Here is a 45,684-nt window from a genome sequence, read left to right as displayed (position 1 = left end):
GCTCATAGTTCCTCCTAGTTTAATGGATGTCTTTGCAAACACCATTTTACCAGAAACTGTGAGTCATTTTTACTTGTTGCACTTAGATTATAAATTCAAACGCAAAAAAGCGGAGTTCCGGCCCCAAACCGGATCTCCGCCTTTCTTTTCGCATCCTGCCATATTCAGGATCACGAAAATATTTTTTTCATTACCCCAAGATTTTTTGAATCAAATGATGCCAGTTTTTCCAGGTAATCATTTCCATCTCTTCTTCTGTAAAACCAGCGCCGCGCATTTTCTCCAATAATACGGGCACCTTGGAACAATCCTCCAGGCCTACGGTATAGGAGGTATCCTGATCGCTGTAATCTTTCATAGCGTCATTGGACAGGAACTCGAAGAAGTCAAATCCAAAGCCCATGTGCTCCACGCCGATCTTGTCCGCGATATAAGAAGCGTGGTCTACAAAACGATCAATGGTCTGTTCCGGAATACTCTGGCTGACAAACAGATTAAAGGAATTTAAGCCAACCAAACCGCCTGTTTTTGCAATTTCCTTCAGCTGGTCATCAGTCAGGTTTCTTGCTGCGTTAGACAGCGCTTTGGCATTGGAATGAGATGCCAGAATGGGTGTAGACGCCGTTGCCATAACATCCCAGAAGGACGCTTCATTCAGATGGGAAACATCAACGATCATTTTTCTATCTTCCAGAGCACGCACCATTTTCTTACCCGCTTCTGTCAGGCCTCTGGTGGGTGTACCCTGTACGCCAGTCCCCAGCATATTTTCTTCGTTCCATGTGAGCATGGCATGACGCAGGCCAAATTCGTACAGCTGATCCAGCTTGTCGGTATCGTCTCCAATGGAAGCCAGGCCTTCCGCACCCAGCAGAATATAGAATTTTCCTGCTTCCTTTGCCTTCTGGATCTCTGCTGTATTATGTACCAGCACCGCATCCTGACATTCCGCCATCTCTTCTTTTACGGCCCAAAGAAGCTGTTCTGTCCGTTTTACGTAGTCTGTGGTGTAGGGGGGATCTACCCACAGTACAAAACATCCGCCTTCAATCTGGCCCTTACGCAGTCTGGGCAGATGATGCTTTCTTAAAACGTCAGTTTCTCCTTTCAGGCGCTTTTGCAAAACGTCGGTAAAAATATCAGAATGTCCGTCAAAAACCATCGAATCCCCTTCTTTCTTTTCTGCATCCTTCCGGTTCTCCTTGATTTGTGAAATGGTAGAAGTACAAATATTTTGAAACTATGGAATTATGCAACACAATAAACAACATAAATTACTTTTTTTATCGCACTCAGGCGCCTAGCAGCTGTCCGATAAACGTACCAGCGTAGGTACCTATGATATACCCCAGAGTACCGATCAGCATGATAGGACCTACCAGCTTGATCCAGCCTTTGGAGATTGCCATGGCTGCCGCTGTGGTAGGGCCGCCGATATTGGCGTTGGAAGCCAGAATAATGTCTTCCAGATTGAATTTGAACAGTTTGCCGAATACAAAGCATACCAGCATATTGATCAGAACCATGATTGCGCAGAATACAAACAGCAGAGGCGCTTCTCTCAGGATCTGAGGGATAGACGCGGGCACACCAATTACAAAGAAGAATAAGTAAATCAGATAAGTGCCGATTTCCTGTGTGCCGGATGTCTTTTCCACCTGTTTGGAGAAGAATGTTGCTACCAGCATTGCCACAGTGGTCATAATCAGATATTCGTTGCCCAGCAGGCCGTTGATCATTTTCAGCACAACGCCTTCCGCAGGGATTACCTGACCCAGGAAGCCTGCTACGATCTTGGAAACGCATACGATGATGGCGCTGATGGCAAAGTCAATGGCGATATCACGCAGGGAAATGGGTTTTCTTTCCCAGTAAGCGGATGCCTGTGTTTTTGCTTCGTCACTAACACCAATGCTTTCCACCTCATCCAGATGAGGATGTCTGAAATGTTTGCGGAAGAAACCGATCCCGGGGATCGCTACCAGAACGAAGAAGTAGAACGCCATCAGGCAGTTATCCGCAACTGTTGTTGCAGCTACCATTTCGCCCGGAATATCAAATGTCTTGGACAGTGTTGCGAAGTTTACGCCGCCGCCGATATAGGAACCGGTCATCATGCCGGCGATGCCTTCCAGATAAGGAATCTTGCCCTGCAGAAGCTTGTAAGCTACTACTGCCGCAATGGCGGTACCGCAGGAACCGATCAGATAAATAATCAGCAGTTTTCCGGATTCTCTCCAGATCTTACGAACGTCGCACTGCATCAGCAGCAGAGGAATCGCCAGGGGTACCACATAGCCCCAGATGATGTCATCAAACCAGGGGGCACTTGTGGGTATGATTTTCAGATTGGTCAATGCCAATGCGCCAATCAGCGCAATGATAGCGCCGGAAATTTTAGAAGCAAACTTAAAGGTCTGCTCTGCCCATATGGAAATGGCAACCCAACCGCAGGTAATCGCCATCAGCGCCCACGTGTTGTCCGCACTAATTAAGGTCGTACTCATAAATCTCCCTCCTATTTTCCTTTCGATGCGCAAAAAGCCTTTTGGGCACCGTATCTATTTGTTTTTCCTTTGAAGAACTGTGCACTGCTTCCGGATGTCCTTCATGTGATTCAACATAATGAATCAATAGATTAAATATATTGAATCCCTGTCAATATCTTAAATCCCCATTCCCCTTGTGTCAATATTTATTTTGAAGAAAATTCAATATTCTGAATTATTCGTTCTTTTTCACAAAATCATATGTCCACATCTGAGCATATTCCCCATAGATGGAAAAATTTTCCTCTGGCAGAACATACAAAAAAATCCTATGATCTTCCTGTTACGGACGCAACCGGTCAAAACCCTGTAAAATCAACGTTTTTATGGATACAGTAAACATCTTATCTTCGAAAATCCACCAGAAAAAAAGGCATCAGACCACTTATGAAAAAGTGATCCAATGCCTTTGATGAACCCTTCCGGAAAAGATTATTTTTCTCCGGGAATCCCTTTGTATACAAAGCCTCTTTCCGCGTCAACGGTAATCAGCGCGTCATTGGGAATAAAATCAATGACTTTCGCGTTGCAGATAATCACGGGAATATCCAGCGCTCTGCCGGCAATCTCCGCATGGCAGTTTTCCGCATGCGCCATCGGTCCTACAATGACTGCCGATGCCTTCTGAAGAAGGGGCATAAAATCATTGTCGGTATAGGTAGTTACCAGGATATCGCCTTTTTTGAACTCGCTTTCCATTTCCTCCCGTACTTTGATGACACGGGCGGTGCCGCTGACCTTTTTGGTGCCGATACCGATGCCCTTACACAGCACATCCCCTACAATGTCTACCCGCAGAGTATTGGTGGAGCCGCTGATGCCCACAGGCATCCCCAGCGCCAGAACCACTGTGTCTCCGTTCTTTACCAGACCGCTTCTTTCGGCAATCCGCATAGCTGTATCAAATACCTGGCCTTTGGGAAGCGCTCCTTTATGCAGCACAGGACGGCAGCCCCATACCAGATTCAGCTGGCGCCAAACCTGCTCCTCCATAGTGCCCGCCGCAATGGGGCAGACAGGACGGTGCTTGGAGATCATTCTGGCCGTAAAGCCGGACTGCGTAATGGTGCAGACGCAGGCTGTTTTCAGTTCCGCAGCGGTGGTGCAGGCCGCAAAGCTGATGGCATTGGTAATATTGGTCTGGCCCTCATCCAGATTTCTTGTGAGGTTCTTGCTGTAATTGATACTGCTTTCTGTCTTTTCCGCAATTCTCGCCATCGTGGAAACAGCCTCGCAGGGATAAGCGCCCATGGCTGTTTCGCCGGACAGCATGATGGCGTCACTGCCGTCAAAAATGGCATTGGCAACGTCATTGGCCTCTGCTCTGGTGGGTCTGGGGCTCTTTACCATGCTTTCCAGCATCTGTGTGGCTGTAATGACAGGTTTGCTGTATTTATTGGCTTTTGCAATCAGCATTTTCTGTACCAGAGGCACTTCTTCCGGCGGGATCTCTACCCCCAGATCCCCTCTGGCTACCATAATGCCATCAGAAACCTCCAGGATCTCGTCGATATTATCCACGCCTTCCTGGTTTTCGATCTTGGAAATGATCTGGATTCCGTCGCCGCCGTTTTCCTCCAGCACTTTCCGCATTTTAATGACATCGGATGCGGAACGCACAAAGGAAGCCGCTACATAGTCAAAACCATTGGCAATACCGAATTTCAGATCCTGAATATCCTTCTCTGTCAAAGCAGGCAGGTTTACCTGTACTCCCGGCAGATTTACACCCTTTCTGGAGCTGACTTCGCCGCCGGTCACTACCACACAGTGTACCTCCGGACCCTGAATGCTTTCTACCCGCAGTTCGATCAAACCATCGTCTACCAATACACGGGAGCCTTTCTGCAAATCCTTCGGCAGATCCGCGTAGGTCACGGAAACACGTTCCTTCGTCCCCGGCACATCTTCCGTAGTCAGAATAAAGCTGTCCCCTTCTTCCAGACGGATTTTATTCTGCTCAAAGGTCTTGAGCCGGATCTCCGGTCCCTTCGTATCTAAGATCAAAGGAATCGGCTCGCCTAATTCCTCTCTTGCCTGTTTCAAATTTTTGATTATTTCGCCAAGGCTTTCATAAGTGCCATGGGAAAAATTCACCCTGGCCGCATCCAAACCGCACTGTATCAGATTTTTCATCATTTCTACACTGCCAGATGCTGGGCCAAGAGTACAAACGATTTTTGTTCTGCGCATCCCATATGCCTCCTTCAATAGTCTCTTTCCACGCCGTTTTGCAGATTTCTTCGCAAACGGCGGAGGCGGCTTGCGCCTTTCGGCCAGCCCAATTCCGGCCAAAATTCGCGGCACTTCCGCCAGATTCCTTCTCTTTGTTTTATCTCATCAGATCGCCAGGACCTTGATGACATCATAGATCTCTCTGTCCAGGTGTTTTTCCATATTCAGCGCTTCGGTCAGATCCAGCACCTCATAACGGCCTTTGTTGTAGGAAACAACACGGTTCTGCTGTCCTTCCAGAATCGCCTTTACGGCATGGTAGCCCATCATGGAAGCGTGCATCCGGTCTGTTGCTGTGGGGCTGCCGCCTCTTTGCAGATGGCCCAGAATGGTAGCTCTTGTCTGGATACCTGTGATTTCCTGAATATCCTTAGCCAGCTTCTGTGTACCGCCAACGCCTTCCGCTACAACGATCAGGTTATGGCGCTTGCCGATGCTTCTGTTTTCCAGAATCTGCTGGATAACTTTCGCGCTGTCAATTTTGTCCTTTTCCTCGGGGAACATAACGTCCTCCGCGCCGCCGACCATGCCGCACCAGATGGCGATATAGCCCGCGTCTCTGCCCATGACTTCCACAACGGAACAGCGTTCATGAGAGCTGGAAGTGTCTCTTAATTTGTTCAGCGCGTCCATCCCTGTATTTACCGCTGTATCAAAACCAATGGTGTATTCTGTGCAGTTCATGTCCAGGTCAATGGTAGCGGGAATCCCAATACAGTTAACCCCTCTTTTTGCCAGTTCCGCCATACCGCGGTAGGAGCCGTCGCCGCCGATCACTACCAGCGCGTCCAGGCCCAGAATCTTGTAGATGGCAGCCGCTTTGCTGACGCCTTCCTCTGTCATCATTTCAGGGCAGCGGGCTGTGTGCAGGATGGTACCGCCCAGATTCATGACGTTAGACACATCCTTGCTTCTCATTTCTTTGATTTCCCCATTGATGAGACCATTATACCCTTTGCGGATCCCAATGACTTCCACATCATGATACTGCGCGGTACGCACTACGGCACGGATGGCCGCATTCATGCCGGGCGCGTCGCCGCCGCTGGTCAAAACACCGATTTTTTTGATCTTTTTTTCCTGTTCCATGATAATTCCTCCCAATAAGTTATACACTTTCCTCTGTTTCCCCACTATGGATGACGCCGTAGGGGGTATAAATCTCCGCTTTCCCTCTGACTTTGATGGCCGAGGTATGCTCTGTGAACTGCGCGATCAAAACTTCGTTGCGGTCCAGTTTTTCAGTGTGATGTATCTTTGTTGTTTCTCCCCTGGTTACGCCGATAATATTCACACCCTTTTCCATTGCTTTCACGCAGATAAACGGCGCTTCCGCAAAAAATTTGTCATCCTCTTTCATCATAAGCCTCCTATCCATTCTTTACCGCCACATTTTTCTCGCCCAGCAGTTCTCGAAGTTCCTTTAGCAGGCCTTCTTCTAAGGTTACCCAGAATTTCCGGTCCGCTTTCATCTTTTGTTTTGTTTTTTCTTCATATATATACACAGGCGTATCGCCTTTGTATTTCTGTAATATGGCTGTGATCCATACCAGCGGTGTTTCCTCTCCCGCCGGCTGCTTCAGCCAGAGGGAAGCCGGTTTTTTCTCCGATCCTTCCTGCATCAGAGGAACGATCGACGAAGCGATCACTTTGGCCTCTCCATCGGCAGATACATTGGCCCGGCCTTTCACCAGCACCACGCTTTCCTCGTCCAGGGATGCGCCGCACTGCTCCATGACTTTCGGAAATACAACGATTTCTATATTCCCCTGCAGGTCTTCCAGCGTCAGGAAGCACATTTTTTCATTATTTCTGGTATATTTCACATTTTTCGCCGCAATCATGCCGCCAACAGAAACCTTTGTTCCTTCTGTCACCTGCATCCTGTCTTCTTCTTCCTCTTCCGGAAGAAAATCTATGCTGGTATGGCTCACCTTCCGGCGAAGTTCCTTTTCATAAACCGCCAACGGGTGACCGCTGACATAAATGCCCAAAACTTCTTTTTCCATAGCCAACAGTTCTTTCTGCGGAAATTCCCCGATCTGCGGCAGATCATCGGTCTGCGCTGCCGATGCGCCTCCCAAATCAAAGAGGTTCATCTGGCCGTCAATATTATTTTTTCTGGACTGTCCGATGCCGTCCAGGATTCCCTTATAACATGCCATATACTGACTTCGTTTTCCGCCCAGAGAGTCCAAAGCGCCGGATTTGATCAGGCTTTCCAGCCCGCGCTTGTTCCACTCCCCGCTTTCCATGCGGCTGCAGAAATCCGTCAGCGAGACAAAAGGTCCGTTTTTCTCCCGTTCCGCCACCAAAGCGTCTACGGCATTTCTTCCTACGTTTTTTATGGCCGCCAGCCCAAATCGGATCTGGTTCTCCGATACAGAGAAATGACCATATCCCTCGTTGATATCCGGCGGCAAAAGCCGGATGCCCATTTTCTTGCATTCTTCAATATAACCGGAAACTTTATTTGCGTTGTCCATAACGCTGGTCATCAGCGCCGCCATAAATTCCACCGGATAATGGGCTTTCAGCCACGCCGTCTGATAGCCTACCACAGCATAGCAGGCCGCATGGCTCTTATTAAAGGCATACTTGGCAAAATCGGTCATTTCGTCAAATATTTTCTCCGCCGCTTCGGCGGGGATGCCCTTTGCCACACAGCCGGGCACTTCCTGTCCGTCGCCGTAAACAAAGTTCTGCCGCTCTTTTGCCATAACATCCGCCTTTTTTTTGCTCATGGCGCGGCGAACCAGGTCGCTTCTGCCCAGGCTGTATCCAGCCAGATCCCGTACGATCTGCATAACTTGTTCCTGATATACGATACAGCCGTAAGTATTTTTCAAAATCGGCTCCAAAGCCGGATGGGTATACTGAATATTTTCCCGGTTGTTCTTCCCTTTGATATATTTAGGAATAAAATCCATAGGACCGGGACGATACAGAGAAATCCCGGCAATCAAGTCTTCCAGCCGTTCTGGCTGCAGTTCCCGCATGAACTGCTTCATACCGCCGCTTTCCAACTGGAACACACCCTCTGTTTTTCCCTGGGAAATCAGCTGGTATACGGCTGGGTCATCATCCGGCAGGGTATCCATATCCAGCTTCGCGCCATGGATACGCTCCACTTCTTTTACGGCGTTCTGAATAACCGTCAGGGTACGCAGTCCCAGAAAGTCCATTTTCAAAAGTCCCAGTTCCTCCAGAAGCGTCATGGTATACTGGGTATTGACCTGCCCATCGTTGGCGCTGAGGGGCACATACTCCATAACCGGCTCCCGGCAGATAACAACACCAGCCGCGTGGGTGGAGGAATGACGGGGCAGGCCCTCCAGACGCATAGACAGATCTATCAGATTTTTGGTAGTCTCTTCGCTTTCATAAGCTGCCCGCAGTTCCGGGTTCATTTTTAAGGCTTTTTCTATGGTGATTCCCAGCTCCGTAGGAATCATTTTGGAGATCCGGTCCACGTCGGCGTAAGGCATCGCCAGCGCCCGGCCCACATCCTTGATGGCCGCTCTGGCCGCCATGGTTCCAAAGGTAATGATCTGGGCTACATGGTCCTCTCCGTATTTCTCAATAACATAATCAATGACTTCCTGTCTGCGCTCATAGCAGAAATCCACATCAATATCCGGCATACTGACACGCTCCGGATTCAGGAAGCGCTCAAAAATCAAATCATAACGCAAAGGGTCGATGGTGGTAATATGCAGGCAGTAGGAGACCATACTCCCTGCCGCGGAACCTCTCCCCGGCCCTACAATAATATCATGTTCCTTGGCATAGCGGATAAAATCCCATACAATCAGGAAATAATCCACATAGCCCATGGTCTCAATGGTGCGCAGCTCGTACTCCAGCCGCTCCTTCCATTCATCTTTGGGCTCCGGATACAATTCCCGGAAACCGGCGTAGCAAAGCTCCCGCAGGTATTCCTTCGCCGTTTTGCCCTCCGGCACATCGAAACGGGGCAGTTTTAATTCGTGGAACACAAAATCCACATTACACCGTTCGGCGATTTTTGCCGTATTTTCCAGCGCCTCCGGCGTATCCGGAAACAGCGCGTACATTTCATCCGGGCTTTTCACATAAAACTGTCCGCCCTCATAACGCATACGGTCCTCATCCTGTACAGTCTTGCCTGTCTGGATGCACAAAAGCACATCATGGGGCACCGCGTCCTCTTTATAGATATAATGGCTGTCGTTGGTGGCGATCAGAGGAATCCCCGTTTCCCGGGACATCCGCTTCAGGGCCTCATTGACAGTTTTCTGCTCCGCCATGCCGTGATCCTGCAATTCCAGGAAGAAATTTCCTTCCCCGAAGATATCCAGATATTCCAGCGCCGCTTCCTTTGCATGGTCATAGGACAGCGTCAAAACATCTCTGGCTACCTCCCCCGCCAGACAGGCAGAGGACGCAATAATGCCCTTGTGGTATTGACGCAGCAGGTCCTTATCCACCCGCGGCTTATAATAAAATCCATCAATAAATCCATAAGAAACCAGTTTAATCAGATTGTGGTAGCCTTCCTCATTTTCCGCCAGAAGCACCAGGTGGTAATAACCGCCGCCCTTGCCCTCCTTGACCAGACGGGAGCCGGCCGCCACATAGACTTCGCAGCCAAGGATGGGTTTGACGCCCGCAGCCTTTGCCGCTTTGTAAAACTCGATGGCACCGTACATGGCGCCGTGATCGGTGATGGCAATGCTGTCCATGCCCAGTTCTTTCACCCGTTCCACCAGTTCCTTAATCTTTGCCGAACCATCCAGAAGGCTGTATTCCGTATGAACGTGCAGATGGGTAAAAGGTCTCTGCCCGCTTCCCATATTCTGTTCTTCCATGAAAAACGCCTCCTTCCCAAGATTCCACATCAAAGTATTATACCATACTCCCGCCCAAATCAACACAAAAAAAGGTGCAACCCATGAATTTTTTCCATGTTTTACACCTTTTTTGACATTTTACCTTACTTTTTTATTCATAACGCAGAGCGATCACCGGGTCTGCTTTGGCGGCTTTTCTGGCTGGATACAGGCCAAAGCCCAGCCCTACCATAGCGGAAAAGACCACAGCGATAACGATCACCTGGAATTTCACTACCGTCGTAATGCCAAAGGCCATGCCGCCGATGGCAACCACAGAAATCCCAAGCGCCGTGCCGATCATGCCGCCGGCGGCGGAAATCATAGCCGCTTCCACCAGAAACTGGGTCAGAATATCTTTGGTCTTAGCTCCCAGCGCCTTTCGTATGCCGATCTCCCGGGTTCTCTCCGTTACGGAAACCAGCATGATATTCATAATGCCGATACCGCCCACTACCAGAGAAATGGCGGCAATGGCGCCGACTACCGCGGACAAAGAGCCCAGCATACTGTCTACCATATTCATTTCTTCCGACGCGGAGCTCATAACAATGGACTGACGGTCTATATTTTTTGTTCTGGAAAAATAAGACACGATCCGTTCCTTCATCAGATCCATCTGCGACGCGTCATTGATAATCATGTAAACGCTCCACATCATGCTGTCCGGCGATACAAGGATACTTTCCGGGATATAGGCCGTTTCCATACTGCCGCCCTGAAGGGCTTTCATCAGCGCGGAATCTGTATTCTGGTAGACCCCTACCACCAGGAATTCCTCCAGATTATTGTTAAGCTTGATTTTGACGGTTTCCCCGACGGCGTTTTCCGTACCGAACATATTGACCGCCGTCTCTTTCTGGAGGACCAGATGATGCCGTTTTTTCTGCACATCCTCATCATTGAGCATCCGGCCGTAAATAATATTCAGATTCTTCATGGCTGTGGGATTTTCCGCCAGCCCCGTCACAGAAATTTTGCTGGTTCTGCGCCCTACGCTCAAATCCGTTCGGGTACTCTGATTAAAACCCACATACCGCAGGCTGTCTCCCATGGCTTCCTTCAGCCGGTCCGCTTCCTCCTGGGTAAAAAGCTCATTTTCGCCCAGATAATCCTCCTGTGAATTGATATAGACATAGGCCAGACCGAGGCCAACATTCTTATACTCATTGGCTACCACACTGCGCATGGTATCCCCCAGGGAAACAATGGCGATGACGGAGCTGATGCCGATAATCATGCCCAGCATCGTCAAAAAAGACCGCATTTTGTTTGCCCGGATGGAAGAGGCCGCCAGACGGATATTTTCAAAAATCAACATTCCTCCTTCACCACCCTTTCATCCTGTATGATCTGTCCATCCTGAAAACGGATGATCCGCTTGGTGCAGGCGGCAATATCTTCCTCATGGGTAACTACGATGACCGTAGCCCCTTCTTTGTTCAATTCCGTGAAAAAATCCATAATCTCATGGGAGGATCTGGTATCCAGATTCCCCGTAGGCTCATCGGCCAGAATAATGGCGGGGCTGTTGGCCAGAGCTCTGGCAATGGCCACCCTCTGCTTCTGACCACCGGACAGCTCATTGGGCATATGGTGGATTCTGGCGCCCAGGCCCACCTTCTCCAACAGCTGTTTTGCCCGTTCATGGCGTTCCTCGCCTTTCATGCCGCCATAGATCATGGGGATCTCCACATTTTTCAGGGCGGATGTACGGGGAATCAGCTGAAAGGCCTGGAAAACAAACCCGATCTTTTTATTCCGGATCGCAGAAAGCTGATCCTCGTTCTGCCCGGAGATAGAAATGCCGTCTAATTCATAGACCCCCTCAAACTGCCGGTCCATGCATCCCAGAATATTCATCAGTGTGGATTTCCCGGAGCCGGACTGGCCCATAATCGCCACATACTCGCCTTCATAGACACTTAGATTGATCCCCCGCAGGGCATGGACCTGAATGGCGCCGGTATCATAATATTTATTCAGATGTTCGATTCTGATGATTTCCTTCATATCCAGTGCCTCCCTACTGTACCGCAACCATCATTCCTTCCGTCAGATTTGCGGAAGGATTCAGGATGACTTTTGTGCCCTCCGGAATCTGGCAGTCCTTCAGCTCCGCCTCCAGATCCGTTTCCAGCCCAACGGTTACGGGCACAATATGTACAACGCCTTCCTCTGTCACAGTATAGACCGCTGTTGTGCCGTCCACCTGCTGCCCAACGGCTTCAATGGGAACGATCAGCGCGTCCTTTGCGGAAGCGATCAGAATAGTGGCCTCCGCCGTGATCCCGGCGATCAGTTTTTCATTCTCTCCCTCCACACGGATATATACCGGGATAACTCGTTCGCTGGAGCTGCTGTTTTTCTGTTCACCTGTGGGAGAGATCCGCTCCACCACGCCGCTGACGGTGTCGCCTTCCAGAATCTCCGCTCTGATTTCTACTTTCTGACCCACTTCCACCTGATCGATGTCATTTTCACTGACCAGAACCTTCATCTGCAAATGGTCGATGTCCTCGATCACAAACATGGGCTTGCTGTTTTCCGTTTCATCGGCGAATCTGCCTACCTTTGTATTGACTCTGGTGACCGTTCCGCTGATGGAGCTGCGGATCTGGCAGTCATTCAAGGTCTGGGCCTGTACGCTGGCCTTCTGCAAGGTATTGCTTCTGGTCTGTCTTTCGGAATCGGTCAGAACAGCTTTCCCGTTTTCCGTGGGAATGGCATCCAGGTCCCGCTGTGCTTTTTCCAGGGTGGACTTGGCATTATCCATTTCCTGTTCGGTACCTGCCCCGGCTTTATACAGGGCCGCTGCCTTGTCATAGGCTTTCTGGGCTTCATTTTTTACGGCCAGAGCGTTGTCATATTCCTTCTGGCGGCTGTCCAGGGTTTCCTGCTGCTGGTATTCCAGCAGCTTCAAATCCCCCTGTGTCAGGGAAATTTCCTGCTGGAGATTGCTGCTGTCCAGCACCGCCAGAAGCTGCCCCTTCGTCACTTTATCCCCTTCTTTGACCAGAAGTTCCTGTATTTTATAATGCAGCTTGGAAACGACCTCAATACTTTCCGTTCCTTCCAATACCGCCTTCTGCTTTAAGGTCTGGCTCAGATCCCCTTTTGTTACCGCCGCTGTCATCACCGGCGTGCCAGCGGGCTTGGCGTTTTTCGCCCCCAGAGCCATTTTGGCGCCGCCGATCACCACAACCGCGATGGCAACCCCCAGCAGAATCTTCTTTTTTGTCAGCTTCATATCATTTCCTCCTTACCTGCTCATTCAGTTCTGGGAAAAATTATAGAAGATATTTTGGAAGATGACAGACGATTTCTTTTAATATTTATTTAATCTTGCTCCGTGGGTTTTTATTTCCATAGACAGGGGCATTTTCTCTGTTAAAATGGAACGCAGAAAAAAATTTTTATTTTCCAAAACTTTTTCCCTCTGAAAAAACGTCTTAGGTACAGAAGGAGGTCAAAAAATGAACAAAGCAAACATGTTTGAACAATTTATCAATGAAAATGTAGACGCTGCGTACCGGTTCGCTTATACATATGTCAAAAACAAGGAGGATGCTGAGGACATTCTGAACGAAAGTGTGGTAAAAGCGCTGCGCTCCATCAACAGTCTGAAGGACACCGGAAAAATGAAATCCTGGTTCTATACCATTATCGCCCGCACGGCCCTCAGCCATATAAAGGACAGACAAAAAATCATTTATCTGGAGGATGGCGCCATGGAGCATCTGGAGCCCCTGACAGACGATTATTCCCACATCAGTTTTGAGGAAATGATGGACCATCTGGACCCAAAGCATCGGCCGATCCTGGTGCTGCGTTTTCTGGAGGATATGACCATCTCAGAAGTGGCGCAGATCCTGGAATTAAATGAAAACACTGTAAAATCAAGGCTCTACCGTGCCTTGGAACGATTAAAACTGGAAATACAGGAGGTATAAATATGAAAAATGATATGATGAACAAATGGAAAGAAGAATATAAAAACATCAAAGCGGACGAAGCGTTCAAAAAACGTCTGTCCGATACCATGAAAGCAGAAAAGAGAAAACTGAGCAGCCGTCATAAATGGATGGGCGCGGCGGCCTGCCTCTGTCTGCTGACCGCCAGCCTCAACGCCAGCCCTACACTGGCCTATGCCATGAGTCAGGTACCCGTCATGGATTCCGTTGTCCGTGTGCTTACCCTTAACCGTTACGAAGTGAAAGAGGACAACTACCAGGCAAAAATAGAAACCGCTCAGATCCAGGGGCTGATGAATCCGGAACTGGAGGCGCAGCTGAACGCGGAATTTAAAGAAAACGCGGCCCAGATCATTGCCGCTTTCGGACAGACCATTGAGGAAATGCAGGAAGCCTCCGGTGACGGTAATTTCCACGAAAATATGGAATATACATATTCCGTAAAAACAGACAATGAGGATATTCTGGCTCTGGAATTTACGCTGTTTGAGGCAAGAGGTTCCGCCTGGGAAAAACATACCTTCTATAATATCGACAAGAAAGCCGGCAAGCTTATTGCCTTCTCCGATCTATTCAAAGAAGGCGCCAACTACACCACGCCCATTGACGCCTATCTTCTGGGTGAAATGGAACGCATGAACAAAGAAGAAGGCGGCATGTTCTTCCTGGAAAGCCAGAGCGACGCCCAGAACGCGTTCCGCACCATCGGGTCTGATCCCAAATTCTATATCAACGCAGACGGAAACATTGTCATCTGCTTTGATGAATACGAAGTCGCCGCAGGCGCCCAGGGCAGCCCTTCCTTTGTGATCCCGCAGGATGTTGTCAAAGACATTTTAAAATAAATCCCTTCCTCTCTTTAAAAAATCGCGGGATCAAGAAACAGACCGGATCAACTCCCGGTAAAAAAGAAAGCTGAACTCTTTGTCATACAAAGAGTTCAGCTTTCTTTACTTTCTATGAAGATGCCTCACGATGTTTCATCGCCCTGCGGCATTCTTATTTTAATTTAAAAGAGCTCTTCAACGGCACGATCCGGTTAAATACCAGATGATCCTCTGTGGTGTCCTTGGTATCTACGATATAGTAACCGTTACGCATGAACTGATAGCGCTCTCCCTTTTTGGCGTTTTTGATGGAAGGCTCGATGACAGCATTCTCTTTTACCTCCAGAGAGTTGGGGTTCATAATCATCTCTCCGTTGGGATCGTCGGGATTATCCAGCATCATATAATCGTACAGTCTTACCGTTGCCTTTACATGGTCGGAAGCGCTGACCCAATGCAGAGTACCTTTGACTTTTCTGCCCTCGAAGCCACTGCCGCTTCTTGTCTCGGGATCATAAGTGCAGTGTACTTCTACCACATTGCCCTCTTCATCCTTGACAAAATCGGTGCAGGTTACGAAATACGCCCCTTTCAGACGAACCTCCTTGCCGGGGGCCAGACGGAAGAATTTCTTTACAGGTTCTTCCATGAAGTCCTCTCTTTCGATATACAGCTCTCTGGTAAAAGGCGCCACTCTTGTACCCAGTTCCGGGTTTTCGGGGTTGTTCTCCAGTTCCATCATTTCCACCTGACCTTCGGGGTAGTTGGTAATAACCAGTTTCAGAGGGTCCAGCACCGCCATAACCACAGGGGCTTTGGCCTTCAGGTCGTCACGGATGCAGTAGTCCAGCAGACCGCTGTCTACCATACTGTTGGCCTTGGAAACACCGATGCGTTCGCAGAAGTCGCGGATAGATTCCGGTGTATATCCTCTGCGGCGCAGACCGCTGATGGTAGGCATACGGGGATCGTCCCAGCCGTCTACCAGCCCGTCCTCTACCAGCGCACGGAGCTTTCTCTTGCTCATGACTGTATTGGTCATGCCCAGACGAGCAAATTCGATCTGTCTGGGAGGATTTACGGTATAGCCCGCTTCTCTTACGACCCAGTCGTACAGAGGGCGGTGATCCTCAAATTCCATGGTACAGATGGAGTGGGTGATGCCTTCGATGGCGTCCTCCAGAGGATGGGCAAAGTCATACATAGGATAAATGCACCATTCTGTACCGGTGGTATGATGTGCCGCGTGGGAAATACGATAAATCACAGGGTCTCTCATATTGATATTGGGAGACGCCATGTCGATCTTGGCCCGCAGGGTACGGGAGCCGTCAGGGAACTCCCCTGCCTTCATGCGCTCAAACAGATCCAAATTTTCTTCCACACTGCGGTTGCGGTAAGGGCTTTCCTTGCCGGGTGTGCTCAGTGTGCCTCTATATTCCCGCATTTCTTCCGCTGTCAGGTCACAGACAAAGGCCTTGCCTTCCTTGATGAGCTTTACAGCCACTTCGTAATATTTCTGGAAATAGGAAGAAGCATAGTACAGCCGGTCCTCCCAGTCGAAGCCCAGCCATTTTACGTCCTCCTGGATGCTTTCTACATATTCCACATCTTCCTTGGTGGGGTTGGTATCGTCAAAACGCAGATTGCATTTGCCGCCGTAGAGCTTTGCCAGCCCGAAGTTCAGGCAAATGGACTTGGCATGTCCAATGTGCAGATATCCATTAGGTTCCGGCGGGAAACGGGTATGGATCTTATTCAGTTCTCCCTCCAGATCCGCCTGGATGTAGTTATGGATAAAGTTGCCGGTGGCGCCTAATCCGCTGTTTTCCATTGTTTTTTCTTCTGCCATAGGGTAGTTCCCTCCTAAAAAAATTACCTTATTTCGATCATTCATTTTTGGAAAATCATACTTTATTATAATATAGGCGCTTGTCAAACGCAAGAAATAACGGATATTTTTTGGCGGAGCCTCCCCTTCCCGCCATTGCCAGCGCCATAAAAAAACGGTATAATATTCCCGTGAAATCACCAAGGAGGATATTGACCATGCACGCATTTACCGTACCGGATACCAAACATTTTATGTCCCTGCTTTTCAAAAGCGACGCCTTTGACGGCTTCCGCTTCCGGCAGGGTGAAATTTCCGCTTTTGCCCATCTTTCTCTGGACGGTAAGCGGGACATGGATTTTTATGAGGAAACGGAGCAGGAAGGCTGGTGCAGCTGGGCAGAGATCAAGCCGCTGGTCTTTCAGGCCATCCGCGGGAAAAAAACACCCAAACAGATGAAGCTGGTGCTTTCTCTTTCGGAAGAAGAAGCGGCGGATTACGAAAACGCCCAGGCATTGTTCTGGAACCTGCTGTTTCGGGAAGGTATTCTCCTTTGCACCCTCTCCGTGGCCCAGGAAACCTTTTCCCTGGACAAAAAAAGCGAGGACCGATGGTTTTCCTATATCCAGAACTTCTGTCAGGCCAATGGCATCGCCATCCAAAAAGAAGATTGATAATTTTGTTAGCACTCAATTTGATTGAGTGCTAATTTTTTCTTGACTTTTCCTCCCGCGGTGCTACAATATTCTTTGTAAAGCAGAATATGATGGAGTTTTCCATAGCAACAGGAGGTTGAATATCATATGAAAGAAACTGGGAATCTTTCCATAAACAGTGAAAATTTTTTGCCGATCATTAAAAAATGGCTCTATACCGACAAGGATATTTTTATCCGGGAACTAGTGTCCAACGCCTGCGACGCCGTGACAAAACTGAAAAAGCTGATGCTCATGGGCGAGGCGGACCACATTCCTGCCGAGGAAGCCTTTCAGGTACGTGTGCTCCTGAACAAGGACGAAAAAACATTACAGATCGTGGACAACGGTATTGGCATGACCGACGAGGAGATCAAAAAATACATCAACCAGATCGCCTTCTCCGGCGCCGCTGATTTCCTGGCGAAATATGAGGAAAAAGCCGAAGGGGACAACGAAATCATCGGCCATTTCGGTCTGGGCTTCTATTCCGCCTTTATGGTAGCCAATAAAGTAGAGATCGACACCCTGTCCTACCAGCAGGGCGCGGCAGCGGCGAAATGGAGCTGTGCCGACGGCATCGACTACGAAATGTCCGACGGCAGCCGCACAGAACGAGGCACTACTATCACCCTGTACCTCAGCGAGGACGGTGAGGAATTTCTGGATGAAACAAAGCTCTACGCGGCTTTGCATAAATACTGCGCCTTCATGCCCGTGCCTATTTTCGTAGACATCCTCAGCAAAGAGGACGAGGCCGAAGAAACCCCTGCCGAAAAAGACAACACCATCCATATTTCCGAAGAAGAAGCCGCTTCTCTGACGAAAGAGGAGATTCTGGCGAAGGCCCAGGAAAAAACAGAAAAAACCGAGGAAGAAAAAGAGGAACCCAAGCCCCTCAACGATCCCTCTCCCCTGTGGCTAAAACAGCCCAGAGACTGCACTGAAGAAGAATATAAGGAATTTTACCATAAGGTATTCTTTGACCTGAACGATCCTCTGTTCTGGATTCACCTGAACATGGACTATCCCTTCCGCCTGAAAGGTATCCTTTACTTCCCTAAACTGGTGGAACAGATGGATGTGGTGGAAGGCCAGATTAAGCTCTATTCCAATCAGGTCTATATCGCTGACAATATCAGGGAAGTGGTGCCGGAATTCCTGCTGCTGTTAAAAGGCGTGCTGGACTGCCCGGATATGCCCTTGAACGTATCCAGAAGCGCCCTGCAGAACGACGGCTATGTAGAAAAAATGAACAGCTACATTACCAAAAAGGTAGCCGATAAGCTGAACCAGCTCTTTAAATCCGACCGGAGCGCCTACGAAGGCTTCTGGGATGACATCGGTATGTTCTTCAAATACGGCTGTATGCGAGAAGAAAGCCTTTACGACAAAATCAAGGACGCTCTGCTGTTAAAGACCACCGACGGCGTATACGAAACCATTGCCGAATATCTGGAAAAGAACAAGGAAAAACACGAAAACAAGATTTTCTTTGTAACAGACGAGGCACAGCAGGCACAGTATATCCGTATGTTCAAGGAACAGGGGCTGGAGGCGGCCATTTTGACCTCCCCTGTGGATAAGCCCTTTGTTTCCTTCCTGGAATACAAAAACCCCGGCGTAAAGGTACAGCGGATCGACGCCGATATTACCGATACTTTGCAGGAAAAGAAAGACGGCGAAGAAAGCGAAGCCAAGAAACAGGCAGACGAATACGCCAACACCAAAATGGAGACCCTATTCCGGGAGGCTCTGTCCAAAGAGGATCTGAAGGTAAAGGCGGAACACCTGAAAACAGCCAGCGTTTCCGCTATGATCCTGCTGAGCGAAGACAGCCGCCGTATGATGGAAATGATGGAGGCATATGGAAACAACGAAATGTACAAAGCCATGTTCGCCAATGTAAAACCCGACGAAACACTGGTACTGAATAAATCCAACAAGCTGGTGCAGTTCCTGATGGATGCCGCCGATCAGGAGGAGAAAAAAGAGGACTGCCAGATGATCTGCCGCCAGGTATATGATCTGGCTCTCATGAGCCACCGCAGCCTGACCAGCGAGGAAATGACCGCGTTCATCGACCGCAGCGGACAGATTCTGGAAAAGCTGGCGGAACTGGAGAAATAAGGAACGAAAACCAAATAAACTTCTAGATACAGAAGGGCTGAAATCTTTACAATGAAAGATTTCAGCCCTTTTTGCTCTCCCGCGCTTTCAGATATAAAAAAAGAGTGTCCATAGACACTCTTTTTTGAAGCTACCGACGGGACTTGAACCCGCATTTATGAAAATATCAAACAATCATTAAAACCCACTTATTTCAACAAAAGGCATAAAATCAATATTTTTATATGGGTATGTCAAAACAGCATATGGTAAAATCGCTATTATTTAAGGTAAAAAACTGTATTTTGATTTAAAGGTTAACACAACAGTTAACACAAACAGAACTATATTTTAATAACAAACAAAAGAGCGGGGCTTTCGCCCCGCCTCTTTCATTTCTTTGCCAAAATTGTCATACCTCCTTTGCTAGTCATATTTAAGTGCACTTGATGGGAATCAAACCCTGTAAAAACGGCTAAAACCCTTGATTTTACTGGGTTCTCGATATAAAAAAGTTGCATAAAAGTTGTATTTTTAGATAAAAACAGTCTTGTGGTATAGTTTTATTCCTCTTTCTCAAATTCAATACTTGTTATAGAAAAAATTATTTTATCAACAGTGAAGACAGGAGTGGAATAAATGGAGCAAAAATCGTCATATGGTTTGCTATACTTTGTATAAAAGCATTATACTTTTCTATATATGACTTTGTTCCAGCATGTTTTTTCATTTCATTTACAGCAAAAATAATATCTTTTTCATTATCCAGTCCTTTTGCAAGAGAGCAAATTGTATCCATAACTGCTAAATCATTATCTGTTATTTTATAGGTGATAGAGTTATCTGTTGAATTAATATTTATTTTTTCTGCATTCGAAATGTTATATTGATTGATAATTTTATTATCATCATTGTCAATAATTTTTGATTGTCTTCTATATTTTATTTGATAATGATCTGGAATCCCATAACTTCCTTTATGGAAACCACGGTCAATAACTAAAAATTGCTCTACTGAACCAGATGGTAAATCCCTTTCTACTATATCTCCTTCTTCAATATCGATCTCCGTATTCTCAATAAATATTTTCTTACTATCAATAACCGCATCGATATTTTCAATAATACTTGAGTCGCGCTTTACTATTTTTACTTTTTCGTTAGGAAACGCAGAGAATATACCACTTGCTTTCATAGTTGCCTCCCATTTGCTAATATCTTTTTTATCATTTAGATTATTCTCATATTAGCATAAAATATTGAAAACATCAAATTCAACTTTTATATTTTTAGGTGCTACCTCAATCTATTCATAAGCTGTAATTAAAAACTATAATTTTATATTCACTATTTCTCACTTCTTAATCAGAATGGCAATATTACCTTCATTACTGATCTCATACCCCAGCACATCCGCAATATCCCTGATCTTGATATAGTTTGTACCGTCCTTCAAAATCCGCTCCACAGCATACTCCTTACCATTCACAATCAATTTCGCCTGCTCTACCACTTCGTCATCTACCTCCTGTTTCACTGTGTAATCAATATCCGCCAGTCTCAGCCAATGGGTAAATCCAGCTTTGCTCAGCTTATTCTTCCGACATCCATAAGCGCTGCCATCCTCAGCGATGTATTCCCCGTTTCCAATATAAATGCCGATGTGTCCCTTCTGCCACACAGCCGCCCCGATCGGCGCTTTAGAGATTGTCGAGATGGGCTGCACTTCCAGCGCCGTATCATGGTATCCCTGAGAATTTCGGATGATGCCTGTAGCCCAGGAAATCAGACCGGAACAGTCACAGCAGACTTTTCCTACCTTATTTTTGTCACTGTCCCAGACCAGATCTCCATACATAGATTTCAGCTGGTTATATTTCTCCAGCGTCATGACCGCACCTTTCATCCCATACACATAAGGCGTTCCCAGCTTGGACAGTGCAAACGCCACCAGTTCCGCCGCCGTTACCTTAGCCATCAATCTCCACCCCCTCCAGGATTCCCTGTGCCAAAACACCACTTTCCACATAGGCGGCCGCCTGTTCATTCTGTGCCAGCATATTCCGCATCTGCTCCAGGGCTTCATCCACCCAGAGAGAGAATGTTTCAAACGATACGGCCAAAGCTACCGCCGGGAACCGCTGCACAAACAAGTCGTAGACCTGCCGCAGCTTCAGCTGTCCTGTGCCGCCGCCCAACTGCTTTTCCGCCTCCGTCACGGCGTACAGCAGCCATTCCTTTACCTTTTCTGTCTGCTCCTTTGCCGGCAGATTGAAAAAATTCACGGTAATAATAATGGCCATTGCAATCATCACAATGGCCGTCACAATAAAGTACCAGTTTTCAATAATAAAATTCAGCGCTTTCATGCTTCTCCCTCCTTATTTGTCCATACACTGTCTTTTTCCTTTTCATATCGCAATCTTTCCTCCTCTTTCGTTTCTTTGAAGGACTTAATGCAATAGGTAATGACCGTACCAATGATGGTCGTTACCACAGTCATAGACAGATTTTCCGCAATTTCCACGCGGCCTAAAAAAGCCAGTAAATAGGATAACTGCAAATCAAACAATGAAATGGCCATTACCCACTTTACCAGCTTCTTCGTAAACGTCTTTCTTCTCTTTTTCAAGGCTCGTACCACTTCCCGTCTAACTCATGGAGCCGCTGTTCGTGGTTTTGCAGCATTCCATCCTGCCTGCGGTTATGATCCCATATCCGCTGATGTTCTTCTTTTTTCTTTTTCTTGATTTCATCCACAGATCCCGATATGGATATAATATTTTCCGTCAGTTTTGTAACGGCATTGGTCAGTGGGATGATCGTTTTTACAACCGTTATAATAAACGCTGCCAGAGCGATAATCCCCGCCACAATATCCCATGTCATATAGTCACCTCTTCTTCTTCTTCTCTCATAAACCCCGCCAGTTTATCCAGCGCTCTTTCTTTGATCCGAAATATGGTAGCCCTGCTCATATGCATTTTCATACTGATAGCATATATTGTCGCGCCGCGGCCATAATACAATCGCATAACCATTTCCTCTTCTGCGTCCAAGCCTACTACCAGTTTTTCTATCCTGTCAGAAAATCTGTTCAGCGCCTCAATTCCCTCTGTCAGATTTTGTATGCTTTCCTGATGGGATTTTGCAATTCTTTCTAAATCAACCCCATCCATCTGATCCTTATTTCGGCCCAAGCCTTCCAGCAAATTTTGATATTGTCCGATCCTGACCTGGCGTTCAGCGCAGACCTGCTTTACTCTGCCCCATTTGCGCAGTTTCCGCTTGACTTCATCACGATCTGTTTTTTTCATACGATCTCCCTTTCTTTCAGTTCTCTATGTCGATATGGCCGCAGCTGCCCGTGGGTATATCTATGTAAATCCGTGTGGTTGTTGTATTTGAATATGATCTCAAAGGTCAAATGCGCTGGCTTGATTTCTTCAATGGCCTTTTTCAGGTCCTCCACATTCGGCGGTATCCCAATAATGGTTTCCATGATGATCAAAAATTTGTATATCCCATTCTGTTCTACCACACGCACCTGGCCGCCGAGAAAGCTCTCGGATACGGATTTGATCAGCGCCACTGTTGTGGTGCCTGTGCCCATCATTTTTGCCCGCACTGCCGCTCTCCGGAACTCATATGATTTTGTCAGGTCTGTATTGACGCCAAACATCTTCTCCCACTCTTTCAGCCCCCATGTGGCCGTATCAAGATACAGCTGATTTCCCAGATCATCAATATCAACTTCTAATTCAGTGCCAACCCATTCCAGGGTCTCCTGCAGTTCCACCATGGCAGGACTTCTGGTATAATCCTGCGGAAGCAGCTCCATCAATTTCATGTGCTCGCCCCCTCCACGTCAATCGTCCCCATAACCTGAATTTCTTTTTCTCCAATGGAGATATTTTCTGACCCTCCATTGATAGAAAAGCTTGTAACTGTGACTACGCCGTCAATATCATAAAACATTGAAAGGCACTTGAAATAATCTACAGTATTCCGCTCAAATACACTGCTTTTGATATATTCCTCCATCAGTTTCGCATAGGCTGCCTGTACCGCTTCTGCGGTAACCGCGGTAGTGATCTGCACTGAAGCGGCCACATTGATCATTTTTTCTGCTGGCGCCATGACTGTCACTGTGACCCCGATGGGCCGCTGCTCCTCAATATACGCGGCCACACGTTGCAGGATCTCCTCATCCGGCGCTCTTCCGCTGCTGGTAATCGGCATAACTGTTACTGTCCCAGGACCATTATCCAGCGGGAACACCTTGACATTTCCGACGCCTTCCACATTCATGGCCCACATCTTATAATGGTATACATTCCCGCTGGTAGCCGGCGCCTGCAGCTTCATCAATATGCGCTCCACCAACTCAGCGTCTGTTTCCTGCTCCGCACCGCCCAGCATTTTTTCCGCATTGGTAACTGACGTAACTCCAAAAATCGCTGCCGGGAGAATCCGCACACTCCCTGCCAGCACATTATACTTATCCCCCGGCTCCTGAGCCTGTACTGGAAGAGTGATGCTTCCTGCCTCCGGAATCACACCGCCTTCCAGGACTTCAAACAACAGCCCGCCCACAGTAGAGCATAAAGTGCCCGCCGGAATCTCCGTATCCTTTTCTCCAGTAAATGTCACTTCGCCCTTGGCATACGTTCCCTCTTTGCGGATAATTCCGTATTCTTTTCCGCGCTCATCTATGTAACTGCCTGCAGATGTATCCAGAAACATGATTCCCAGCATGCGGTCAAATTGGTTATACGCCTTTTCCATTTCCATGGAAATTGGACTTACTGCGTCTGATGTAAAAGACCCTTCTCTCGTATCTACCAGCGTAATTTTTGACAGAATCTCATCCCTTATATTTTCATAGGTTTTATCTTCATACATTTACACGCTCACCTCTATTTCTGTTTCCCCATAAATTGTTTCCAAATGTCCAGAAACACTCAGGTGCCCCTCTGAAAACGACACCTCTACTTCTGTGACTGCTTTGATATAGGGATTGATCAGCAAAGCCTCTTCTATATAGCGGATGCACTCCGCCTTTGTCAGATTTGGCGTGTAGCTCTGGCCGATCAAACTGTCAATCTCGCTGCCGAAATTCCAGCTGTAAATCAGATAGCGGAATCGTTCCGTTTTCAGTGCCTTATATACCCATGTTTTGATAGCTTTGTTTTCCGCAGCGATTTCGTATTCTCCGTTTTTCAGTCGGGGGACATTGTTTTCAAAATCCCATGCCACTTCTTTGTACAAAGGCAGTTCTGCTCCAGATTCAGTTTCCGCCGCAGTATCTCCGAAAAATGGAAACAGGCTCATCCCTTCCCCTCCTTTCTTTTTACAGCAATTTGCAGACAAGAATGTACTGCTGCTGATCTTTGCTCATGAGGATCAGCACTTCGTCTCCGGCGGCAAAATCATCCAATGTTGTGAATGTTCCATCCGGAACTCCTAGTGTATGCTGGTCATGAGAATGGGAAGCAAAGGAAGCGTCTCCGCCGCCACCGCTTCTTTCCCCCGTCACACCTGTTGCCGTTGTGGTTGCCAGATTCCATCGGCGCTGATACCCTTTCAGCAAAAAACTGTTGATTTTCAAATCCTTCCGCTCCAGCACAATGTCCCCAATGGCAACGGTCAGCGGATTTGCCGTTTTGACTTCTCCAATCAAAAAGGGAACGGGGTTGTTCATCTCACCCTGTTCCCTCATAATTCCTAAAAAATTGTTGTATGGATTATCATTTTCGTTATACATATCTTGCCTCACTTATTTTCGCTTCCGCTTTCTTTCTCATCCATCATGTTTTCAAAATTCAAAGTTAATCTATTCGTATAAACACCGTTTTTCCAGTTGTGCTGATCACCGTCAATATAGAATATTCCCGTCAGACCGGTATACGGTTCTATTACATTGACTTTTTTTCCGGTAATGTATTCCGATGTTCCGAAATTTGTCACAGTGATTTTTCGTTCCACACCTTCTAAAAGGTCATTCGCCTTTTTCGTGTAATCTTCATCCTCACTGGATATCCGCAGAATCTCCGTCATATACCCATACAGCTTGGCATCCGCTTCTTCCGTGAATTCTTTGAGCAGTTTGTCCTCCTTGCTGTATACTCTCACTCGATTGACCATACTATTCAGGCTTTCGCTGACACTGGATGTCAGCAAATTCACATCGCTTTCCAGCGGTGTACATTCCTTTTTGCCTTTCTCCAGCACATACATCAATTCTCCCTCAAAGATGCAATAGTATTTTTTGTCATTGGCCAGTGAGTACGCCGTCATGATGATATCGTATAAAGTCACGTTGAAAAACTTCCTGCTGATCGGTACGCCCGTAATGGATAAACTGCCGATCTGCACGCCGAAATCCCCACAAATCTTTTTGGTGATGGCCTCCGGCGTCATTTTGTTGAATACATAGCTGGCTTTGTTCTTCTTCAGGTAAATTCCATAGTCGCAGCAGCTGTAGTCGATCTCATTGGTCTCTGTTTCTTTTGTTTTGGTCCATACTGGGCCTTGAAACATGACCTTGTCTACATCGATCACTTTGATGATGTCCCCCACATCAATTTTGATCAGCCAGGTACGTTCATCCCCCGCCGCATGGACAATGCCGAACTGACATGATCTGGAACAGCTGCGGTATTCTCCGCTGATGGTCAGGCTGGTGATAATTTCCGTGATCTCCGTCTTGTTTCCTTCTTTGGATATATGGAATGCTCTCATGCTCATCCGGCTTACCTCCTTATGGGATCACATAATTCTGCCCGGGAAAAATCAGATTGGGATTATTCCCAATGACAGATTTGTTCGCTTCATAGATTTTCTTCCATTGGCTTGCGTCACCGTACACCTGCCGGGCGATAGCGCTGAGGCAATCACCGCTTTTGACCGTGTAGCTCTTTGTTTTTTTCGGCGCCGCCGTTGCCGTGTCCGCTCTTGGTGTATTTGCCGCCGGTGCCGCCGATACCGCGGACACTTTCATGGGAGTATATTGCCTTAAGTAGATAGAGTAGGTGATATCCCCATTATCTTCCTTCTTCTCTCCCGATGTGACATCTTCGATGTAAAACTGATCGTTCACGCGGGCGCCGCCGTTGTCCGCAATAACCACCCGTATGATATCCTTGGCATCCTTCCACTGCTCCAGTTTTTTCACATAACTGGCCGGGCTCCCCAGGCTGATTCCGCCTTTTCTCGTAAACAGATATTCCCTGCAGGGGAAAAAACTGCTGATTGTGATACTCTTTGGCTTTCTGCGGCCTGTAACATTGATGTCCCCCAAATTAGTGGCCCGCACTGTTTCGATTTCCATCCCCGCGGTAATCTCATATCCTTCCGGCGTCACGGGGAGAAGGATGTCCTCCCCGGCAGTCTCATTTTTCAGCCAAAACTCAAACATTCTCTTCCCCTCCTTTAGCCGGTATAGCTTGCCGCCGCCAGCATGACTTTTCTGGCAAATTTCTCCGCAAATTTGTCAATATCTGCTTCTTCGCGGATCACGATGCTGTCCGCCAGTTTTGCAATATGTACCCCACCAGCGTTTTCACGTTTATCTGCTTCCACTCTGGTCAGCACCTGCTCGCCTTCATGCAGGATTGCCGGGTACCCATCATACGGAACCCTTGGCAAACCAGTTGCATTTGGATATCCCCCTGGAGTACCATTTTTTAATGCCGTTTTCGCAAAAAGACCATTCAAAAAACTGCCTGCCCCCAATGATTTGATATCTTCAGCGGCATTGTTTACCCTAACAGAACTCCATCCTTTGGAAAATTCGTTTGCCATTGCCGATCCAAAGCTGACATAGTCCCCGCTTTCCACCAATGCGCCTTGGATGCTTTGTACCAGGTCTTTTTCTGCCTGTAGCTTCATTTGGTATTCTTCGCTGTTCTTGTATTCTATTTCTGCTTGTGTATAGGCTTCCCACATACGCTTTTGTGCATCCAAACCTTCCAGACCTTTAGTTTCAATATCTTCGTTTGCCTGTTCCAAAGCGTTAAGGATAGATTGTTGATGCTGATTTTCCATTTCCGCTTCATATGCACCTATCATTCGGTAGGCTTCTTTCATCTGCTCGCCCATTTCACCGTTATAGGCTTCGATTTCCTTCGCCATACCTTCTTTTCTGGCTTCGTTGTATCCTTCACCCATGGCGATCTCAATATTTTTTTTGGCGCTTTCCAACTGTCCCTGCAAACCAGAAAATGTATCACTCATGGCATTGACAGCATCATGGAAACGTTCTCCCTCACTGGTGGCAGTACGCATTGCATCTTCCAGCATATCCGCAGTAATTTCACCGGCGCTCATCATATCTTTTGCCGCCGCTTTTGTGATGCCTTCGTTTTTTGCCACATATTCCAACGGATCAAAACCCCAGCCAACCATCTGATTACGGTCCTGGCCGTTAAGTACGCCAGCACCCATTGACTGCGCAATAGCGTAAGAAAGACCCGAAAATTTATTGGCGTTACCCATGGCAATATTCCCGATCATGTCTGTGTAATCCATGATTTTTTCCTTTTCGATGCCATAAGACAGCATTTCCATACCCTTTGCAAGCATCACAGAAGTATCATATGGCGTCTTATCCCCATATTCTTGGATTGCCTGATATAATTTGGCGCCGGTGGCATCATCTGTCATACTGGCATAGTTGCGTTGGTAATCTTCTCTTTCAGATGCATACACGCTGCTTCTTTCCAGTGCAGAATTCATTTCATTTATGGCACTACTATGCAAACTCTGAACCTCGCTGCGGAAATAATCATCCTCTCTGGTCTGTTTTTCCGCTAATCCGTTTATTGCTCCGGTCAATCCGCCGACCGCGGCCCCCACCGCTGCACCAACTGGTCCCGCAATACTTCCTATGGCTGCGCCCTGAATTCCGCTTCCAACGACTCCACTAATCATTCCTCCGGTATTCTGTCCAAAAACAGATGTAATCGTTGTATTCACATAGTTTTGTGCCGCCGATCCGATCATGCTGCCCAATCCTGCAGAAACAAGACCACTCATAAGTCCCCCTAATGATGCAGAAGAGCCTCTCCCTGCATTGGCATTGCTGGTACGGCTCATATCCGCTGCCAAATCCCGCTCTGCTTTCCCTGCCTCTTTTGCAACCTGCGACAGACGCTTGTATTCTTCATTCAGCTTTTCTAACGCAAGCTGTTTGTCCATGAAGGCTTCCTTTGCTCCATCCACATTGTCCTGCACAGCTTTTGTCAGGTCTTTCAGGTCTTTTTTGGCTTGGACAATGTCAAATTTTATTTCGGTTTTCTTCTGGAATGCCTGATCCTGTATTTTTCTGTATTCTGTCACATCATTGGAAAGACTGTTTACATTCTTCCTCATTTGCTTCAGGCTCTCAGATAGCCCGTCAGATGCTTTGAATACAATGCTGACATCTTTTGACAAGTCTTCACCCCCTTTTTGAAATATAAAAACAGCCTTTTGCAGTCCGAAAATTCTTTCTGCAAAAAGCTGTTCTTTTTATAATTGCTGTTCGTCTTCATATTTCCAAACATATCCACCAGCATGTTTTTGTACACCTTTGGCTGCATCACGAATACTTTTGGAATTGATCCCCGTTTCTCTGATAGCTTCAGCAATACTTTCGTATCTTGCAACGATCACCAGATCATCCGTCATTTGCAAGACTGGTCTGCCTAATGATTTTCTTCCTGCTGATACGTTTTTCTTTTCTTCCGCTTTCTTCTCCTCTTTTGCTTTCTTCTCCTCTTTTGCTTTCTTCTTCTCTTCCGCTTTCTTCTCCCTTTCCTTTTGCTGTTCGGCAGCAATTCTTTCCGTTTCTTTCTCTTTCCATAATCTTTCTTCTTCACGTTCAGATGCTCTCTGCAGCAATTTCGCCACATCATAAACCGAAAGCGTATGCAAAGATTTTATTATACAAACGGCATCCTCCCTTGTAAGGTATCCCATTGCAAGGCTGTACATCTCCTTGTCATAATGTTCTTTGTAGATGTGCCAGATACTTTCTGCCACGTTTTCCAACTGGAAAGGATTTTGAAAGAAAACACGAACATATGCTTCAGTTCCCTCCGTTTTTGAACAAGGTTCTATTTCTAAGTCTGAATTTTGGAAGAATCTTTTTTCTGCAAGGATATACTTTCTCTTCTTCATGAATTTAATTTTGAAAACGCTGGATATGAAGATAACATCTATATAACCTTTTTTATTTTTTGAAAAGCCAAGGAATTCTAAGTCACCTTCGTGATCTGCAATAATCTTCTGAATGTATGCACACGTTTCCATTTCTTCCTCATCAAGGCTGCTTTCTTCCAGATATTGCATATATTGCTTCTGCTGCTCTTTTTTTAGCTTAAGCAGTTCCTGCAGTATTTTCCCGCAGACCTCTGCATCAGCAACAGCGTGGTGAGCCTGTTCGTTTTCAATCCCAAAATATTGTGCCACTGTATTCAGCTTATTACTGCGCAATTTCAACATCTTTCTGGATAACGCAAGGGTATCCACACAGGAAATCGTTGCATCATATCCCAACCGCATCAATGTTTCCGACAAAAAGTCCATATCGAATCTCGCATTGTGGGCGCACAACATCGTCTTTCCTTCCAAGGCATCACCCAAGAATGCCAAAAATTCAGGATAAACAAATTTTTCTCTCGGTGCTTTCAGAAGCATTTCATTTGTGATATGGTTGATTGCTGTAACAGTTGGCGGGACATTTACCCCTGCATCAACAAGCGTACTATATCGCTTGCTCTCTTCTCCGTTTTCAAACAGAACCGCTCCGATTTCTATGATACGGTTGCTTTTTGCTGACAAACCTGTCGTTTCCACATCAAAAGCAATCACTCTTTCAAGAAGTCTCTCTGCCACAGCATCATCCACACTCAAATGGTTCACAATGACCATTCCTCTTTGTTTTTCCGTAGTCGCTATTTGGGATAGTTGACTGTCCTCTCTTTCTAAAAATATTTTCTTCTCCTGCATGACCTTTTTTCTGCGAAATAATTTATCAAAAAATCCCATGTCTGCACCGCCTCTTCACGATCATATTTTCCTCATATTATCACAAAAGGCGACACATCATCAATCATCTTGCCATTTCAAAATCCATGAAAGCCATGAGTGTGATCAATTCCCCATCCGTCATAGCATAACTTTGGGAGGGCAGAATGCCAAACTGTACCCATGCTCGATACATAATAGTAGCTCTGGCATCTCCGCCCCGAATCAGTTTTTTACTTCTTCCAACACATTATTCCCATACCCTGACATTTTGTTTACCACACTGTAAAGTGCCCAAACCTCACCAGCACGAAACATTTTTTCTACAACCTCTTTTCCCGATGGCGTCCCAAACTTTGATGTAAATGATTCATGGCTGAAAGGTTTTCCTTCCACTTCGCAGCATTCCAAAATTGTGTTCATATGCATATCCATGTCATTTTTACTGATTTCCCCAATATGGGCAACCTGTTCCTGTGTCAACGGTTTGCAGGTCACCAAAAATGGCTCTCCCAAAATTTCAGACAGTCGTTTGACCTCATAGGTTTTCTTTTCCTTGTTCTGCAGCTTTTCCAAATCTGTTTCCAGCAGTTTATCTAAAATACTCATCTGATTACTTCCTCCTTTATTTTGGTTCAATAACATCCAGCAGATCCCAGTCTGTAAATGTAAATGGCTGACTTACCTCGCCAAGTTTCTTTGTCGCCCAGTCTGCCAAAATCAGCGTTGAGAACTGAACGCCTTTCAAAACCACTCGTTCCGCTCCCCAAGAATCTGGATCTGCCAATTTACTCATGATGGTAAATGTAGGCGTTTTTCCGGCTTTGATCATATCAGAAATCAAAATTGCCATACGGCTGTTGATTTTCGTCATGGTAATATTGCCGTTGCACTCCATGCCGCTGAATTTCTGGTGTTTTGCCAGATCCCCGCACATAGGCACGTCCATAAACTGCATCTGTACCTCTGCCTTTAGTGCGGTTGCTTCCCTAACCAACTCGCCTTCCAAAAAAACTTGTCCAAAGGTACCGTTTATGGCTCTCCTTTCATCAAACTGTCCCATACTTCTCCCCCCTTAAATATAGAATTTCACGGAAATATCCTCGATGGCATTCAGGATTTTATAGGATGAAGTCAAAAATACATTTGTTCCTGTATTTGCTTCTTTAATCTCCTGTTCTGTCATTTCCGAAGTGTCAATCCCCTTGCCTTTCAGGTAATTACTCTGGGTTTCCAGATCGATTCCTGTTACAATATTTTGGTCCAGCAATTCTTCATCCCGCAGTGCTTCCAGATATGCCTGTATAGAAATGATCAGCAAACATTTATTGTCGTAGCTGTTTGCGAATTTACCGATATAAACATCCTCGCAGGTGGTTTTGATATCGGTATAGATCATATCCATGATGTCTACAATTTTGATGGACTTATAATCTTCGCTTTTTGTTTGCCCTACTGTCACTAGACTGTTGACTGCACGAGCAACCTTCACTTTCTCTCCATCATGGAAAATCACCAGCTCGCCGCCGTTAATCTTTTCATCCAATTCGGACTTGGTAAATTTAGGCACATCATCCACCTCAGAAAGCGGATAGTATGTTGCACTGACAGAAAGTGGAGTACCTGCCAGCAAGCTTGCCATGCGAGAGCAATATTCCGCCGCACTGTATGTTTTTTCTCCCACCTTGATGTCTGATGTAGTGAAATTGATAATGCCTTCATGGTCTGCTTCGGCATTGGGCAGAACTGCTTTTACTTTAATTCCCTTGTTGTCCCGCAATGTCTTGATAAAAGTGATAATTTTGGTGACTTCTTCCGGCGTTACGGTTGGAGGCGCCACAAAATAGTCAAATTTCGTCACCTCTAAAAATTTCAGACCATTTTCTACTGTGTCTGTTAAAATGACCTGCACATATTTTACAGGCATACTGCCGCCATAAAAAGCACGTTCCAAGTATGCTTTATTGTCTTCTGTCAGCCCTTCTGGAATCTGGGTGATGTCTTCCACCTTCGTTACGCCTGCATCCATCTCCGCTTCAATAAGCATCACTGCTACAATACCTCTTTCGCCACGTTTAATTGCAGTAGAGGCTTTACTCTTAAACTCAATTAAAATATTGGGTAATCCCATTTATTTCACCCTTTCTGTAAATTGCACGTTTTCCGCTGCATCCATATTTTCTTCTTCCTTGAACTTGGCAAACGGCGCATCCTCCTGGTACTGGAATCGCACATAAAAAGAAAGCTGTTCATCTGCTTCTTGCGTTTCATAGGTGAAAAGAAGTGTCCTCTCTCCTACCTGCAAAAGAAATGTGTTCAAAAATGCAGTCACCTTTTCTTCGATTTCCATTTTTTCATCAAAATCCGTTGTGCCGTAACCATCCGTTTTTCCAAAATAAATAATCTGTACTTCTCTGTTTGTATCTTGAAAAAAAGCGTTATGCCTGCTTTCTTGATTAAAACTTGGCAAATACAGAAAAGCAGGAGGGGTATATCCTTCCCCTATCTTTCCAAAATAATGCTCCGCTTCCGGAACACATTTTGCAAATTCATTTTTCAATGCCTGAAGAATCTCTTTTCTTCCTGTCAAAACAAATCACCCACCAATTTTTCCACCATTTCCTCTGCGTCACCAATTAACTCATCTTCCAGGTCATTCATGGCGTTTCGGTACATATGTTTCCCCGGTACCCAGCCTACTACGGCGCCTGTACTTCTTGGATTGGTTCTTTGCAGCTCTTTTTTCGGTACTTTTAGAGGACCGCCTCGCACCAGATTGTGCCCCTCCTCCACAAGGTGGGCATGAGGTGCAATTTTGGCATCATTACGCACAGCCGCATACCCGCCGCCGCTGCCAACAGCTAATGTCACGCCTTCCAGCAAGTGCCCTGTGACCTCTTTTGTTGTAGTGGATATATTCTGCAGTACCTTCCGCTGCATTTTTTCTCCTGCGTTTTCAACAAGTTCACGCCTTGCATCCGGAAAGTTTTTTAACATTGCTTCAAACGCCTTGTCCAAATCTTTCAGGCTTTGCTCCATCTCGGTTCCCCCTTTCCGTGATATCAGCTGTGGCCTTGATTTTGAGATACTCATTTCGATACATCACGTTGTCGATAGAGGATATATTGAAAAAAGCCCCTCGAAATAAGATCCTGTCTTTTTCCGTCAGGTCCCGGCAAGCGGAATACCGGATCACAAATTCAACAGTCCTTTCCACGCCGTATTCCTTTGCTTCCCAATATTCCTTTCCGTGCAGACCGTTTACCTTCGCCCACACTTTTTTCAGCGGCAGGAAACAAATTTTTGTATCACCGTAAATCCCCTGCGTTTTTGTCAGACGCTGGATTTCAATACGGTTTCGCAGTTCTCCTGGCTGCATTCAGCTCCCCCCTTACAAAATGATGCGGCAGTATTGGTTGATGATTGCCGATGCCGCTGGATTGATATTCGGTGTTTTCCCGGATGTCAGAATGGTATAGGTGCGGTTTTCGTACATATCCGCCGCAAGCATTAAAAAAGCAAGGGTGAGATCTGCTTTTGTATCGATCTCCTCCTCGCTCATACCCGTTTGACTTTGGATGTACTGTTTGCCCGCGTCCATAATGGCTGCAAAGAGGATGTCCTCTTCCGCTTCACCCTCTGCACGGCAATACAATTTCACATCCTCCAAGGTCAGCTCACTGATTTTCACAAGCGTCACCCTCTGCCTCTGGGCCAATTTCCACTTCAACCTCGATCATCCGCTGAATGATTTCTTTTTTCGTGCCGGCAGTAGAAATACCCATTTCCTTTGCCAGTTTTTTCAGGTCTGCCGCTGACATTTCTTCCAGATCCGCTTCATCCAGATAACCGGCTTTCCGTTCCGCTTCGTCCCTCCCCTGATCTTCGCTGTCGTCTGCATTGGAATTCTGGTTTTCCACACTTTTTTCCTTGCCTTTATCAGGTTCCGTCTGTACCTGACCCATGATTTTTGTTACATATCCTGCTTCCAGCAGATCTTTCAACGTATCATTTTCTTCCAGTTCCATCTCCTGTCCCTGTCTCATAGATACTTTCCCGCCAAAACTTTTTACCGCTTTCACCCACATATTCATATCCTCCCTTCCGCTCAGGCAGATTTCATTTTCAGCACAGCCAGTTTCTGATGGTTGGATACTTTGCTGTCAAATTCCAACCAGGAAAGGATACCGATTGCGTGCATATCCGCGTATTTTTCACGCAGAACCTTGATTTCGATGTTTTCCCGCATGTTTACGGACAATCCACTGTAATCACCGTAAAGGATAGCATTGGCATCCGCCGCAATCTGGGGCATATTGTCAGAAATGTACACAGGTTTTCCCAGCATCTTGTAAGGGAATTCGCCGGAAATATCGTCCTGCAGAAGGTATCTTCCGTTTCCGTCTTTCAACTGCTTCAGCACCACAAAAGTATCCGGATGCATGGTCCAGCAGGCATCTTTCTGATACACCTGTTTTACTTTTGCCTGAAGCGCAATCAGTTCATCTGTTGTAATGGCTGTTGCCGCTGCCGCAACCAATACATTGGTAGTTGCCAGCGCCCCTTCATTTTTTCCGCTTTCCCCGTTAAGCAGCTTTCCTTCCAGGAAAATAGCAATTTCTTCCGCCATCTGGCTGACAACAAAGTCCACCACGCTAAATGCCCCATTGTTTTCCAAAGATTCTCCGATCAATGTCAATGCACCCGCCAGGAAGCCACCCAAGTCAACAGAAACAAACTTCCCGGAATCTGCTGTCAGGGCTTTGAATTCCTCACTGAAAGCCACCTTGATATCATGGCTTTCATTTTTGCCCCATACGGGAATCTTCAAAGTCCCTTTTACGTTATAAATCGTTGCTTTTTCCAGAATCGGGCATCTGTCTTTTACTTCCTTGATGATGCGGTTCGCAATAGTTGTGGGGATGATGGCGCCGTTATCTCCCATAGTCAGGTTCTTTTCGCCTGCACGTTCTTCCACCTTATTCAGGATATAATTACAGAACGCTCTTTCTTCCAGCGCTTCCGCCGTAGGCTCTTTTTCAGCCTCTTTGATCTTGAACCCTTTTTCTTTTCTGGCTCTTTCTTCCGCCGCAATGGTGCTGTCAATCTGTTTGATTTCTTTTTCCAGATTTTCAAACTTTTCCAGCTCCTCCTGGTTCATGGCTCTTTCTTCCGTTTTCGCGGAATTTACCAGTGTTTCCATTTCCTGAACCTTTTCGTCTCTGTTCTCCTGTAATTTTTTCAAAAAACTCATGTTCATTCTCCTTTCAGCTTTTTCAGTCTTTCTTCCAGTTTGGTGTAGTCCGGTTTCTTCTTTTCCGCTTCAATCTGCATCGTAATTTCACCGGCCATAGATCTTTCTTCGATTTCTTCCTCCCCCTCTGCCCGCACCTCTACGCTGGTGGCGCTATAGCAAGAATTTCGGTGAATAACCAGTGTGACATGATCCAGTGTGATTCCTCTGATATGACGTAAGGGCAATTTCCCCTCACGTTCTTCCAAAGAATCGATCACATTTTTCATGCCAAAGCTCCATCCTTTGATCAGTTTTTCACGGGCTGCCTTTACCACTTCCGCATCGGATGTAACGGTTTCTGCCTTCAGACCAATGGCATCTTCTTTCAGTGTCAATGATCCGTCACCTGTTCTTGTAATGACCCGCTCCCGATTATGATCGATGGTCATTGGGATATCTGTTCCAGATTCCAATGCCTTGCGGAATACGCCGCTTTCCACCCGCTCAATCACTTTCCCTCTAGGTGTAATCACCGGGCGGCTCTCACGCTCTACCACATTGACATATCCTTCAATCCGTACTGTGTTATCTGCTCTGACTTCAATCCTCATGCTTCTCACCTCCCTTCACGTTTGAAAAATCCATGACCTTATTTGTGTTCGGCGTATAGATGGTTCCTGTTTTTGGATCGACCAGCACATCATTCAAGCCGATCTTTACCCAGTTGAATCCCAATGGCGGCATATCTTCTCTGGCTCGTACTTCATCAATTTGCATGATGTTATTTTGAACCGCAATGCCATAGGCTTCATAGCGTTCCTTCAAATCCCCTCTGGTGATTTCCTTTGTATCGAAGGCAAAATAAAAGGACCCTTTCTCCCGTTCCAGAAGAAGGTCCCTGTCCAGCGCCGTTTCGATGGTGTTCAGCAATCCCATCACTGCGTCGATATATTCCTTTCTGTCGTTGTTGGTTGCCCCGCCGGTCAAAATGCTGGAAGGAAATCCGAAAATTTTGCAGATTTCCTCTCCGTTGCTTTCCTTGTTTTCGTTGAGCTGCATTTCCACAGAGGTGTTAGAGCTTTCCTTGAACTTCGCCCCTTTGTTCAGCACCACGACATTTTCCGTGTCGTTGCTGTATACTTTCCGCCATGCGTTTCTGATGGCGTCTATGGACTCTTTGTCGAGCCTGTTTTCTGCCTCTATAAAACCTTTCTTATTGCCGCCTTTTTTCACCAGATTTTCTTCAAATACCAAAGAATTATAAGCCACGCCAAAAATCAGCGGATTTTCCTGCCAGATAGGCAGAGAAGAAGCGCCATCCCTGGCTCTGCGGTGGATCTTGAAAAATTCATGGGGCAGATATGTCCGTCCATTGACCATGATGTCATAATCCTTAAATATCGGATCTGCATTTATCACAATGGAAACATCTTCTTCTTTCACATAGTGCAGGCTTTTGATTTCCAGCCCTTCTCTGTTGATATAGACATACCCGCCTTTGCCCAGATAGTAGTCTTCTATCAAAGCACGCCAAAACTCATCGCTGTTAAGGGTATCTCCCGGATCAGCGTTGAGCAGCCGCAGCCGATAATCGTCTTTGATTTCCTGAACCTCTCCATCCACCACCTGATACATGCGTATGGGCAAGCGGCAGACGGTACCAGCAATCTTTTCAATACAGCCTTTTACCGTTGGAATCTGGAGCACTGTTTTTTTATTGATGTTTGATTCTCCGATCAGTGCCTGCAAAAGGCTTTCTTCTGCAGTTACCATTGGGCTTCCCTCTGCCCTGTCCTCTGTGATTCCAAAAAAATCTTTCATACGTTCCAAAAATCCCAATTTCTCACCCCCTTCTTATATGATTTGCGCGCCCCAACTATCCTCACCGAGCAGCACCGCATCCTGCAGAAGGTAGATGGCGTTAATCAGTGATACGACCATGTCCACTTTCCCGGATGATCGTTTCTTGTTGACATACTTATTCAAATTGGTGTCCTCGGTGCATCTGGCGTTCTGGAAATTGATTTCCAGCATCAGGTTTTGTTCGTAACAAAACAATTTGTTGAGGATATACTCCCGCAGCAGTTTTGTAGGTCTGTGCAGTGTTTTGCTGTGCTGGATGATTTCCACACACTCCAACGGGTTTTTATCATCGTTTTCCAGCTTCTGTACGGTCGATAGAGCGTTGTATCGGTCATACCCTACCTGTTCCACTATAACGCCGTATTCCTCCGGCAGGGACAGGATAAAGCGTTCCACAAAGCTGTAATCAATGACCTCCTCGCCGCAGGAGAAACACTCACCGGCGGCAATGAGTTTTTTATAATTGACACCTTCTTTTTTGCTTTTGATGACAATTCTTTCTTTGGGGATAAAGCCCCACACTTTTGCATAGATTTTCCCAGTTTTTTCGTCATAGGTCACCATTGCCACAGATGTATTATCGTCTGTCTGGGATAGATCCAGTCCGACCCAAACTCTACGCCCCTTCCAAAATGCTTTATCCCCCTCCACACAGCACTGTCTGACCTTGGTGATATCAATATACCCTTCTGTTCCCAGTCCTTTGTAGCGGATGTTATTGTGCTTACAGAGGTAGTTCTCCCGCTTATTCTCATAAAGAATTGCGTATTCCCGCTTCTCAAGCAGATTTTCAAAAACATCTTCGTTGTTTACAGCTACAGGATTGCTCTGGTAAATGACCAGATCTTCCGTCTGCCATAAATCATTTTGTAGAAATTCATCGTTTGGCTCATAGAGCAAAGAAAAACGCCTTTTTCTGTTATGCAGACCATCCAGCACCTTTTTTGATATGTCAATTTCGTCAATCATGACGTTATCTTCGTTTGGGTACTGGGTACTGATGATAATGCCCAGCTTATTGATCAGCGTGATCTGGGAAGACCTCATTGCTTCCACCGGATAGCTGTCCATGGCTCCCGCTTCATCCGCCAGAAAAGCATTTGCCAGTTTACCATCCATCCTGTCTTCCGAATATGCCAAAGGGGTATACTCGCTGTCCGTCAATTTACAGCGGATCTCACTGCGCAGAATTTTGAAAACACTCTCATCCGCAATGGCAGGGCTGCACTTTATGATTTTCCTGATGCTCAGCTTAAGCTCTGACGACAATTTCAAATCCGGCGCAACGGAAAAGAATCTGGAAAAAGGCGGTTCTGTCAGCATCAGCAAGATAAATATAACTGCCGAATAAAACGTTTTGAAATTTTTTCTGCAGATTTCAAGCACTGCCGTTGTGTAATATCGGATATCTCGCCCTTTGCTGTCATACTTTTTCGTACAGAGCACAGCAATAATCAAAAACCAGGCGTAATCTTCCATACCGTCTGCCATTGGGCAAAGCAAATCCGGGTGAATCATAATCTTGAGCAAATTCGATATCTTTTCCACTGCCTTTTCATCTACAAAGGCTTCTTTGCTCTTTCCGTCAGCTATTTCCAGCCATTGTTCCGCCTGTTTTTTGATATAACGCCCCACCTTGCTGTTTTCTGGCTGTATGCACCATAATGCGTATTGATACGCCTTTGTTTTTTCAACCACCTTTCAATACCTCCAGCAGCGGATTCGTTGGTGTTTCTTCTTTTTTGGGCACATTCCGCAGGGCAGACGCAATGGTCATAATATTTTCTTTCTCAATATCCATCAGCATCTTTCTTTTTGCCTGAACCTGTTTGTCCAGGTCAATGATGTTTTTCTGTATCTGATTTTTCAGCTTATAAAATGCGCTGATGGACATCCCGCTGTCGATCAGTTCTTCCTTTTCTTCATCCAGACTGCATAGATCCCGAAAGAACTGCTCCCGTTTTCCTTCAAACTCAAAACACTCCGCATAAAGGAGGCAGTAGCGGTTGATCACATTCTCGTAGATGGCATCCCATTTGTTGATGCTCATCAATATTTTTTTCAATCTAAGAAATTCCTTATGGGCAGTCAGATTCTGCCTAGTCTCTGGTTTCTCTTTCAACGTTTCACCAGTGGCAAACGCAGCTTCACCCTTTTTTCGAGCGTCCATTTCTGCTTTTGTACGATGGCTTTTTTTCTCTTGTGCCAACACCGCATACGGTTTTGATGGTCTGCCCATGTTACCCCCTCCTTTCTGCCATTTTCATTTCGTTTTCATTTTGGGAATTTTTTGTGAAGAAAGGAGGCCTCGTGGTCTAAGAGGCTCTAGATTTTTCAGACCTTACCCCTAGGGCGGGATATCTGCCACGACTTGGCATCCATTCTCCTCATTTTCTCTGGCAATCTCCAGCAGCAAAGGTTCAGGAATTATCCCTGCGTCAGCCATTTTATGGTGTCGCACGCAAAGGGTAATCAGGTTCTCATTTTCCAGACGCAGATCATAGTCATCTGCCAGCGGAACAATGTGGTGAACTTCTAATTCTTGGCTGTTAAACTGCCGGACTGTATCAAATAGTTTTTTCATGCAAATTTGGCACAAAAACATATCTCTTTCTTTTATTTCTTTCGCTTTTTTTGTCCAAACATTCTTGGACCGAAAACGGTTTTGTTCTGTTCCGTATTTCTTTCGAATTGGTTTTTTGGAACAGATATATTTTTTGTCATGGATCCGACCGCAATAAGGACATGACCTTAACATGGATTTACCTCCTTCCCGGAATTCCCAGACAAAAAGAAAAAGACCGCTTATGCAGTCTTTTGTCTGTTTTTATTCCATGATACATCATACCACATTGATATGTGACATTGTGTGCCATCCTATGGTCACCAAGAAAAATGCTGTAATGCTGCACCATGAATTCTAATAATTTGACGATAGCTGTAATGCATTTCTACGGCAATCTTCTCCCAGCTCTGACCAATGAGATATCTTCTGGTCAGCACTTCCTGCTCTGTTGCATTTGGAATTTTTTTCACTTGATTCCAAATCTCATGATATGTAATCATCTGCATTTCTCTTTCCGTTTCCAGCTCCCGCAGCAGTTCATCCAATCGGGCAGCATATCCAGACAGATCAGATGTCCCGCTTCCATGTGGCATGCCATCAAGTGTTCCGGATGGACTTGTTTTGTTTTCACGCAATGATTCAATTTGTTCCTGTAATAAATTCGCTCTTCTTTTTGCATCTAAGTACCGGCGTAAATATTTTTTCTTTTCATTGTTGCTCATTTATATTCCCTCCCACTTGGCTTATGGCGGATTTTCACTTTTTCAATTAGCTCAAAATCACAGATACGCAGCATATCTTTAATCAAACCAATCAATCTCATTGCGTTGCGGTCAATTTCTTTTTCTTTTTTGTATATGGTCCGAAGAGCCGTTGCTGCTGTTGGGTCACTGTACCCGCTTCCATTCCGGCTAAGTTCTTTATCGAAATTTTTCATAGCCTCCTATCCCCTTTCCGGTTCTTTTTCTTGTCAATTATCCTTCCAGATTTTTTTAGTGAAAAATAATGGTCAAAACCCCACTTTTCTATAGGCGGATTTTCTAAATTTTGAAGTAATCCTAAAAAGCCTTAATTTTTCAAGGAAAATAGCCTATCGGAAAATGCCAAACGCATGCCATTTGGACAATTGTCTTTTTGGCACGCGAAAATCTGATTTTTTAGGCATAAAATCATCATCTTTTCCCACAATTTTTATGAAATTTCCTGTTCGTATCAATGCCTATTCTCATTGTTTTTTTGAACTCAAACTAACATCATTCCGCCTATTTTTTTGCATTTTAATTGCAAAAAACAATCATGTATTCCATATGTTTTGGCCCTGACTCTCATTTGACCTTGCAGGTGTAGTAGTTATACATTCGCATCCTCCTCCAGATATATTTCCCAGGTGCGCCGCATGGGCTTTTCTCCCATCATTTCGGCCCACACCCGGTCATTCTTCTCGGTAAGCTCAAGGGCATAAAGGGCAGCTTCCCTCGGTGTTCGGAACACCTTCCTTCCGATGTCCTTGTTCTTGTAGTAGTGCAACTGCCGGTATCCGTCTGGGCCAGGCCCATGAAGGACCATCTCATCCCATTTCGGTAGCAGTTTTTGGACCTCCGCTCTGCACACGCAATACTCCTTCTCGCAAAGGCGGCTTCCCTTCGGCGTATAGAAGTGCTCCACTACGACCCAGAAGGCCTCTCCGACCTTCGCCCGGTCTCTCACTCCCCCGCCGCCGGCAAAATTATCAACAATCAATTCTTCCTGTAAATTTATTTGTTTCATATCCTCCCTCCTTCAAAACGGCAGATCATCATCCTCGATATCTTCTATGAGGTAAAACCCATCCTCCGCCGGTTCTCTTCTTGGCTCTTGGTTCTCGTTCTTACTTCCGGCGAAATGCTGTTCCTCTATCACGACTTCCATTTTGCTTTTCTTGTTTCCGTCCCGATCCGTCCAGCTGCGTACCTGCAAACGCCCAACAATGCCGATCATCTGCCCTTTGGAGAAATACTTCTCCGCAAAGCTGGCCGCCTTTCCAAACACCACGCAGGGGATAAAATCCGCTTCTGTCTCGCCTTCCCGCTTCCATCGTCTGTTCACGGCCAGCGTATACCTTCCTACCGCCACAGAATTTTCCCCTTCGGCGTATCTTATCTCCGGGTCCTTTGTCAGCCTGCCCAGCAATACCACTTTATTCAAATCCGCTTCCTCCTCTGCCCCTGACGGATGGCATACCGCTTCCTCGCGTCCGCTTCCCATCCCGCCAGCATTTTTTCTTTTTTCTCCCGCGTCTCCTGCCTCCGCTGGTCCTTCCAGCCCCGATACCTTCCGCAGCTGTCATGGCATCCCGGGTGACGGTCGGCATCACAGCCCATGCAGGGACAAATATTACTGCTTGCTGTCATATTCTCCCTCCTGTCCGCACGTGCTGTTTTCTTTTCGTGCTTCTTCCTTTTCGATTCTCTCAAACTGTATTACCCAAACTAGAGGATTTGCTTGCCATCCAAAACGCTCTATATCTGTGGGCTTAATCGTTTTATCCCAAAGATACGCAAACTCGTCTCTGCTTTTGGCACCTTCGTTTTCTATTTCCCCATTACTGCAATCTTGTAATCTTTGCGCATATACATTACATACTTTCAAGAAAATCCGAGCAGCCTCTTTGGGCATATGGATAGAAGGTCTCCAAGGCATGCTGTCTCTATGTGTCCCATCCGGGTTTAACCATGTGCTAAATACATGACTATCTTTTTTTGCATCAGCAGCATAGTAATATTTCCCGGTTTCTTCAATTATCTGATCGTTCCCATCCAGCTCATAGGCATATTGCCATGTCTCTCTTACCCACAAAATATCCCCTTCTTGAAATGGCGCCTTTATTTTAATCCTCTCTTCTCCCTTTTCAGTCTCCCTTATTTCCCACCATTCGTCGCATTTATAACCGGTCACGTGCAACAGCTTTCCTTCTGGCTGAGATTTGATCACTCTCCGTGTTTCTTTTTTTCTTTCTTCCAGAATGGCAATCGTCATTTCGGTGTTAAATAAAATTGGTTTCATCCCTTCTCCCTCCTTCAAAACGGCAGTTCCCTTCTCTTCCACCACACCCAAACATCAATCACCAATCCACAAAGGCGTCCTCTAATTCTTCCAGCCAAAACCCATCCTCCTTTCCGTGTACACAGACCATCTGTTCCCGGCTCACCCGGAACTGTGCCTCGTACTGGCAGAGCCAGCAGCCATTTTCCGGAATTGTCCCGTATGTATCCATGGCATAGTCCTCGTAGGCCCTCCGGCCCCGCTCCTGTGTCATGGCCTCCATTTCTTCCTGCCGTTCCTCCGCTTCTTCCCGATCCAGCTGGATATAATTCTGTCCCAGTATCTTCATCCATTCCTCCCGGCCGTATTTTTCCTCGTATTTCCGCTGGCAAATGCATTTCAGCACAAGATCCAGCCCCTTCCCTGGATGAGCGTGCAGTCCGCCCAATCCCGCCAGATGTTCCTCCGCCGTCAGCCATACCCAGAACCCGTTTTTGTCGGAGATCTCCCGGCGGCCTCTGCCGTAGAAAATATGATGCTTCTGTAAACCGCTTGTCCTCCCGGTCACAAAGCACCGCTTATCCTTCCCCGTCAGTATGCTCCATGTGTGGCTCCCTTTCTTTTCCGCTGCCATAGTCCTCGCCTCCGATCCTCACCGCTCTTATGTATCTCGTGTGTCCTGTGATTTCCGAGAAATACTGCACTTCCTCAATGATCTTGTAATTCTTTGGTATCCGCAGCCGCTTTGTTTTCTTTTCCTCCGAAACCAGCGTGACCTTCACCTTCGGTTTCTCCAGATTCCGGCTGCCGCTCCACCGCTTCCCGTATTCCTTGTAGTTTTCCTTTGTGATGTAATAGGCCAGTCCTGTATAGTCCCCGCCAGGCTCCAGGATAGATACCATGACCCGGCCCAGGCCCCAGACCTCCGAAAGCTCTTTCATGGACAGATCCATTTTGTTGATGAGCACATGGATATGCTCCCGCTTCCGCCGGCTCTCCACCACATAGAGATATTTCAGCTCCGCATAGCCCTTTCTTTTCCGCAGCCGTTTTAATCGGCTGATAAAATTTCGGAATAACCGCAGGGCCGTTTCTACGCCTGCCCGCTCCCGGAAGGTCAGTGTCAAAAATAAATCGCCCTGCCGGAAATTGGCGTTGACCATGCGGGCGCATTTCCTTCTGGCCTCCAGACAGTTGTATTCCGCCATTTTCTCCGGGGACACATTTTCCGCCGCCGCCCGCTCACAGCTGATCCCTCGTTCTCTGGGAGAGAAATATTCCTTCGCTTCGTATACGTCCCCCGCCCATATTCTTTTGATATATCTTGGCATGGATTCACCTTTTCCTTTTCTGCATGATTATAAATTCCGGTGTCCCTCTATGATTTCAGGGACATGGCCCTTATGTTAATTTCATTATCAAGGAGCGAAAGGGACCGCCGCCCCTTGATATTTCCGCTGTTTTCTGGTATACTTTTCCTGCATGAGATTCACACTTTAAACGGGCTGCGCCTCCCCCAAAAGGGGGAAGGACAGCCTTGTTTTTTTATGCGAATAATCTTTCCAGCTGCTCCATCTGCTTCCGGGTCAGACTGACGAATCCGTCTCCCCGCACCCCCGCCAGCAGGAAATCCCCGTTGATCTGGCACAGATGCTCGTTGACGGGCAGATCCAGCAGCTTTCCCTCTTTGTTGCAGATCAGGACAACGCCCTCCGCCATGGTCACCGTCTCTATGTATCCGCCCACCGCCTTCTGCCATTCCGCCAAGCTGTCCTTGATTCGGATTCGCTGTATCTTCCCTTTGGCCGGTACCAGCAGCGCCTCCAGTTCTTTCTCTTTCTCACAATCACACCGCTCCCCATGATCCAGATGGGCGCCGCACTTTTCACATTTCTCGTATTTCATTTCTTGTCCCCTCCCAGCTCTATCTGTACGCCGATGATCCGGACGGCGTCTTTTGTCTTTTCTATGTCCTCCGCCGTCAGATCCTTCACCATCATGCCGACCATACGAAACAGCAGCCCCTTTCCGTAGATCAGCTTTTGCTCCCCTTCCCAGCCGTCATACATAGGCCCGTCCGGGTTCTTCTGGGCGTCATAGGCAAGAAATACCCTCTCGCTGATAGGATGCATGGGCACAATATCCACGCCGCCTACGGCCTCAATCCTCGCCGCCATGTCCAGCATCTGCGGGCTCTGCTGTATTGTTTTCTGTCCTTTCTCCGAAACAAAAATCATCGTCACTGTTTTCATACATCCACACTCCTTCCCGATTACTCTCCATTACGCACTGCCGCCACATCGTTTCTATTTTTTCCGCTAGATCCTCTGACATTTTCACCGCCGCGATAACAGCTACCAATATCAGGCCATCTTTTACCGCTATCATTCTTCTGCCCTTTTGGCCACGCAGGAAAAAACGCAGATATTGGCTATCCATTCTTCGTATCGGTTCCAACAGTTCCTCATCCATCCAAACGATCCCATCCGAGACATAAAATGGCGTCAGCAGCATATTGTTGTAAACGATAGAAATCCCCGCTGGGTCCGCTGTCAGTTCTCGCTCTGCCACTCTGTCCTGTTTTGTTAGTCCTTCTAGGTCGATCCTATCTCCTCTTTCCCATTTATCTTTCTTGTTTTCCGGAACTCCCAGTAAATTCAAAAAATCGTCACTTGTCATTTTGGGTAATCCCTCTAGCCGATATATGGCTTCCATGGTATTTACCCACTGGCTGCCTTCCAAATCCTCCATGATGTACACAATCTTGTTTCTTTTTGCAACCCTCGTGGATCTATATTAAATAAGTAGACACGATTTATAAACAGATGTACCATAATGTTAGACACCAAAAGGAGGTATCTTTATGACTAAAAAAAATTATTATGATGAGGATT

General features: G+C 46.6%; 53 protein-coding genes. 4 read left to right on the top strand and 49 right to left on the bottom strand.

The window, feature by feature from the left end:
- Positions 1-190: 190 nt before the first annotated feature.
- The 9 genes from H9X84_RS10430 to H9X84_RS10390 all read right to left on the bottom strand — a co-directional run bounded on the left by H9X84_RS10430 (position 191) and on the right by H9X84_RS10390 (position 12,905).
- Positions 191-1,162, bottom strand: coding sequence for a dipeptidase (locus H9X84_RS10430; RefSeq protein ID WP_205134246.1), 972 nt, complete (start codon positions 1,160-1,162; stop codon positions 191-193).
- Positions 1,163-1,292: 130 nt separating this feature from the next.
- The gene (locus tag H9X84_RS10425; protein WP_205134247.1) at positions 1,293-2,507 is read right to left on the bottom strand and encodes a DUF819 domain-containing protein; all 1,215 of its coding nucleotides are present in this window, start codon (positions 2,505-2,507) and stop codon (positions 1,293-1,295) included.
- 474 nt (positions 2,508-2,981) lie between these two features.
- The gene (gene pyk, locus H9X84_RS10420) at positions 2,982-4,742 is read right to left on the bottom strand and encodes a pyruvate kinase (protein WP_205134248.1); all 1,761 of its coding nucleotides are present in this window, start codon (positions 4,740-4,742) and stop codon (positions 2,982-2,984) included.
- 147 nt (positions 4,743-4,889) lie between these two features.
- Positions 4,890-5,873 (bottom strand): 6-phosphofructokinase, encoded by a 984-nt coding sequence (gene pfkA / locus H9X84_RS10415; protein WP_205134249.1) that lies wholly within the window; start codon positions 5,871-5,873, stop codon positions 4,890-4,892.
- A 19-nt stretch (positions 5,874-5,892) separates the two neighbouring features.
- Complete coding sequence (gene mtrB / locus H9X84_RS10410) at positions 5,893-6,144, bottom strand: trp RNA-binding attenuation protein MtrB (protein ID WP_205134250.1); 252 nt, start codon at positions 6,142-6,144, stop codon at positions 5,893-5,895.
- Positions 6,145-6,154: 10 nt separating this feature from the next.
- Positions 6,155-9,634 (bottom strand): DNA polymerase III subunit alpha, encoded by a 3,480-nt coding sequence (locus tag H9X84_RS10405; protein ID WP_243423734.1) that lies wholly within the window; start codon positions 9,632-9,634, stop codon positions 6,155-6,157.
- Positions 9,635-9,767: 133 nt separating this feature from the next.
- A complete protein-coding gene (locus H9X84_RS10400) occupies positions 9,768-10,976 on the bottom strand; it encodes an ABC transporter permease (RefSeq protein WP_205134251.1) in 1,209 nt (402 codons plus the stop codon).
- A complete protein-coding gene (locus H9X84_RS10395) occupies positions 10,970-11,668 on the bottom strand; it encodes an ABC transporter ATP-binding protein (RefSeq protein WP_205134252.1) in 699 nt (232 codons plus the stop codon). The genes H9X84_RS10400 and H9X84_RS10395 overlap by 7 nt, the downstream gene beginning before the upstream one ends.
- Positions 11,669-11,681: 13 nt before the next feature.
- On the bottom strand, positions 11,682-12,905 hold the full coding sequence (locus tag H9X84_RS10390) for an efflux RND transporter periplasmic adaptor subunit (RefSeq protein ID WP_205134253.1): 1,224 nt from the start codon (positions 12,903-12,905) through the stop codon (positions 11,682-11,684).
- 226 nt (positions 12,906-13,131) lie between these two features.
- Between H9X84_RS10390 and H9X84_RS10385 the strand changes: the two genes are divergently transcribed.
- Both H9X84_RS10385 and H9X84_RS10380 read left to right on the top strand, forming a co-directional pair.
- Positions 13,132-13,608 (top strand): RNA polymerase sigma factor, encoded by a 477-nt coding sequence (locus tag H9X84_RS10385; RefSeq protein WP_205134254.1) that lies wholly within the window; start codon positions 13,132-13,134, stop codon positions 13,606-13,608.
- A 2-nt stretch (positions 13,609-13,610) separates the two neighbouring features.
- A complete protein-coding gene (locus H9X84_RS10380) occupies positions 13,611-14,474 on the top strand; it encodes a DUF3298 domain-containing protein (protein WP_205134255.1) in 864 nt (287 codons plus the stop codon).
- A gap of 154 nt (positions 14,475-14,628) precedes the next feature.
- On the opposite strand, the gene H9X84_RS10375 is transcribed toward H9X84_RS10380, so the two are convergent.
- Positions 14,629-16,308: a glutamine--tRNA ligase/YqeY domain fusion protein gene (locus H9X84_RS10375; protein WP_243423735.1), complete on the bottom strand. Its 1,680-nt coding sequence runs from the start codon at positions 16,306-16,308 to the stop codon at positions 14,629-14,631.
- 197 nt (positions 16,309-16,505) lie between these two features.
- Between H9X84_RS10375 and H9X84_RS10370 the strand changes: the two genes are divergently transcribed.
- Both H9X84_RS10370 and htpG read left to right on the top strand, forming a co-directional pair.
- A complete protein-coding gene (locus tag H9X84_RS10370) occupies positions 16,506-16,961 on the top strand; it encodes a DUF5721 family protein (RefSeq protein WP_205134256.1) in 456 nt (151 codons plus the stop codon).
- Positions 16,962-17,090: 129 nt separating this feature from the next.
- Positions 17,091-19,112, top strand: a complete 2,022-nt coding sequence (htpG, locus tag H9X84_RS10365) for a molecular chaperone HtpG (protein WP_205134257.1) — start codon at positions 17,091-17,093, stop codon at positions 19,110-19,112.
- 583 nt (positions 19,113-19,695) lie between these two features.
- Here the strand turns inward: htpG and H9X84_RS10360 are convergent.
- The 39 genes from H9X84_RS10360 to H9X84_RS10170 form a co-directional block, all read right to left on the bottom strand.
- Complete coding sequence (locus tag H9X84_RS10360) at positions 19,696-20,286, bottom strand: hypothetical protein (protein WP_205134258.1); 591 nt, start codon at positions 20,284-20,286, stop codon at positions 19,696-19,698.
- 159 nt (positions 20,287-20,445) lie between these two features.
- Entirely contained in the window at positions 20,446-21,069 is a 624-nt protein-coding gene (locus H9X84_RS10355) for an NlpC/P60 family protein (protein ID WP_205134259.1), read from the bottom strand.
- Positions 21,062-21,460, bottom strand: coding sequence for a hypothetical protein (locus tag H9X84_RS10350; protein ID WP_205134260.1), 399 nt, complete (start codon positions 21,458-21,460; stop codon positions 21,062-21,064). The genes H9X84_RS10355 and H9X84_RS10350 overlap by 8 nt, the downstream gene beginning before the upstream one ends.
- Complete coding sequence (locus H9X84_RS10345) at positions 21,457-21,723, bottom strand: hypothetical protein (protein WP_205134261.1); 267 nt, start codon at positions 21,721-21,723, stop codon at positions 21,457-21,459. Before H9X84_RS10345 ends, H9X84_RS10350 begins: the two co-directional genes overlap by 4 nt.
- Positions 21,720-21,980: a hypothetical protein gene (locus H9X84_RS10340; protein WP_205134262.1), complete on the bottom strand. Its 261-nt coding sequence runs from the start codon at positions 21,978-21,980 to the stop codon at positions 21,720-21,722. The genes H9X84_RS10345 and H9X84_RS10340 overlap by 4 nt, the downstream gene beginning before the upstream one ends.
- Positions 21,977-22,408: a sigma factor-like helix-turn-helix DNA-binding protein gene (locus H9X84_RS10335; RefSeq protein WP_205134263.1), complete on the bottom strand. Its 432-nt coding sequence runs from the start codon at positions 22,406-22,408 to the stop codon at positions 21,977-21,979. The genes H9X84_RS10340 and H9X84_RS10335 overlap by 4 nt, the downstream gene beginning before the upstream one ends.
- A complete protein-coding gene (locus tag H9X84_RS10330) occupies positions 22,405-22,941 on the bottom strand; it encodes a putative phage tail protein (protein ID WP_205134264.1) in 537 nt (178 codons plus the stop codon). The genes H9X84_RS10335 and H9X84_RS10330 overlap by 4 nt, the downstream gene beginning before the upstream one ends.
- Complete coding sequence (locus tag H9X84_RS10325; protein ID WP_205134265.1) at positions 22,938-23,996, bottom strand: baseplate J/gp47 family protein; 1,059 nt, start codon at positions 23,994-23,996, stop codon at positions 22,938-22,940. Before H9X84_RS10325 ends, H9X84_RS10330 begins: the two co-directional genes overlap by 4 nt.
- On the bottom strand, positions 23,997-24,425 hold the full coding sequence (locus tag H9X84_RS10320) for a DUF2634 domain-containing protein (RefSeq protein ID WP_205134266.1): 429 nt from the start codon (positions 24,423-24,425) through the stop codon (positions 23,997-23,999).
- Between the two features lie 19 nt (positions 24,426-24,444).
- Positions 24,445-24,858 carry a DUF2577 family protein gene (locus tag H9X84_RS10315; RefSeq protein WP_205134267.1) on the bottom strand — a complete coding sequence of 138 codons (414 nt, stop codon included), beginning with the start codon at positions 24,856-24,858 and terminating at the stop codon, positions 24,445-24,447.
- An 8-nt stretch (positions 24,859-24,866) separates the two neighbouring features.
- Entirely contained in the window at positions 24,867-25,841 is a 975-nt protein-coding gene (locus H9X84_RS10310) for an XkdQ/YqbQ family protein (protein WP_205134268.1), read from the bottom strand.
- A gap of 13 nt (positions 25,842-25,854) precedes the next feature.
- Positions 25,855-26,511, bottom strand: coding sequence for a LysM peptidoglycan-binding domain-containing protein (locus tag H9X84_RS10305; protein ID WP_205134269.1), 657 nt, complete (start codon positions 26,509-26,511; stop codon positions 25,855-25,857).
- A 14-nt stretch (positions 26,512-26,525) separates the two neighbouring features.
- On the bottom strand, positions 26,526-28,529 hold the full coding sequence (locus tag H9X84_RS10300) for a tape measure protein (protein WP_205134270.1): 2,004 nt from the start codon (positions 28,527-28,529) through the stop codon (positions 26,526-26,528).
- 75 nt (positions 28,530-28,604) lie between these two features.
- Positions 28,605-30,125 (bottom strand): exonuclease domain-containing protein, encoded by a 1,521-nt coding sequence (locus tag H9X84_RS10295; protein ID WP_205134271.1) that lies wholly within the window; start codon positions 30,123-30,125, stop codon positions 28,605-28,607.
- A 204-nt stretch (positions 30,126-30,329) separates the two neighbouring features.
- The gene (locus H9X84_RS10290) at positions 30,330-30,713 is read right to left on the bottom strand and encodes a phage tail assembly chaperone (protein ID WP_205134272.1); all 384 of its coding nucleotides are present in this window, start codon (positions 30,711-30,713) and stop codon (positions 30,330-30,332) included.
- Positions 30,714-30,729: 16 nt separating this feature from the next.
- Complete coding sequence (locus H9X84_RS10285) at positions 30,730-31,167, bottom strand: phage tail tube protein (RefSeq protein WP_205134273.1); 438 nt, start codon at positions 31,165-31,167, stop codon at positions 30,730-30,732.
- Positions 31,168-31,179: 12 nt separating this feature from the next.
- Positions 31,180-32,235 carry a phage tail sheath subtilisin-like domain-containing protein gene (locus H9X84_RS10280; RefSeq protein WP_205134274.1) on the bottom strand — a complete coding sequence of 352 codons (1,056 nt, stop codon included), beginning with the start codon at positions 32,233-32,235 and terminating at the stop codon, positions 31,180-31,182.
- Positions 32,236-32,694 (bottom strand): phage tail terminator family protein, encoded by a 459-nt coding sequence (locus H9X84_RS10275; protein ID WP_205134275.1) that lies wholly within the window; start codon positions 32,692-32,694, stop codon positions 32,236-32,238.
- Positions 32,691-33,143, bottom strand: a complete 453-nt coding sequence (locus H9X84_RS10270) for an HK97 gp10 family phage protein (protein WP_205134276.1) — start codon at positions 33,141-33,143, stop codon at positions 32,691-32,693. The genes H9X84_RS10275 and H9X84_RS10270 overlap by 4 nt, the downstream gene beginning before the upstream one ends.
- Positions 33,106-33,483, bottom strand: coding sequence for a phage head closure protein (locus H9X84_RS10265; RefSeq protein WP_205134277.1), 378 nt, complete (start codon positions 33,481-33,483; stop codon positions 33,106-33,108). Before H9X84_RS10265 ends, H9X84_RS10270 begins: the two co-directional genes overlap by 38 nt.
- A 12-nt stretch (positions 33,484-33,495) precedes the next feature.
- Positions 33,496-33,795 (bottom strand): head-tail connector protein, encoded by a 300-nt coding sequence (locus tag H9X84_RS10260; RefSeq protein ID WP_205134278.1) that lies wholly within the window; start codon positions 33,793-33,795, stop codon positions 33,496-33,498.
- Positions 33,782-34,192 carry an SAP domain-containing protein gene (locus H9X84_RS10255; RefSeq protein WP_205134279.1) on the bottom strand — a complete coding sequence of 137 codons (411 nt, stop codon included), beginning with the start codon at positions 34,190-34,192 and terminating at the stop codon, positions 33,782-33,784. The genes H9X84_RS10260 and H9X84_RS10255 overlap by 14 nt, the downstream gene beginning before the upstream one ends.
- A gap of 20 nt (positions 34,193-34,212) precedes the next feature.
- Complete coding sequence (locus H9X84_RS10250) at positions 34,213-35,358, bottom strand: phage major capsid protein (protein ID WP_205134280.1); 1,146 nt, start codon at positions 35,356-35,358, stop codon at positions 34,213-34,215.
- Between the two features lie 2 nt (positions 35,359-35,360).
- Positions 35,361-35,951 (bottom strand): HK97 family phage prohead protease, encoded by a 591-nt coding sequence (locus H9X84_RS10245; protein WP_205134281.1) that lies wholly within the window; start codon positions 35,949-35,951, stop codon positions 35,361-35,363.
- A complete protein-coding gene (locus H9X84_RS10240; protein WP_205134282.1) occupies positions 35,941-37,113 on the bottom strand; it encodes a phage portal protein in 1,173 nt (390 codons plus the stop codon). The genes H9X84_RS10245 and H9X84_RS10240 overlap by 11 nt, the downstream gene beginning before the upstream one ends.
- An 81-nt stretch (positions 37,114-37,194) precedes the next feature.
- The gene (locus tag H9X84_RS10235) at positions 37,195-38,901 is read right to left on the bottom strand and encodes a terminase TerL endonuclease subunit (RefSeq protein ID WP_205134283.1); all 1,707 of its coding nucleotides are present in this window, start codon (positions 38,899-38,901) and stop codon (positions 37,195-37,197) included.
- Positions 38,894-39,442 (bottom strand): hypothetical protein, encoded by a 549-nt coding sequence (locus H9X84_RS10230; RefSeq protein ID WP_205134284.1) that lies wholly within the window; start codon positions 39,440-39,442, stop codon positions 38,894-38,896. Before H9X84_RS10230 ends, H9X84_RS10235 begins: the two co-directional genes overlap by 8 nt.
- A 108-nt stretch (positions 39,443-39,550) precedes the next feature.
- Positions 39,551-39,802, bottom strand: coding sequence for an HNH endonuclease (locus H9X84_RS13120; protein WP_243423737.1), 252 nt, complete (start codon positions 39,800-39,802; stop codon positions 39,551-39,553).
- Positions 39,803-40,086: 284 nt separating this feature from the next.
- Positions 40,087-40,491, bottom strand: coding sequence for a hypothetical protein (locus tag H9X84_RS10220; RefSeq protein ID WP_205134286.1), 405 nt, complete (start codon positions 40,489-40,491; stop codon positions 40,087-40,089).
- Complete coding sequence (locus H9X84_RS10215; protein WP_205134287.1) at positions 40,488-40,706, bottom strand: hypothetical protein; 219 nt, start codon at positions 40,704-40,706, stop codon at positions 40,488-40,490. Before H9X84_RS10215 ends, H9X84_RS10220 begins: the two co-directional genes overlap by 4 nt.
- A 413-nt stretch (positions 40,707-41,119) precedes the next feature.
- On the bottom strand, positions 41,120-41,536 hold the full coding sequence (locus tag H9X84_RS10210) for a hypothetical protein (protein WP_205134288.1): 417 nt from the start codon (positions 41,534-41,536) through the stop codon (positions 41,120-41,122).
- Positions 41,537-41,548: 12 nt separating this feature from the next.
- A complete protein-coding gene (locus H9X84_RS10205; protein ID WP_205134289.1) occupies positions 41,549-41,953 on the bottom strand; it encodes a single-stranded DNA-binding protein in 405 nt (134 codons plus the stop codon).
- Positions 41,950-42,159 (bottom strand): hypothetical protein, encoded by a 210-nt coding sequence (locus H9X84_RS10200; protein WP_205134290.1) that lies wholly within the window; start codon positions 42,157-42,159, stop codon positions 41,950-41,952. Before H9X84_RS10200 ends, H9X84_RS10205 begins: the two co-directional genes overlap by 4 nt.
- Entirely contained in the window at positions 42,143-42,811 is a 669-nt protein-coding gene (locus tag H9X84_RS10195; RefSeq protein WP_205134291.1) for a hypothetical protein, read from the bottom strand. Before H9X84_RS10195 ends, H9X84_RS10200 begins: the two co-directional genes overlap by 17 nt.
- 58 nt (positions 42,812-42,869) lie before the next feature.
- Positions 42,870-43,424, bottom strand: a complete 555-nt coding sequence (locus H9X84_RS10190) for a hypothetical protein (protein ID WP_205134292.1) — start codon at positions 43,422-43,424, stop codon at positions 42,870-42,872.
- A complete protein-coding gene (locus H9X84_RS10185; protein ID WP_205134293.1) occupies positions 43,369-44,121 on the bottom strand; it encodes a rolling circle replication-associated protein in 753 nt (250 codons plus the stop codon). The genes H9X84_RS10190 and H9X84_RS10185 overlap by 56 nt, the downstream gene beginning before the upstream one ends.
- 214 nt (positions 44,122-44,335) lie before the next feature.
- Positions 44,336-44,695, bottom strand: a complete 360-nt coding sequence (locus tag H9X84_RS10180; RefSeq protein WP_205134294.1) for a DUF3846 domain-containing protein — start codon at positions 44,693-44,695, stop codon at positions 44,336-44,338.
- Positions 44,692-44,976, bottom strand: a complete 285-nt coding sequence (locus tag H9X84_RS10175; protein WP_205134295.1) for a hypothetical protein — start codon at positions 44,974-44,976, stop codon at positions 44,692-44,694. Before H9X84_RS10175 ends, H9X84_RS10180 begins: the two co-directional genes overlap by 4 nt.
- Positions 44,951-45,541 (bottom strand): hypothetical protein, encoded by a 591-nt coding sequence (locus H9X84_RS10170; RefSeq protein ID WP_205134296.1) that lies wholly within the window; start codon positions 45,539-45,541, stop codon positions 44,951-44,953. The genes H9X84_RS10175 and H9X84_RS10170 overlap by 26 nt, the downstream gene beginning before the upstream one ends.
- Between the last annotated feature and the right edge of the window lie 143 nt (positions 45,542-45,684).

This window comes from Anaerotignum lactatifermentans, from assembly GCF_016902535.1.
Classification (GTDB): Bacteria; Bacillota; Clostridia; order Lachnospirales; family Anaerotignaceae; genus Anaerotignum; species Anaerotignum lactatifermentans_A.
Note: the sequence above shows the minus strand (reverse complement) of the source record. Positions and strands in the feature narration are given on the sequence as shown.

Coding starts and splice junctions, on each gene's coding strand:
- H9X84_RS10430 (WP_205134246.1), bottom strand. CDS start 1,162: ATGGTTTTTGACGGACATTCTGATATTTTTACCGACGTTTTGCAAAAG.
- H9X84_RS10425 (WP_205134247.1), bottom strand. CDS start 2,507: ATGAGTACGACCTTAATTAGTGCGGACAACACGTGGGCGCTGATGGCG.
- pyk (WP_205134248.1), bottom strand. CDS start 4,742: ATGCGCAGAACAAAAATCGTTTGTACTCTTGGCCCAGCATCTGGCAGT.
- pfkA (WP_205134249.1), bottom strand. CDS start 5,873: ATGGAACAGGAAAAAAAGATCAAAAAAATCGGTGTTTTGACCAGCGGC.
- mtrB (WP_205134250.1), bottom strand. CDS start 6,144: ATGAAAGAGGATGACAAATTTTTTGCGGAAGCGCCGTTTATCTGCGTG.
- H9X84_RS10405 (WP_243423734.1), bottom strand. CDS start 9,634: ATGGAAGAACAGAATATGGGAAGCGGGCAGAGACCTTTTACCCATCTG.
- H9X84_RS10400 (WP_205134251.1), bottom strand. CDS start 10,976: ATGTTGATTTTTGAAAATATCCGTCTGGCGGCCTCTTCCATCCGGGCA.
- H9X84_RS10395 (WP_205134252.1), bottom strand. CDS start 11,668: ATGAAGGAAATCATCAGAATCGAACATCTGAATAAATATTATGATACC.
- H9X84_RS10390 (WP_205134253.1), bottom strand. CDS start 12,905: ATGAAGCTGACAAAAAAGAAGATTCTGCTGGGGGTTGCCATCGCGGTT.
- H9X84_RS10385 (WP_205134254.1), top strand. CDS start 13,132: ATGAACAAAGCAAACATGTTTGAACAATTTATCAATGAAAATGTAGAC.
- H9X84_RS10380 (WP_205134255.1), top strand. CDS start 13,611: ATGAAAAATGATATGATGAACAAATGGAAAGAAGAATATAAAAACATC.
- H9X84_RS10375 (WP_243423735.1), bottom strand. CDS start 16,308: ATGGCAGAAGAAAAAACAATGGAAAACAGCGGATTAGGCGCCACCGGC.
- H9X84_RS10370 (WP_205134256.1), top strand. CDS start 16,506: ATGCACGCATTTACCGTACCGGATACCAAACATTTTATGTCCCTGCTT.
- htpG (WP_205134257.1), top strand. CDS start 17,091: ATGAAAGAAACTGGGAATCTTTCCATAAACAGTGAAAATTTTTTGCCG.
- H9X84_RS10360 (WP_205134258.1), bottom strand. CDS start 20,286: ATGAAAGCAAGTGGTATATTCTCTGCGTTTCCTAACGAAAAAGTAAAA.
- H9X84_RS10355 (WP_205134259.1), bottom strand. CDS start 21,069: ATGGCTAAGGTAACGGCGGCGGAACTGGTGGCGTTTGCACTGTCCAAG.
- H9X84_RS10350 (WP_205134260.1), bottom strand. CDS start 21,460: ATGAAAGCGCTGAATTTTATTATTGAAAACTGGTACTTTATTGTGACG.
- H9X84_RS10340 (WP_205134262.1), bottom strand. CDS start 21,980: ATGACATGGGATATTGTGGCGGGGATTATCGCTCTGGCAGCGTTTATT.
- H9X84_RS10335 (WP_205134263.1), bottom strand. CDS start 22,408: ATGAAAAAAACAGATCGTGATGAAGTCAAGCGGAAACTGCGCAAATGG.
- H9X84_RS10330 (WP_205134264.1), bottom strand. CDS start 22,941: ATGAAATTGATGGAGCTGCTTCCGCAGGATTATACCAGAAGTCCTGCC.
- H9X84_RS10325 (WP_205134265.1), bottom strand. CDS start 23,996: ATGTATGAAGATAAAACCTATGAAAATATAAGGGATGAGATTCTGTCA.
- H9X84_RS10320 (WP_205134266.1), bottom strand. CDS start 24,425: ATGAGCCTGTTTCCATTTTTCGGAGATACTGCGGCGGAAACTGAATCT.
- H9X84_RS10315 (WP_205134267.1), bottom strand. CDS start 24,858: ATGTATAACGAAAATGATAATCCATACAACAATTTTTTAGGAATTATG.
- H9X84_RS10310 (WP_205134268.1), bottom strand. CDS start 25,841: ATGAGCATGAGAGCATTCCATATATCCAAAGAAGGAAACAAGACGGAG.
- H9X84_RS10305 (WP_205134269.1), bottom strand. CDS start 26,511: ATGTTTGAGTTTTGGCTGAAAAATGAGACTGCCGGGGAGGACATCCTT.
- H9X84_RS10295 (WP_205134271.1), bottom strand. CDS start 30,125: ATGGGATTTTTTGATAAATTATTTCGCAGAAAAAAGGTCATGCAGGAG.
- H9X84_RS10290 (WP_205134272.1), bottom strand. CDS start 30,713: ATGAGTATTTTAGATAAACTGCTGGAAACAGATTTGGAAAAGCTGCAG.
- H9X84_RS10285 (WP_205134273.1), bottom strand. CDS start 31,167: ATGGGACAGTTTGATGAAAGGAGAGCCATAAACGGTACCTTTGGACAA.
- H9X84_RS10280 (WP_205134274.1), bottom strand. CDS start 32,235: ATGGGATTACCCAATATTTTAATTGAGTTTAAGAGTAAAGCCTCTACT.
- H9X84_RS10270 (WP_205134276.1), bottom strand. CDS start 33,143: ATGGAGCAAAGCCTGAAAGATTTGGACAAGGCGTTTGAAGCAATGTTA.
- H9X84_RS10265 (WP_205134277.1), bottom strand. CDS start 33,483: ATGCAGCCAGGAGAACTGCGAAACCGTATTGAAATCCAGCGTCTGACA.
- H9X84_RS10255 (WP_205134279.1), bottom strand. CDS start 34,192: ATGTGGGTGAAAGCGGTAAAAAGTTTTGGCGGGAAAGTATCTATGAGA.
- H9X84_RS10250 (WP_205134280.1), bottom strand. CDS start 35,358: ATGAGTTTTTTGAAAAAATTACAGGAGAACAGAGACGAAAAGGTTCAG.
- H9X84_RS10245 (WP_205134281.1), bottom strand. CDS start 35,951: ATGAGGATTGAAGTCAGAGCAGATAACACAGTACGGATTGAAGGATAT.
- H9X84_RS10240 (WP_205134282.1), bottom strand. CDS start 37,113: ATGGTAACTGCAGAAGAAAGCCTTTTGCAGGCACTGATCGGAGAATCA.
- H9X84_RS10230 (WP_205134284.1), bottom strand. CDS start 39,442: ATGGGCAGACCATCAAAACCGTATGCGGTGTTGGCACAAGAGAAAAAA.
- H9X84_RS10220 (WP_205134286.1), bottom strand. CDS start 40,491: ATGAGCAACAATGAAAAGAAAAAATATTTACGCCGGTACTTAGATGCA.
- H9X84_RS10215 (WP_205134287.1), bottom strand. CDS start 40,706: ATGAAAAATTTCGATAAAGAACTTAGCCGGAATGGAAGCGGGTACAGT.
- H9X84_RS10210 (WP_205134288.1), bottom strand. CDS start 41,536: ATGAAACAAATAAATTTACAGGAAGAATTGATTGTTGATAATTTTGCC.
- H9X84_RS10200 (WP_205134290.1), bottom strand. CDS start 42,159: ATGACAGCAAGCAGTAATATTTGTCCCTGCATGGGCTGTGATGCCGAC.
- H9X84_RS10195 (WP_205134291.1), bottom strand. CDS start 42,811: ATGAAACCAATTTTATTTAACACCGAAATGACGATTGCCATTCTGGAA.
- H9X84_RS10190 (WP_205134292.1), bottom strand. CDS start 43,424: ATGGCAGCGGAAAAGAAAGGGAGCCACACATGGAGCATACTGACGGGG.
- H9X84_RS10185 (WP_205134293.1), bottom strand. CDS start 44,121: ATGCCAAGATATATCAAAAGAATATGGGCGGGGGACGTATACGAAGCG.
- H9X84_RS10180 (WP_205134294.1), bottom strand. CDS start 44,695: ATGAAATACGAGAAATGTGAAAAGTGCGGCGCCCATCTGGATCATGGG.
- H9X84_RS10175 (WP_205134295.1), bottom strand. CDS start 44,976: ATGCTGGACATGGCGGCGAGGATTGAGGCCGTAGGCGGCGTGGATATT.
- H9X84_RS10170 (WP_205134296.1), bottom strand. CDS start 45,541: ATGGAGGATTTGGAAGGCAGCCAGTGGGTAAATACCATGGAAGCCATA.